Origin of the sequence: Bradyrhizobium genosp. L, from assembly GCF_015624485.1 — a bacterium.
GTDB lineage: Bacteria > Pseudomonadota > Alphaproteobacteria > Rhizobiales > Xanthobacteraceae > Bradyrhizobium.
On sequence record NZ_CP061378.1, the window covers coordinates 7,169,270 to 7,226,128 of the forward strand.

Annotated in this window: 59 protein-coding genes and 1 tRNA gene (2 of these 60 only partly in view); 23 read left to right on the forward strand and 37 right to left on the reverse strand. The window is 65.4% G+C overall.

Translation table 11 applies throughout. From position 1 onward, the window contains the following. Positions 1–960, reverse strand: the beginning of a protein-coding gene (locus IC762_RS34050) for a tetratricopeptide repeat protein (RefSeq protein ID WP_195790407.1). Its footprint begins 1,134 nt before the window's first position; 960 of the gene's 2,094 nt are visible here — the first part of the coding sequence; it begins with the start codon at positions 958–960; its stop codon lies off the left edge, out of view. A gap of 158 nt (positions 961–1,118) precedes the next feature. On the opposite strand from IC762_RS34050, the gene IC762_RS34055 reads away from it, so the two are divergent. The 3 genes from IC762_RS34055 (at position 1,119) to IC762_RS34065 (ending at position 5,242) form a co-directional block, all read left to right on the forward strand. Continuing rightward, positions 1,119–1,583 carry an Rrf2 family transcriptional regulator gene (locus tag IC762_RS34055; RefSeq protein WP_195786442.1) on the forward strand — a complete coding sequence of 155 codons (465 nt, stop codon included), beginning with the start codon at positions 1,119–1,121 and terminating at the stop codon, positions 1,581–1,583. 52 nt (positions 1,584–1,635) lie between these two features. Continuing rightward, on the forward strand, positions 1,636–2,394 hold the full coding sequence (locus IC762_RS34060; protein ID WP_195790408.1) for a class I SAM-dependent methyltransferase: 759 nt from the start codon (positions 1,636–1,638) through the stop codon (positions 2,392–2,394). A 259-nt stretch (positions 2,395–2,653) separates the two neighbouring features. Continuing rightward, the gene (locus IC762_RS34065) at positions 2,654–5,242 is read left to right on the forward strand and encodes an IPT/TIG domain-containing protein (RefSeq protein WP_246801360.1); all 2,589 of its coding nucleotides are present in this window, start codon (positions 2,654–2,656) and stop codon (positions 5,240–5,242) included. 9 nt (positions 5,243–5,251) lie between these two features. On the opposite strand, the gene IC762_RS34070 is transcribed toward IC762_RS34065, so the two are convergent. The 8 genes from IC762_RS34070 to IC762_RS34105 form a co-directional block, all read right to left on the reverse strand. Further along, the gene (locus IC762_RS34070; protein ID WP_195786443.1) at positions 5,252–5,437 is read right to left on the reverse strand and encodes a hypothetical protein; all 186 of its coding nucleotides are present in this window, start codon (positions 5,435–5,437) and stop codon (positions 5,252–5,254) included. Between the two features lie 405 nt (positions 5,438–5,842). Continuing rightward, positions 5,843–6,055: a hypothetical protein gene (locus IC762_RS34075; RefSeq protein WP_195786444.1), complete on the reverse strand. Its 213-nt coding sequence runs from the start codon at positions 6,053–6,055 to the stop codon at positions 5,843–5,845. A gap of 73 nt (positions 6,056–6,128) precedes the next feature. Further along, the gene (locus IC762_RS34080; RefSeq protein ID WP_195786445.1) at positions 6,129–6,539 is read right to left on the reverse strand and encodes a DUF3597 domain-containing protein; all 411 of its coding nucleotides are present in this window, start codon (positions 6,537–6,539) and stop codon (positions 6,129–6,131) included. 368 nt (positions 6,540–6,907) lie between these two features. Then, positions 6,908–7,408, reverse strand: a complete 501-nt coding sequence (locus tag IC762_RS34085; protein ID WP_195786446.1) for a Rab family GTPase — start codon at positions 7,406–7,408, stop codon at positions 6,908–6,910. Beyond that, positions 7,408–9,159, reverse strand: a complete 1,752-nt coding sequence (locus IC762_RS34090) for an OmpA family protein (RefSeq protein WP_195786447.1) — start codon at positions 9,157–9,159, stop codon at positions 7,408–7,410. The genes IC762_RS34085 and IC762_RS34090 overlap by 1 nt, the downstream gene beginning before the upstream one ends. A gap of 1 nt (position 9,160) precedes the next feature. Beyond that, positions 9,161–9,526 carry a hypothetical protein gene (locus IC762_RS34095; RefSeq protein ID WP_195786448.1) on the reverse strand — a complete coding sequence of 122 codons (366 nt, stop codon included), beginning with the start codon at positions 9,524–9,526 and terminating at the stop codon, positions 9,161–9,163. Positions 9,527–9,685: 159 nt separating this feature from the next. Continuing rightward, on the reverse strand, positions 9,686–10,342 hold the full coding sequence (locus IC762_RS34100) for a response regulator transcription factor (protein WP_195786449.1): 657 nt from the start codon (positions 10,340–10,342) through the stop codon (positions 9,686–9,688). 50 nt (positions 10,343–10,392) lie between these two features. Further along, positions 10,393–11,463: a sensor histidine kinase gene (locus IC762_RS34105; RefSeq protein ID WP_195786450.1), complete on the reverse strand. Its 1,071-nt coding sequence runs from the start codon at positions 11,461–11,463 to the stop codon at positions 10,393–10,395. A gap of 230 nt (positions 11,464–11,693) precedes the next feature. Here IC762_RS34105 and IC762_RS34110 point away from each other — a divergent pair, with 230 nt between their 5' ends. From IC762_RS34110 to IC762_RS34135, 6 genes are all read left to right on the forward strand, one after another. Next, positions 11,694–12,005: a hypothetical protein gene (locus IC762_RS34110; protein WP_246801361.1), complete on the forward strand. Its 312-nt coding sequence runs from the start codon at positions 11,694–11,696 to the stop codon at positions 12,003–12,005. Between the two features lie 163 nt (positions 12,006–12,168). Continuing rightward, complete coding sequence (locus tag IC762_RS34115) at positions 12,169–12,621, forward strand: MarR family winged helix-turn-helix transcriptional regulator (RefSeq protein ID WP_195786452.1); 453 nt, start codon at positions 12,169–12,171, stop codon at positions 12,619–12,621. A gap of 43 nt (positions 12,622–12,664) precedes the next feature. After that, entirely contained in the window at positions 12,665–13,240 is a 576-nt protein-coding gene (locus IC762_RS34120; RefSeq protein WP_195786453.1) for an isochorismatase family protein, read from the forward strand. Beyond that, entirely contained in the window at positions 13,227–13,556 is a 330-nt protein-coding gene (locus IC762_RS34125; RefSeq protein ID WP_195786454.1) for a hypothetical protein, read from the forward strand. The genes IC762_RS34120 and IC762_RS34125 overlap by 14 nt, the downstream gene beginning before the upstream one ends. After that, a complete protein-coding gene (locus IC762_RS34130; protein ID WP_195786455.1) occupies positions 13,553–14,794 on the forward strand; it encodes an MFS transporter in 1,242 nt (413 codons plus the stop codon). Before IC762_RS34125 ends, IC762_RS34130 begins: the two co-directional genes overlap by 4 nt. Positions 14,795–14,909: 115 nt before the next feature. Beyond that, positions 14,910–15,962 carry an AraC family transcriptional regulator gene (locus IC762_RS34135; RefSeq protein WP_195786456.1) on the forward strand — a complete coding sequence of 351 codons (1,053 nt, stop codon included), beginning with the start codon at positions 14,910–14,912 and terminating at the stop codon, positions 15,960–15,962. A gap of 136 nt (positions 15,963–16,098) precedes the next feature. Here the strand turns inward: IC762_RS34135 and IC762_RS34140 are convergent, their stop codons facing one another. The 23 genes from IC762_RS34140 to IC762_RS34250 all read right to left on the reverse strand — a co-directional run bounded on the left by IC762_RS34140 (position 16,099) and on the right by IC762_RS34250 (position 40,834). Further along, on the reverse strand, positions 16,099–16,275 hold the full coding sequence (locus IC762_RS34140; protein WP_246801362.1) for a hypothetical protein: 177 nt from the start codon (positions 16,273–16,275) through the stop codon (positions 16,099–16,101). A gap of 122 nt (positions 16,276–16,397) precedes the next feature. After that, positions 16,398–16,835 carry a hypothetical protein gene (locus tag IC762_RS35535; RefSeq protein ID WP_246801363.1) on the reverse strand — a complete coding sequence of 146 codons (438 nt, stop codon included), beginning with the start codon at positions 16,833–16,835 and terminating at the stop codon, positions 16,398–16,400. 77 nt (positions 16,836–16,912) lie between these two features. Continuing rightward, positions 16,913–17,701: a lytic transglycosylase domain-containing protein gene (locus tag IC762_RS34150; RefSeq protein ID WP_433995932.1), complete on the reverse strand. Its 789-nt coding sequence runs from the start codon at positions 17,699–17,701 to the stop codon at positions 16,913–16,915. Between the two features lie 142 nt (positions 17,702–17,843). Further along, positions 17,844–18,377 carry a YbjN domain-containing protein gene (locus IC762_RS34155; RefSeq protein WP_195786458.1) on the reverse strand — a complete coding sequence of 178 codons (534 nt, stop codon included), beginning with the start codon at positions 18,375–18,377 and terminating at the stop codon, positions 17,844–17,846. Positions 18,378–18,395: 18 nt separating this feature from the next. Further along, a complete protein-coding gene (locus IC762_RS34160) occupies positions 18,396–19,436 on the reverse strand; it encodes a peptidylprolyl isomerase (RefSeq protein WP_195786459.1) in 1,041 nt (346 codons plus the stop codon). Continuing rightward, the gene (locus tag IC762_RS34165) at positions 19,433–20,026 is read right to left on the reverse strand and encodes a hypothetical protein (RefSeq protein WP_195786460.1); all 594 of its coding nucleotides are present in this window, start codon (positions 20,024–20,026) and stop codon (positions 19,433–19,435) included. The genes IC762_RS34160 and IC762_RS34165 overlap by 4 nt, the downstream gene beginning before the upstream one ends. Before the next feature lie 2 nt (positions 20,027–20,028). Beyond that, positions 20,029–21,894, reverse strand: a complete 1,866-nt coding sequence (locus tag IC762_RS34170) for a putative porin (protein WP_195786461.1) — start codon at positions 21,892–21,894, stop codon at positions 20,029–20,031. 49 nt (positions 21,895–21,943) lie between these two features. Then, on the reverse strand, positions 21,944–22,615 hold the full coding sequence (locus IC762_RS34175) for a TonB C-terminal domain-containing protein (protein WP_195790412.1): 672 nt from the start codon (positions 22,613–22,615) through the stop codon (positions 21,944–21,946). A 149-nt stretch (positions 22,616–22,764) separates the two neighbouring features. Further along, positions 22,765–23,226, reverse strand: coding sequence for a hypothetical protein (locus IC762_RS34180; RefSeq protein WP_246801364.1), 462 nt, complete (start codon positions 23,224–23,226; stop codon positions 22,765–22,767). Between the two features lie 90 nt (positions 23,227–23,316). Beyond that, positions 23,317–23,721, reverse strand: coding sequence for an ExbD/TolR family protein (locus IC762_RS34185; RefSeq protein ID WP_195786462.1), 405 nt, complete (start codon positions 23,719–23,721; stop codon positions 23,317–23,319). A gap of 5 nt (positions 23,722–23,726) precedes the next feature. Then, positions 23,727–25,775, reverse strand: coding sequence for a DUF2341 domain-containing protein (locus tag IC762_RS34190; protein WP_195786463.1), 2,049 nt, complete (start codon positions 25,773–25,775; stop codon positions 23,727–23,729). Further along, complete coding sequence (locus tag IC762_RS34195; protein ID WP_246801365.1) at positions 25,775–27,445, reverse strand: ShlB/FhaC/HecB family hemolysin secretion/activation protein; 1,671 nt, start codon at positions 27,443–27,445, stop codon at positions 25,775–25,777. The genes IC762_RS34190 and IC762_RS34195 overlap by 1 nt, the downstream gene beginning before the upstream one ends. A gap of 274 nt (positions 27,446–27,719) precedes the next feature. Beyond that, the gene (locus IC762_RS34200) at positions 27,720–28,697 is read right to left on the reverse strand and encodes a FecR family protein (RefSeq protein ID WP_246801366.1); all 978 of its coding nucleotides are present in this window, start codon (positions 28,695–28,697) and stop codon (positions 27,720–27,722) included. Between the two features lie 343 nt (positions 28,698–29,040). After that, a complete protein-coding gene (locus IC762_RS34205) occupies positions 29,041–29,604 on the reverse strand; it encodes an RNA polymerase sigma factor (RefSeq protein WP_246801367.1) in 564 nt (187 codons plus the stop codon). A gap of 184 nt (positions 29,605–29,788) precedes the next feature. Then, the gene (locus tag IC762_RS34210; protein ID WP_246801368.1) at positions 29,789–30,466 is read right to left on the reverse strand and encodes an energy transducer TonB family protein; all 678 of its coding nucleotides are present in this window, start codon (positions 30,464–30,466) and stop codon (positions 29,789–29,791) included. Positions 30,467–30,513: 47 nt separating this feature from the next. Beyond that, a complete protein-coding gene (locus IC762_RS34215; RefSeq protein WP_195786467.1) occupies positions 30,514–31,278 on the reverse strand; it encodes an STN domain-containing protein in 765 nt (254 codons plus the stop codon). Between the two features lie 177 nt (positions 31,279–31,455). Further along, positions 31,456–32,160, reverse strand: a complete 705-nt coding sequence (locus IC762_RS34220; RefSeq protein ID WP_195786468.1) for an acyltransferase family protein — start codon at positions 32,158–32,160, stop codon at positions 31,456–31,458. A gap of 436 nt (positions 32,161–32,596) precedes the next feature. Further along, a complete protein-coding gene (locus IC762_RS34225) occupies positions 32,597–32,965 on the reverse strand; it encodes a hypothetical protein (RefSeq protein ID WP_195786469.1) in 369 nt (122 codons plus the stop codon). Between the two features lie 292 nt (positions 32,966–33,257). Continuing rightward, positions 33,258–35,027: a M23 family metallopeptidase gene (locus IC762_RS34230; protein WP_195786470.1), complete on the reverse strand. Its 1,770-nt coding sequence runs from the start codon at positions 35,025–35,027 to the stop codon at positions 33,258–33,260. Positions 35,028–35,160: 133 nt separating this feature from the next. Further along, positions 35,161–37,206, reverse strand: coding sequence for a tetratricopeptide repeat protein (locus IC762_RS34235; RefSeq protein ID WP_195786471.1), 2,046 nt, complete (start codon positions 37,204–37,206; stop codon positions 35,161–35,163). Positions 37,207–37,214: 8 nt separating this feature from the next. Then, a complete protein-coding gene (locus tag IC762_RS34240; RefSeq protein WP_195786472.1) occupies positions 37,215–38,924 on the reverse strand; it encodes an Hsp70 family protein in 1,710 nt (569 codons plus the stop codon). Between the two features lie 178 nt (positions 38,925–39,102). Then, positions 39,103–39,179, reverse strand: a tRNA-Arg gene (locus tag IC762_RS34245). Between the two features lie 176 nt (positions 39,180–39,355). Continuing rightward, positions 39,356–40,834, reverse strand: a complete 1,479-nt coding sequence (locus IC762_RS34250) for a sensor histidine kinase (protein ID WP_195786473.1) — start codon at positions 40,832–40,834, stop codon at positions 39,356–39,358. Between the two features lie 376 nt (positions 40,835–41,210). On the opposite strand from IC762_RS34250, the gene rpmH reads away from it, so the two are divergent. The 11 genes from rpmH to dapE all read left to right on the forward strand — a co-directional run bounded on the left by rpmH (position 41,211) and on the right by dapE (position 50,353). Then, entirely contained in the window at positions 41,211–41,345 is a 135-nt protein-coding gene (rpmH, locus tag IC762_RS34255) for a 50S ribosomal protein L34 (protein WP_008542748.1), read from the forward strand. A gap of 30 nt (positions 41,346–41,375) precedes the next feature. Continuing rightward, on the forward strand, positions 41,376–41,729 hold the full coding sequence (rnpA, locus tag IC762_RS34260; RefSeq protein WP_195786474.1) for a ribonuclease P protein component: 354 nt from the start codon (positions 41,376–41,378) through the stop codon (positions 41,727–41,729). A 28-nt stretch (positions 41,730–41,757) separates the two neighbouring features. Then, positions 41,758–43,620, forward strand: coding sequence for a membrane protein insertase YidC (yidC, locus tag IC762_RS34265; RefSeq protein ID WP_195786475.1), 1,863 nt, complete (start codon positions 41,758–41,760; stop codon positions 43,618–43,620). Positions 43,621–43,655: 35 nt separating this feature from the next. Beyond that, on the forward strand, positions 43,656–44,309 hold the full coding sequence (yihA, locus tag IC762_RS34270) for a ribosome biogenesis GTP-binding protein YihA/YsxC (protein WP_195786476.1): 654 nt from the start codon (positions 43,656–43,658) through the stop codon (positions 44,307–44,309). After that, on the forward strand, positions 44,306–44,674 hold the full coding sequence (locus IC762_RS34275) for a DUF423 domain-containing protein (RefSeq protein WP_246801369.1): 369 nt from the start codon (positions 44,306–44,308) through the stop codon (positions 44,672–44,674). The genes yihA and IC762_RS34275 overlap by 4 nt, the downstream gene beginning before the upstream one ends. Positions 44,675–44,794: 120 nt before the next feature. Then, positions 44,795–45,688, forward strand: a complete 894-nt coding sequence (argB, locus tag IC762_RS34280) for an acetylglutamate kinase (RefSeq protein WP_195786477.1) — start codon at positions 44,795–44,797, stop codon at positions 45,686–45,688. Positions 45,689–45,840: 152 nt separating this feature from the next. Then, the gene (locus IC762_RS34285; protein WP_195790416.1) at positions 45,841–46,827 is read left to right on the forward strand and encodes a DUF1036 domain-containing protein; all 987 of its coding nucleotides are present in this window, start codon (positions 45,841–45,843) and stop codon (positions 46,825–46,827) included. An 8-nt stretch (positions 46,828–46,835) separates the two neighbouring features. Then, entirely contained in the window at positions 46,836–47,534 is a 699-nt protein-coding gene (locus tag IC762_RS34290; protein ID WP_195786478.1) for a pyrimidine 5'-nucleotidase, read from the forward strand. Between the two features lie 113 nt (positions 47,535–47,647). Further along, positions 47,648–48,493 carry a 2,3,4,5-tetrahydropyridine-2,6-dicarboxylate N-succinyltransferase gene (gene dapD, locus IC762_RS34295; protein ID WP_195786479.1) on the forward strand — a complete coding sequence of 282 codons (846 nt, stop codon included), beginning with the start codon at positions 47,648–47,650 and terminating at the stop codon, positions 48,491–48,493. 67 nt (positions 48,494–48,560) lie between these two features. Further along, positions 48,561–49,181: a DUF805 domain-containing protein gene (locus tag IC762_RS34300; protein ID WP_195786480.1), complete on the forward strand. Its 621-nt coding sequence runs from the start codon at positions 48,561–48,563 to the stop codon at positions 49,179–49,181. A 17-nt stretch (positions 49,182–49,198) separates the two neighbouring features. Continuing rightward, positions 49,199–50,353 carry a succinyl-diaminopimelate desuccinylase gene (gene dapE / locus IC762_RS34305; RefSeq protein WP_195786481.1) on the forward strand — a complete coding sequence of 385 codons (1,155 nt, stop codon included), beginning with the start codon at positions 49,199–49,201 and terminating at the stop codon, positions 50,351–50,353. A gap of 62 nt (positions 50,354–50,415) precedes the next feature. On the opposite strand, the gene truA is transcribed toward dapE, so the two are convergent. From truA to def, 3 genes are all read right to left on the reverse strand, one after another. Continuing rightward, positions 50,416–51,153 carry a tRNA pseudouridine(38-40) synthase TruA gene (truA, locus tag IC762_RS34310; protein ID WP_195786482.1) on the reverse strand — a complete coding sequence of 246 codons (738 nt, stop codon included), beginning with the start codon at positions 51,151–51,153 and terminating at the stop codon, positions 50,416–50,418. Next, a complete protein-coding gene (gene fmt / locus IC762_RS34315) occupies positions 51,153–52,088 on the reverse strand; it encodes a methionyl-tRNA formyltransferase (RefSeq protein ID WP_195786483.1) in 936 nt (311 codons plus the stop codon). Before fmt ends, truA begins: the two co-directional genes overlap by 1 nt. A 137-nt stretch (positions 52,089–52,225) precedes the next feature. Continuing rightward, complete coding sequence (def, locus tag IC762_RS34320; RefSeq protein ID WP_195786484.1) at positions 52,226–52,753, reverse strand: peptide deformylase; 528 nt, start codon at positions 52,751–52,753, stop codon at positions 52,226–52,228. A gap of 170 nt (positions 52,754–52,923) precedes the next feature. Between def and IC762_RS34325 the strand changes: the two genes are divergently transcribed. The 3 genes from IC762_RS34325 to IC762_RS34335 all read left to right on the forward strand — a co-directional run bounded on the left by IC762_RS34325 (position 52,924) and on the right by IC762_RS34335 (position 55,966). Next, positions 52,924–54,132, forward strand: coding sequence for a DNA recombination protein RmuC (locus IC762_RS34325; protein WP_195786485.1), 1,209 nt, complete (start codon positions 52,924–52,926; stop codon positions 54,130–54,132). A gap of 79 nt (positions 54,133–54,211) precedes the next feature. Beyond that, complete coding sequence (locus IC762_RS34330) at positions 54,212–54,517, forward strand: GIY-YIG nuclease family protein (protein WP_195786486.1); 306 nt, start codon at positions 54,212–54,214, stop codon at positions 54,515–54,517. A gap of 78 nt (positions 54,518–54,595) precedes the next feature. Further along, the gene (locus IC762_RS34335; RefSeq protein ID WP_195786487.1) at positions 54,596–55,966 is read left to right on the forward strand and encodes an AmpG family muropeptide MFS transporter; all 1,371 of its coding nucleotides are present in this window, start codon (positions 54,596–54,598) and stop codon (positions 55,964–55,966) included. Between the two features lie 150 nt (positions 55,967–56,116). Here the strand turns inward: IC762_RS34335 and IC762_RS34340 are convergent, their stop codons facing one another. Together IC762_RS34340 and recR are read right to left on the reverse strand one after the other, a co-directional pair. Next, a complete protein-coding gene (locus IC762_RS34340) occupies positions 56,117–56,545 on the reverse strand; it encodes a hypothetical protein (protein WP_195786488.1) in 429 nt (142 codons plus the stop codon). A 145-nt stretch (positions 56,546–56,690) separates the two neighbouring features. Further along, a protein-coding gene (gene recR / locus IC762_RS34345; RefSeq protein WP_194457093.1) for a recombination mediator RecR crosses the window boundary here: on the reverse strand, positions 56,691–56,859 show its end. Its footprint extends 437 nt past the window's final position; the window shows 169 of its 606 coding nt (coding positions 438–606); its start codon lies beyond the right edge, outside the window — the gene reads right to left on this strand; its stop codon occupies positions 56,691–56,693.

Sequence of the window (56,859 nt, forward strand, 5' to 3'; positions counted from 1 at the left end):
GACCAGGTTCTGCGCCTCGAAGATGATCCCGAGATTGGTGTGCGCGGCGGCATAATCCGGCTTCAGCGCCAGCGCCAGCTCGGCATAGCCGACCGCCTCGTCGACCTCCCCGAGCTCGAACAGGCAGGCACCGAGATTGTTGAGGATGACGTGGTCGGACGGATCGCGCACCGTGATCTGGCGGTAGAGCCGGGCCGCCTCCTCGCGCTGGCCGTCCTCGTGCAGCACCAGCGCGAGCAGGCGCAGCGCAATGAGGTTGTCCGGGTCGAGCGCGATGGTGCGGCGATAATGCAGGATCGCGTCTTCCAGCTTGCCCTGGCGATAGTGCACGCCGGCGAGGCTGCAATGCAGTCCGGAATCATCGGGGTTGATGCCGAGCCCGCGACGATAGGCGGTCGCGGCTTCGTCGAACTTCTTCTGGTCAGCCAGCGCATTGCCGAGATTGAGCCAGACGCCGCGATGCTGCGGATCGCGCGCGATCACCTGGCGATAGACGTCCTCCGCCTGCCGCGGCCGGCCCTGCCCGGCGAGAGCGACGGCGAGGTTGAAGCGCGCCCGCGTCAATGCCGGATCGAGTGCGATGGCGCGCCGAAACGCCGTCTCGGCCTCGTCGAAGCGCGTCAGATCGGAGAATGCGACACCGAGCTTGACGTGCAGGCCGGCATCCTTCGGCCGCAGCGCCACGCCGCGCTGGAACGCCGCCAGCGCGCCCTCACGCTCGCCCTTCACCGCGAGCGCATCGCCGAGCGTGGCGAAGGCCGGCCCGTGCTGCGGATCGAGGCTGAACACCCGGTTCAGCAGCACCGCGCCTTCGGCGGCGCGATCGGTGACAAAGGCGATCACGGCGGACAGATGCAGCGCCGGGATATGATCGGGATCAGCGGTGAGGATGTCGCCGCACAGCGCATGCGCCTCCTGCGCGCGGCCCGCGCCATAATGCGCCACCGCATCCAGCATCATCCGTTCAACCGCTGCACCAGCCACGTACCGCCCCCGCCCATGGAATCCCGATGCGGATTAAACGCGCGGCGCCGCCAATTCCGGCACCCGATTATCGTCGGATCGGTATTTCCACGGCCCGCTTGACTTGCACGCCATCATGTAACATACGAAGTTACATGATACGCGACAGCCGATTGTCAGGCGTGCTGCACGGCCTGCTCCACATGATCGGGGCCGGCGAGCCGGTGACGTCCGAGCAGCTCGCAAAAGCGATGGCGACCAACCCGGTCGTGGTCCGCCGCGTGATGGCGGGGCTGCGCGAACAGGGCCTGGTCCGCTCGGAGAAGGGCCATGGCGGCGGCTGGACGCTGGCGCGCGATCCTGCCGACATCACGCTCGCCGACATCTATCGCGCGGTCGGCGCGCCCACGATCGTCGCGATGGGCCACCGCAGCGAGAACCCGGGCTGTTTGGTCGAACAGGCCGTCAACGACGCGCTGTCCGGTACGTTTCGCGAGGTCGAGGCGATCTTCCTGAAGCGGCTCGGCGCCGTGACGCTGGAGGCGCTCGCCAGGGACTTCAAGCGCCGGCTTGCGAAGCACCGGCAGACCCTCAAGGACCAGATTCATGCCGGCAAGTGAACGTCCTGGGCACGCGCCCCAGCTCTTCAACGATCCCGCACATTGGGACAGGATGGTTGCGACCTACGAGGCGCAGTCGCAGCCATTCACGACGCATTTCGCCGAAGCCGCGCTGGCGACGCTTCGGATCGGTCCGTCATCGAAGGTGCTTGATGTCGCGACCGGCACGGGCGCAGCAGCGCTCGCCGCCGCCCGCACCGGCGCCGACGTCACCGCGATCGATTTCTCCGCCGGCATGGTGCAGCGGGTGCGTGCTCACGGCGTGCCGAACATCGCGGCGCGCCAGATGGACGGCCAGGCGCTCGATCTGCCGGATGCCGCGTTCGATGCGACGCTGTCGGTGTTCGGCGTGATGCTGTTTGCGGACTGGCGCGCCGGGTTGCGCGAGATGGCGCGGGTGACGCGGCCCGGCGGATCGACCGCGATCGCGGTCTGGAAGAGCGCCGACGGCGCCGCGGTGCATCTCTTGCTGTCACAGATCATCCGGACACTCTATCCCGATCTCGTCAGCCCGCTGCCGTGGACCGGGCTCGCCGCGCTCGCCGATCCCGAGCGGCTTGCCGCAGCCGTTACCATCGCCGGCTTTGCGGAGCCTGCGATCACAGAAGTCACGCACGATTTCAGACTCAATGTCGCCGATGACGGTGCCAGCCGGCTGTTTGAATTCAGCGGGCATTGGAGCGTGCTTGACGCGGAGCAGCGCGCCGCAGTCACCCGCGCGTTCATGGCGCAGGTCGCGCGCGGACGGATCGGCGACATCCTTCCGATTCCCTCCACCGCGCTGATCGCAACGGCGCGGCGGCCGCGCTAGCGTCCGGGCGTGAATCCGCGTCACTGCGTGCGCAGAATGAGAAAGATCGATCGCGGGGCCGCCTGATCGCAGCCCGCCGCATGCCGCCGAATTTCTCAAAGCGTGCAATCACGTAGCGGCCTGGCAACGGATTGTCACAAAAGCAAGCTTGGCCCGAGATTCCGCGGGCGCCGCCGCCCGGCCGCGTATTACAACAGTTTTATTTCGAAATGTGCTGTCGGCCTGCTGCGGCAGGCCGGCGCAACGGGAGTTTACTTTGTTGATCGCCGGATTTCTCGCACGGACTGGTTTCCGTTTTGCCGCCGCGCGCGCGATCGCGCGCCGTGCGCTCTGTAGCCTCGGCCTGATCATCGCAGCGCTGTTCGGCCCGGTTGCCGCGGCGAGCGCGCAGGCGCCGGCCGTGGCGTCGGTCGCGCCCAACTCGGGACCTGCGGGCACGACGGTGACCATCGCGGGCGGCGGCTTCAGCACCGCAACGGCCGTCAACTTCGGTGGCACTCCCGCAACGAGCTTCACCGTGATCGGGAACGAGCAGATGACCGCCGTCGCACCTGCAGGCGCCGGCACGGTCGATATCACGGTGACCAATCCGAGCGGGACGTCGAGCATATCGCCGGTCGACCGGTTCACCTATCTCTCGCCGCCGACGGTCACTTCGATCTCGCCGACGGCGGGCCCGGTCGGCGGCGGCACGACCGTCACCATCACCGGCAGCAATTTCACCGGCGCCACCGCGGTGATGTTCGGCGGGACGAGCGCGACATTCACCGTCAATACGGCAAGCCGGATCACGGCGACGTCACCGCCCGGAGCCGGCACCGTCGACGTCACCGTGACAGGTCCGGGAGGGACATCGGCGACGTCGGCCGCCGACCAGTTCACCTATACCGGGCCGCCGGCCGTGACCTCGGTCTCGCCAGGCACGGGACCTTCCACGGGCGGCACATCGGTGACCATCACCGGCAAGGGATTCTCCGGCGCCACATCAATCATGTTCGGCGCGACCGGTGCGACAGGCTTCACCGTCAACTCGGATACGTCGATCACGGCAACCTCGCCGGCCGGCACCGGGACCGTCGACGTGACGGTGACGACCCCGATCGGCACCTCGCCGACGTCGGCGGCGGACCAGTTCAACTATACCAACGGGCCGACGGTGACCGCGGTGTCGCCGGCATCCGGCCCCGCCGCGGGCGGGACCTCGGTGACGGTCACCGGCACCAATTTCACCGGGGCGACCGCGGTGAAATTCGGCGCGAGCAATGCGACAGGCTTCACGGTGAACTCTGCGACGTCGATCACCGCGACCTCGCCCGCGGGCACCGGCACGGTGGATATCACGGTGACCACACCGGCCGGCACCTCGGCGATTTCGGCGGCAGACCGCTTCGGCTACGCTTCATCATCCGCGCAGACCACCCAGACCACGCTGGCCTCGTCGCAGAACCCGTCCAGTTCCGGCCAGTCCGTGACGTTCACCGCGACGGTCACCTCGGCCGGCGGCACGCCGACGGGCACGGTCACATTCAGCGACAACGGCACGCCGATCGGAAGCGCGACATTGGCCGCGGGCACCGCAAGCTTCGCGACGTCGTCGCTCGCCGTCGGCAGCCATCCCATCACGGCCAGCTATTCCGGCAATGGCGCGTTTGGGGCCAGCACGTCGCCGGCATTGCCGCAGAGCGTCAGCGTGCCCGGCGACAGCGTCAAGCTGCGCGCGTTGCAGCTCAACATCACCAAGCTGGTGGCGCAGGAGTCGGGCCAGGCGATCTCGGGCGCGATCGACAGCGCGATCTCCGAAGGCTTCAGCGACGACGGCGGCAGCTTCGCCTCGACAAGCGGCACCGGCATGCGCTTCAATTTCGCCGCCGATCCCGCCGGCCAGGCCGCGCAGGGCGACGCGAGCGACCGCAGCGCCTACGCATCGAACAACACATCGCGTGCCGGCGGCCGCGCCGGCAGCAATCCGCGCATCGACAATGCCTTCGCCGCGATCGACCGGCAGATGCCGGCCAAGGCGCCGCCGAAAACCTATCGCGAGGCCAGCAACTGGCTGTTCTGGATCGACGTCCGCGGCAGCATCATCGACCGCTGGTCCGGCTCGACCGCGCCTGGCACCGGCACCGCGCAATCGTCACTCTCCGGCGGCCAGGTCAATGCGCTGATGGGACTGACCTACAAGATGGCGCCGAACGTCCTGGTCGGTGCCATCGCGGGCTACGAGAATTTCAACTACACCGAACAGAACATCAGCGGAAAGCTCACCGGTGACGGCTGGACCGTCGGCCCCTATCTCGGCTGGAAGATCACGCCGACGCTGCGCTACGATGCTGCCGTGGCCTATTCCGGGATCGGCTACAACGGCATTGCCGGCGCCGCGCAGGGCAATTTCAACGGCAACCGCTGGTTGTTCGCGACCGGGCTGACCGGGACCTACAGGATGCAGCAGCTGCTGATCGAGCCGTCGGCGCGCGTCTATGCGCTGTGGGAGCACGAGAACGCCTATGTCGACACGCTCGGCACGCTGCAGACGGCGCGCGATTTCACCACCGGCCGCGCCTCGGGCGGCGTCAAGCTGAGCTATCCGCTGGCGTGGCGCGACAATGCCGCGCTGGCTCCCTATGCCGGGATCTATGGCGACTATTACTTCAACAGGGATGACGCGGCCGCGATCGGCGCGCTCGCCTCGACGCCGCTGCTCGACGGCTGGTCGGCCCGCCTGATCGGCGGCCTCAACGCAAGGCTCGCCGGCGGCGCGATGCTCGGCATCGGCGGCGAATATGGCGGGATCGGCGGCGACATACGGATCTGGCGGCTGACGGCGAAGGCCCGCGTGCCGTTCAACTGACCAACGGCGTCACGCAAACGATCGCGCGTCGCGCTCGCGATCGTGCTTGGTCGTGTCGTCGGTCGGCGGCTGCAGACCGGGGCTGTTGGCCCAGCGATCGAGCTCCTCGATAATCCGCTCGTGGCTCGGCCGCTGCGGCGGAGACGCGCCGGGCTCTTGAGAGAGTTTTCGCGGCAGCTTGACCTTGTCCGTCATCGCAATCGCTCCTGCAACGCCAGCTGACTATCTGCGATCTGTCGATCTTTCCGGTGCGCCGGCGGGCGGCGCGACAGGTGAGGCCTGCTCCCACGGCGCCGGCAGGATGACCCTCGCCGGCGGAAGATCCTGCGTGGTGCGCTGAATATTGGCGTCCGGCGGTCGATGCCCGCCATCCGCGCCGTCCGCATATGCGAGGACGGCGCAGACGCCGAGCGCAAACGCGGCCATCGCCAATCTCGCTGGGATCACCGAACGCATGACACCGAGGGTGAGAGGCCTGACGTTGCCGGCCGGATGACGTGGAGCCATGGCACCTGTTCCTCACGCAATACAAGCCTGGGTGACGCGCGCGGTCGCAACGGCGCGCAGCACATTCCCTCGCCTCGGGTTCTGCCGGCGTCTTTATCTGTGGTGATGCCTGAGATAATCGTGCAGCGAGCTCGAGCCCGTCTCCTTGAGCAGGGTCTTGAGCATCATGTCCTTGCGGCGGCCTTCGGCGAAATGCTCGCCATACTTCTTGCGCAACGCGGCGACTTTTGTGTTGCCATGTTTGCGTTCGATCCGGCCGCTGTTGTCGCGATGACGGCCGTCGAGACCCTTGCGTGCCTTTGCCATGTCCTGCCTCCGATGTGCTGATGGCGTGAGGCGCCGCGCCTTGGCGTGGTGCCTCACGTCGCTTTGATGCGGGTCAGGTCTTGATGTCGTCCGGCAGCTTGCCACCATTGGCGGCGAGCTTGGCCATCACCTGCTTGTGCAGCCAGACATTCATGGTGGCGCTGTCGTTGGCGTCGCCGGTGTAGTGCAGCTCCTTGGCGAGCTCCTTGCGCGCAGCAAGGCTGGAGTCGAGGCCGAGCGCCTTCATCAGGTCGACGATCGAGGTCCGCCAGGCCAGCCGCTCGCCGGTCGCAGCCGCCGCCTTGTCGACAATGGCCGCGACGTCGACGGTTTGCGGCGCGGCCGCCGGCGAAGCGGTCGGCGTTGCCGCAGGCGACCCGCCCGGCGCGGCATTTGGCGCGGCGGCCGTTGCGGTCGGAGGGGTCTTGGCCTGGGCCGAGCCGTGGCCGAAGATTGCACCCATGATGCTTCCAAAAATGCTCATGATCCTTCACTCCGTGCGCCTGACGTCGCGCGGTTGGATCCCGCGACGAGGCAAACGATAGGCAGGCGATCAGGCGGGCGGAAGATGACCTTCGTCACTATCGAGCCGTCGGGCAGCGTGGTGCAATCGGTGCTTGACGCGTGCGCCATTCACGCCGGCCACGCGACGAAAGCCATTCATCGCGCGCTCCACGTGCGGTGAAGTCAGCCGCCCCGGCCCGATTCGCCAGCCCCGAGAAAGTCGGGGCGGCTGACACAGGCACAACGTCTCCGTCATTGCGAGCGAAGCCTAGTCTAGCAATCCATCGATCCCCGAGTTGAGACGTGGATTGCTTCGCTACGCTCGCAATGACGGGATGAGAATTCGATTTACAGCTGCCGCCGGCGAATGGTCTGGGCGAGCTCCGCAAAGCTTTCCACGATGCCTGTGCCGGTCTTTGCGCTCACCGGCCTGACGCTCGACTTCGCCAGTTCGCCGATCGCGCCGGCGCTGCCGGCGGCTTCGGGAAGATCGATCTTGTTCAACAGCGCCTTGTAGGGCCGGCCCGGAAAGCGCGCCTCGAAGCCGCGCACCAGCTCGACCATGCGCGTCACCGTCTGCGGCCGCGTCACGTCCGCGACGATGATGGCGGCGGAGGCGCCGGTGACATAGACGGTGTCGAAGATCTGGGTGCCGAAATCGCCGTCGGTGTCCCACAGCACGAGGCGCATCGGCTCGCCGCCATCGGCCGGCGCGACATCATGGCTCAGAATCTCGACGCCGAGGGTCGATTTGTACTGGCCCTCGAAGCGGTCATAGACCAGCCGATACAGGATCGACGTCTTGCCGACCCCCATATCGCCGAGCAGCATGACTTTCGCGGTCAGCATCAGCGCGACACTTCCGATCGGTAGACGGTCTCGAACGACACCCGGCGGTTACCGCCACCGGCTGCGTCGAGCTGGTCGGTGATCGGCATGGTCGCCGCCCGCGACACCAGGATCAGCCGCGTCGGCTCGATCCCGAACGCAGTCAGGGAGCGCATCACCTGCTCCGCCCGCTTGCGCGCGAGCGTCTTGTTGGCGCCCTCGGTGCCGCTCTGGTCGGCATAGCCGACAATGCGCACCCGCAAATCATTGTTGGCCAGCAAGCCGGCGAGTTCGCGGAGTTGCTGCTCGGCCTGATCCTTGTCGAGGAATTCATCGGACTTGTTGACGAAGAACACCGCCGTTGCGGCGACATAACGATCGAGCCGCGCAGCCGGGCCGTCGGCGATCGCCGCGAGCGTTGCGGATTGCTCGCCGAGCTTTCCGACCTGCTCGCCAAGCTTGTCATATTGCGCGGCGAGCCCGGTATTCTGCGCGGCGGCCGCCTTCGCTTGCGCAGCCGTCGCATCGCGGATCTGGTCGAGGCTCGCCTGCAGCCGCGCCATGCCCTGCTGCAGATCCGCGATACCGGCCTGCGAGGCCGCGACCTGCTCCGGTCCGGGCACGCGGCCGATCCGGTCGACGATTCGATACGGCGCGGCAGCGGACGCGAGCGCATCGACCAGCGGTGCGATGGCGACCTGGCTCGGCTCGACGCCGGCGACCGCGACGCTGTGATCGTGATGATCGAAATCGAGCCGCAGCGGGAATGATTTCAGCAACGGCTCCTTGGCCGTCAGCTGCTCCAGCACGGCATGGGTGCGTCGCTCGAGCAGCCCGCGGCTCACGGCCGCTGCGCCGAACCAGACCAGCACGCCGGCGATCGCCGCGAGCAAAGTGAACAGGATGACCTTGCCGCGGCCGCTCTTTGCCTTGCGCGGCGTGTCGTCGGTTTCGATCGACGTCGCCAGCGACGCCAGCATCTTGGCATCGCAGGTCGCGCCGCGGTCGATGCGCTCGATCGCATCGAAGAACAGCGCGTTGATCCTGGCGTTGTCGGCAGGACGCAGCGGGCCGAGGCACTGCGCCGCCAGGATGTAGCGCGGCGAGGCGCGCAGCGCGATCTCGCGTCCGCCGAAATCGAGCGTCTGCAGATTGCCTTCGCCGGCCAGCGCCTGCACCGAAAACTCCAGGATCGCGGCGACCATCGCGCTCAGCAGGTCGGCGCGCTCATCGGGCGTTTCGTCGCGCTTCCAGTCCGCGACCAGGCGGCCGTTGCCGCGCTCGATGATCAGGAGGCGGTTGACCCGCGGCGGATTGTCCGCCAGCACGAACTCGCTGATCGGCCGTCCGGTGGCCAGCGACTTGACGCGGCCGACCCAGAGCTGGGTCGACGTGAGAGCGTTGATGCGCTGCTCGAGCGTGGCGATGACTTCCCTGAAGGAGTTCGCCACCGCGGCGCTGACCAGCCGGCCGACGATCGGATAGAGCGCCTCGACCATCAGCTCGCGTGAATTCTTGATCTCGCTCCTGATCGCAGCGACCACGGTGGGCGCGATCGCGTTGGCGAGCTCGCGGGGACGGCTGACCTCGGCGCGCTCGAGCGCTTCGATCAGGATGTCGGCGGTCGCCGATTCCAGGCGATCGGCGGAGCCGACATATTGCTGAAGCGACGCGAGATCGGACTCCAGCGACGTCAGACGCGTCGCCTCCGGCTGAAACAGCAATACCTTGAGCTGCTCGATCTCGCGGTTCTGGCCGGCAGCGGCTGCCATGCTATCTGCCCGTGCGGCCCGATCCCAATCCGCTGATCGCCGCGCCGAGCTGGGTGATGGCCGACCCGATGTCCTTCAACGAATCGAGCCGCTTCTGCTCGGTGTCGCGTTCGAGATCGGAGAGTCGCGCCTGCAGGGTGGTCAGCTCGTTGGTGAAATCCGCCTGCATCTGCTTGAGCGAGGCCTGCATCTCGTCGCGCAGCCCGGCGAGATTGGTCTCCAGCGAGCGTTGCGCTCCACCGAACAGGAGGTCGCGAACCTGATCGATCGTCGCCGCGCCGTGCGCCGCCGTGTCGGCACCATTGCCCGCCGCCGGAGCGCTCGCGAGCCCATCCGCGTCCTTGGTCTGGCGCTCGATACCCTTCATGGTCGTCCCCTGCTCACTCAAAGCTTCCGCAATCCCGGCACGCGATCTCAAAAACCGATCCGGAACAATCCTATAGCCAATTTTGCGGGCGCGGCCCAGAGCAACACGATCAATCGCGTGCGGATTCAACCGTCGGCGCACGCTCGCGGGCAATTATTCCTAGTAAGTTATTGCCTTTATTGCCAGTTCTGTACGGTTCTTGACCTGGCATTTTTCCAGGATGGTGCTGACATAGTTCTTCACGGTTCCTTCGGCCAAATGCAGCCGCTCGCCGATCTCGGTATTGCTCATGCCAGCGACGATCAGCGTGAGGATTTCGTTCTCCCGCGCGGTCAGGCCGTCGCGCACCGGCAGCTTGGCCGAGACCCGCGGGCCGCGCAGCCGCTTGAACTCGTCGAGGATGCGCGCGGCGACGCTCGGCGACAGGCCGGACTGGCCGTTCATCACGGCGCGGATCGTCGCTGCGATCTCGTCGATCCTGGCATCTTTCAGAAGATACGCCTTGGCGCCCGCGCTGACCGCCTCGAAGATCAGGTCGTTGGTCTCGAACGTGGTCAGCACGACGATGTGGGTCTGCGGCAGCTCGCGCAGGATACGCTGGGTCGCCGCGATGCCGTCGACCCGCGGCATCTGCAGATCCATCAGGATGATGTCGGGCCGGTAGCGCCGTGCAAACTCGATGGCCTGCTCGCCATCGGCCGCGCCTGGAAGGATTTCGAAATCGTCGTTCTGCTGGGCCAGCAGCGTGGCGATGCCTTCCCTGATCAGGGCCTGATCCTCGGCGAGCAGTACCCGTACTTTATCGACCTTGCTCACGGGCGTTCCGTCATCCTCTCAACATCGTCCCTGATCACGCGCCCGCCGGCTCAATCGGCCAGCGCGCCAGACGAGGCCGCCGGCGGCACCGCCACGGGCAGCGAGATCCGGACCAGCGTGCCCTGCCCCGGCGCGCTCTCCACTGCGCAGCTTCCACCGACGAGTTCAGCAAATTCAGCCATTCCGATCAATCCGAAATGTCCGGGCGTCGGGACGACGGGATCGAAGCCGTGGCCGTCGTCGCGGATCTCCACGACAAGCCTTCGGCCGACTGGGGCCGCTTGCTCGAACGCGTAAAACGACACGCGGCGCGCCTCGGCATGCGCCTGGACGTTGCGCAGCGCCTCGCTGAGGATGCGTTGAACCGTCAGGCCGCAATCGCGCAATCCGCCGCGCGCCGCCTCGTCGATCTGGATCGAGACCCTGACGCCGCTGCGGGCGGCAAAGTCGCTCAGCAACCCTTCGACATCGGGATCGAGCTTCAGCTCGTCGGGCACCCGCAACCGGGCAATTGCCTCGCGGGCGCGGGCCAGGCCGCTCGCCGCGGCGTCTTCCGCGGTGGCAAGGCCATCCGCGACGCGCGCGGGATCGACCGACAGAAAATGCCGGATCAACCGGATCTGGGTCAGCAGCGCAACGATCGAGTGCACCAGCGTATCGTGCAGGTCGCGCGCCAGGCGAAGCCGGGTGCGCGCCAGCGAGGCGAAGCGCACCTCGGCGCTCGCCGCCTCGAGCTGCTGCTCCATCAGGCGCCGCGCGCGGCGCTCGCTGCCGAGCAGCGTCTCGACCTGACGCGCGGCGAAATCCGGCATCGCGATCACGAAATAGTGCGACTGCGCGCCATTCCACAGAATCACGGCGGTCAGCGGCTGGTCCATCCCGACCGAGGTGCCGCGCACGCCGGCCAGTGCGATGGTATCGCGCCGTCCCTCGGCAAGCGCCGCAAGCTCGGCTTCCATGCCGACCAGCAGCATGCAGTCGCAGCAATCGGCGCCGACAGCCGGAAGCCACTCGACCAGGCGGCCGATCTTCCGCACCATTCCGCGGTCGGCGCCGATGATGGCGAGGCCGATGACATCGGCTTCTGCCGCCGGAAGCAAATCCGCACTCAGATCGATCATGCGTTGCCCAAAAGCTCAGCGAGCGTCCCACTCTGGCGTAAGCCACCTGCGCCCGCAAACGAATATGACTTTCGTCATCACCGATCCTGACTTTCGTCAGATGCCGCCGCCAGCAGAAATACGGTTACTGATGCCTGATGAGCGGAAGCGCAAGCCATGCTGTGCCACATGCCGACGCCCATGGCGAAGCCCGCCGGGCTGCGTCCGGTCGACCAGAATGCGAGCTGACCATGAAGGCCGCGCCACGGAAATCGTCGCGCATCGAGCTGCGCATGTTGGCGGAGGCGGCGAAGCCCGTGCGGCGGCGTCGCCTGAGCGCGACGCAGAAGCTGGCACTGCAGGCCGCGCTCGACGGCCGGCTGCAGCTCTATCCGCGCGGATATGCCGCGAGCAAGACCGGGCCGTTTCATTCGCGGCGCGCCGTGCTCGGACTGGTGCGCGCCGGCCTGATGAGCCTCAGCGCGACGGCACGCTACGCCACCGTGACCAAGCGCGCGCGAGATAGCTATGCAGGCCCGCCGGCCGCTGCAGCCGGTGAATAGCCTAGCTGCGCGCCACCTCCCGCAGCCCGTATCTGCTGTTCCATTCACCCGACGGGTTGTCGTCTTGCGGTTGAAAGCCCGCGGATCACGATCGCGTTAGTTCCGCAGTCTAACTGCGAAGATAAGCTTTACAGTTTGTCTTCATATCTGCTATTCGAGCGGCATGAACAATTCATCGGGCCGTCCGGCATCCGCGCGCGTCTCGGCGCTGGCGGAAGACCTTCGTTTGCTGATCGGGAAGCTGCGGCGCCGGCTGCGTGAGCAGGGCGGTCAGAATGACCTGACGCCCTCGCAGACGTCGGTGCTGCTGCGTCTCGAGAAGGACGGTCCCGCGACGGTGTCGAGCCTGGCGCGCTCCGAAGCGATGCGTCCGCAGTCGATGAGCTCGGCGATATCAGCGCTCGAGGCCGCGGGCCTCGTCAGCGGCGCGCCCGATCCGGACGACGGACGGCAGACCATCATGTCGCTGACCGACGCCTGCCGTGAGCGGATCCGCGCCGGCCGCGCGGCAAAGCAGGATTTTCTGTCACGCACCATCGCGGCGCGGCTGTCGCCGCAGGAGCAGGACGAACTCGCCGCTGCCGTCAGGCTGTTGAAGCGGCTCACCGACGATTAACGGCCGCCATCGCGCGACCGCCGAGTGGCAGAAGGAAACGATCATGGCTCTCACGACGCTCGACCCGATCACGGCGCTGATCATTGTCGACCTGCAAAACGGGATTGTCGGCTATCCGCTGCTGCACCCGATCGCAGATATTGTAACGCGCTCGTCCGCCCTCGCCGCGGCGTTTCGACGCCACCGCCTGCCCGTCGTACTGGTCAATGTCGATAGCGGCGCGCCGGGACGTACGGAACGGCCGCGCCCCGGTGGGCCATTTCCCGATGGATGGACCGACCTGGTGCCTGAGCTCGACCGGCAGCCCTCCGACATCGTCGTGACCAAGCGGACATGGGGTGCCTTTGCCAGCACCGATCTCGAGAGCCGGCTGAAAGCGCATGGCGTTACGCAAGTCGTCATCACCGGCGTCGCGACCGGCACCGGCGTCGAATCAACCGCGCGGCAGGCCTATGAAGCCGGCTTCAACGTCACGCTCGCCACCGATGCCATGACCGACATGCGGCCGGACACCCACGACAACAGCATCGCAAACGTGTTCCCGCGGCTCGGCGAAACCGGCTCGACCCAAGAGATCATCGATCTCCTCGACAGGACGCATACGCATGAACTGGCTTGACCTCGTCGCCTATTTCTTCGGCGGCGCCTTCCTCACCAACGCCATTCCCCATGTCGTCGCCGGCATGATGGGCGAACCGTTTCAGAGCCCGTTCGCAAAACCGCGCGGCGAAGGCCTGTCGACATCGACCGTCAACATCGTGTGGGGCTTCTTCAACCTGTTCGTCGGATATCTGCTGGTCTGCCGCGTCGGCGAGTTCGGCTTGCGGACGACGAGCCACGTCGCCGCGCTGTTCCTCGGCGGACTGCTGATCGGCCTGTTGCTGGCGCGGCATTTCGGCCGGTTTCACGGCGGCAACGAACCCGGGCAATCATGAGACGAGTGTTCCGATCGCTGCGCAGCTTCAACTACCGGGTCTGGGCGGCCGGTGCGCTGGTGTCGAACATCGGGACCTGGATGCAGCGCGCCGCGCAGGACTGGCTGGTGCTGACCCAGCTCACCAATCACAGCGCATCCGCGGTCGGCATCGTGATGGCGCTGCAATTCGGGCCGCAACTTCTCTTGATGCCGTGGAGCGGCTTGGCCGCCGACCGCTTCAACCAGCGTAGGCTCTTGATGGCAACGCAGGCTGCGATGGGCACGCTGTCGTTGATCCTGGGCATCCTCACCGTCACCGGGCTGGTGCAGCTCTGGCACGTCTATGTGTTCGCCTTCCTGTTCGGCTGCAGCGCCGCACTCGATGCTCCCGTCCGCCAGACCTTCGTGGCCGAGCTGGTCGGCGATGCGGATCTGTCGAACGCGATCGCGCTGAACTCGACCTCGTTCAACGCCGCCCGCATGATCGGCCCTGCGGTGGCCGGCCTCGTCATCACCTCCGTCGGCACCGGCTGGGCGTTCCTGTTCAACGGGGTGTCGTTCATGGCGGTGCTGACCTCGCTGTCCTTCCTGCGCAAATCCGAGTTGCGGCCGAATGCACGCGCCCACCGCGCCAAGGGCGGCATCACGGAAGGCTTTCGCTACGTCTGGTCCCGCGCCGATCTCAGGGCGACGCTGGTGATGCTGTTCCTGATCGGGACCTTCGGGCTGAACTTCCCGATCTTCATCTCGACCATGGCCGTCGGCGTCTTCCATACCGATGCGCGTGGCTTCGGCCTGTTGTCGTCGATGATGGCGATCGGGACGATGTCCGGCGCGCTGCTGGCTGCGAGCCGCGAGCGCCCGCGGTTTGGCGCGCTGATGCTTGGAGCCGCAATCTTCGGCCTCGGCTGCACGCTGGCCGCGCTGGCGCCGAGCTACTGGCTGTTCGGTGCGGCGCTGATCGTGATCGGCATCGCCGCGCTGACCATCATGAACACCTCGAATGCGATGATGCAGCTCTCGACCGAGCCCGTGATGCGCGGACGCGTGATGGCGCTGCGGCTCGGCGTCGCCCTCGGCGGCACGCCGATCGGCGCACCGATCGTCGGCTGGGTCGCAGATCACCTCGGCCCGCGCTGGGCGCTCGGCGTTGCGGCCGCTGCGGGCTTTGCGGCGGCGCTGGTGGCAGTCGGCGTGCTGTGGCGCGGCAAGCTCGACGCGGACAAGCATTCCACCCTGCCGCACGCGGCGGAGTAAGCGAGACGGCTTGCCGCGAACCGGCTATGTTCCAGGACCTTGGCAAGCGGAAATCCGCTTCGGCTTGCGTCTGGACCGAAGGAAAGGCTCGTTCACTTTGCAACCAGGCACGCGATTGAAGAGGCCCCTCGGCTCCCGCAACGAGACTCTGTCCGTCGGCGTCAGCGACCAGGTCTATGAGACGACCAAGCTCGGCGCGGTGCTCGACATGCTGGCTAGTCAGGGTATTGCGACCGACGCCATCCTGCGCGACGCCAACATCGCGCTTGTGGATGTGCATTCGCCGCAGACGCGAATCTCGCTGGCACAGCTGATGACCGTGTGCCGCAACGCGCTGCGGCTATCGGCCGACCGTCATCTGCCCTATCAGATCGGCACCTCGATCCACATCTCGACCTACGGCATGTACGGCTATGCGCTGCTGTGCTGTCCCGACTTCCGCAAGGCGATGGAATTCGCGATGCGCTACCACGCGCTCGCGGCACCGCTGGCGACGATCGACTTCGGGGAAGACAAGACGTCGGGAAGATGGACCATCGAGCCCAACCTGCACGCCACGGGCGATGCCGCGCTCTACCGGTTCGTCACCGAGATGCAGATCGGCATCCACATCTCGCTGATGCGCGACATCATGGGGCCGGCGTTTGCGCCCTCCGAGATCCGGCTGGCCTATCCGCAAGCAGCCGACTTCGGCATTGCGCCGGATCATGTGCGATGCCCGGTGCGATACGATCGGAAGATCAACCAGATCGTTTTCGAGGCGCAATGGCTGGATCGGACTGCCGATCTCGGCAACAGGACGACCTATCCGACCATCGTCGCCCTGTGCGACGACCTGCTCGACGACCTGAAGCTGCGGGTCGGCGTTGCCGGAAAGATCCGCGCGGTCCTGCTCCGCGACATCGCAAACCCGCCGACCTTCGAGGCCATCGCAAAGCTGCTCGGTGTCAATGACCGCTCGCTGCGGCGACAGCTCCGTCAGCAGGGCTTTTCGTTTCGCGGGCTGCACGACGAGCTGCGCACCCAGATCGCGCTGAAATATCTCCGCCACACGACGCTCGCCAACGAAGACATCGCCCTTGCGCTCGGCTTCAGCGATGCGGCCAATTTCCGCCGCGCGTTCCACCGCTGGACCAACAAGGCACCGAGCGACATCCGCGGAGAATAGTCGCGGTCATCGCATGGCTGGACACATTCTAGAGCATTTTCGGTTCTGATTGAATCAGAACCGAAGCTCTAGCTTTTTGTTTTGACGCGTTTTCTTCACGCGAACCGGTATCCACTTCGCTCGAAAACGCTCTAGTCTAGAAGACGTATGAGGTCTTGTTCGGCTGCACGGTCAAGCGGAAGGCGACTTCGGTCGAGCCGTCCATCAGCTCGAGCACTTGGTCGCAGATCAGGCATCGAAACTCGCCGGCGACGCCACCCATCGACGTCAATTCGATCCGGCGATAGCCGGCCTGACATTTTGGACAGGTCAAGTCTGATTTGCGCATGGAATCAGTAAGCGGTTGCTTCGCCCATCTTCCCACATCCCATGGATGAAAATGTGACGGCGACGCCGGCAACATCCGCTAAAACGCCATGAGTTCGGATTGAATGGTCATCGGTGAGTGTAGACGGCCGTCGGCGGCCGATAGGGGAAGGCCGAGACCCCGAAGTTGCGGCCATATTGCTGCTGCACCGCCGGCACGTTGACGACGCCCACCTTGAGATCCTGCGATTTCGCGTCGATCGGCGGCGTGTTGGTGACGGGCGGATTGACCTGATCGACCTGCTTCCTGAGCCGCGCGTTGATGCAATTGAGCGACTGACCGCCGCCCGCCGCATCGCAGTGCTCCGGCCCGGTGGCTCCTGCAGCCGGACCGTGACCCGCCGAGCCGGCGTTGCCGGGAGCGCGATTGAGGTTGACCGAAGGCGGGGGCGCGCCGACGATGATTTCGGGCAGGGCCGTATGCTGCTGTTGCTGTGGCGGCTGCTGCGCATGCGCGGGCACGGCCGCCACTATGAAAACGGCAATCGCTGCGGTGACTGACTTCATCGGTGCTGCTCCTTGCAGAACCCTGGCCTGCTTCCGACGTAGGAAGCCGATACATCGCGATCAATGCGGCTGATGCGTTACTTTCCCGCGCGGACCTGAACAACGAGCGCATTCAGCCGCGTGTTGAGCGCGACGAGATCGACGCGTCCAATGCGCGCGACGCCGACGCATTTGCGGCCGCACCCTCCGCCACCAACACCACCGCTACGCATCGGCTCGCCGAAGGTCGCGACCGGAACCGTTCCGGTCACCCGGAAGCCGCGGGCAGCCAATCGGGCGCGCACCGCCACGCAATAGTTGACGGACAAATAGGAGAAGCGGATTTCGCCATGGCCGGCGCGATACTTCATGACGGCGGTGCAGAGGTCGCCTCCCGCGAGACGCCACGCCTGGGCCAGATACATCACCCCGTAGTGAACGTTGTTTTCAGGGATCGCGAGTTCGGCAAGCGACCCGGTGAAACCGAGCATGCGCGCGGTCGACGGCAGCAGCTGCATCAGCCCGATCTCGCCGACGCCGCCGATCACACTCGCGTTGTAGCCGCTCTCCACGCCCATCACCGCCTCGGCGATCTCCGGCGCGAGGCCCGTTCCGGCCGCCTCCTTCTCGATCAACGCGCGATAATGCGAGCGCGCGTCGGGCACGGCATCGGTTCGGCTGGTGAACGGAAGCTTGAGTTGATTTTTGGACTGGTCCTTTTGATCCCTGGACGGAGGCCCGTCGTCGCTCTTGGCGGGAGGATCTTTGGCTGCGTCCTTTGCCGGCTCGGTGGATGTGACCGCCGCTTCGGCCGGCTTCGCCGTTGCATCGGCCTCCGGCGCAGCCGCAGCCGGTCGCGCAAGGCAAAGCGCCACGGCGACGACCAGCCCAGCGGCCACATACGTCTCCCCACGGCTAGCCGCGCAGAGCAGCGCCTGCGCGCGCCCGAAGCAACGCTCCTTCATGGTGAAGGCATGGTCCGTCATTCTCGTCGCGGGTCCTGTTCGAACGCCGGGCACGCCGGCGCGGCTATTGGATCGTGGGAGTTGCCCCCTGCTCGGTGCTGCGGTCATTCGCCGGCTGCTGCACGGCCGCATTCGGCTGCGGGGCCGCGGCCACCGCGCCGCTCCTCGCGGCGAGCTTGGGCAATTCCTCGCGCAGATAGGCGATCAGCTCCTGGACCAGGCGGTCCCAGATTTCGATCTGGGCGCGCAGATAGTTCGGCGCGACGCCGCCCGCGACGGAGACATCGAGGCAGAACGCCAGGAACGGCGGGCTGAGCTGCAGCCGCCCGAACCGCCGCGTCGCATTCCAGCGGTTGACGAGGTCGAGCGGCAATTCGCCCTGCACCTGCAACGTGGTCACCAGCGTGACGTCGACAAACCCCTGCTCGTCGCCGACCAGGCGGTTGCCCGGCCGGATCTCGAAGCCCAACCCCGCCGTCGCCGAACGCAGATAGGTCGTGTTGGCGACCGGATCGGTCAGCGTCTCGACGCGATAGCCGACATTCTGAAAGCTGTCGCGCAACGCTTCGATGGTGAGGGTGGTGATGGTCTCGGTCATCGTGATCTCCGCACTGTTCTATTTCTTGGGGGCGTCGAGCAGGCTCGACAGCGCAAGCTCGTTGAGGACCGGCGGATGCTGCTTGAGCAGCTCGGCGAGATAGGCCCGCCGCATCATCTGCGAACGTTCGGCGCGGATCTGCTGCACCAACTGGTCGCGCACCTCCGGCAGGGTGCGGGTGTAGGACGCCCGGGTATCGATCAGCTTGACGATGTGCCAGCCGTCGTCGAGCTTGATCGGCTCGGACACGGTGTTCTTGGCGAGGCCCATCACCTGGCTGCGGATCTCAGGACGGAGCTGGGTTTCCGGAACCCAGCCGAGGTCGCCGCCATCCTTGGCGGCGTTGCCGTCGCCGCCCGCGACCGCGGTGAAGTCCGCACCCGGCGCTTTCAACTTGCGCTGGACGTCGTCGAGCTGCTGCCTGGCCTTGTCCTCGGCAGCCTTGTCGCCCTCCTTCGGCGCGGCAATGAAGATCTGCGCGAGCTGGAATTGGCGCGGCACCAGGAAGGAAGCGCGATAGGCGTCGTAGACCTTCTGCAAATCATCGTCGCTCGGGAAGCTGGCCGGCGGCGTCGAGACCGATTGCAGATAGAGCTCGACCAGCGCGGCCTCCCGCGCCCGCGCGAGCTGAGCGGTGATCGCAGGTTGCTGATCCCACTTCTTGGCCTGCAACTCCTGCAGCACCAGGCGGTTGGCGAGCAGCAGGCGGACCGCCTGGCTGAGCGCGGCCGGATCCTTGGCCAGCGCCGCCTGCTCGCGCGCGCCAAGCGCCGCGACATAGCTGCGCAGATCATCCGCCGAGATGTTGGCATCGCCGACGCGCCCGATGATCTCCTCATTCGCCTTGGCAGGCGCCGGAGCCGGGGCAGTCGCCGGCGCGGGAGTGGCGGCAGCCTGGGCCGCCGCGGGCTGCGGCTGCGATTTTGGCTTGGCGGCTTGCGCCATCCGCGGCGCCGGTGCCGCGGATTGCGCCGGCGCGTCGAAAGGCGCAACGAGAACCGTGACGGCGGCAACCAGCCCGATCGATCGAAGCGATTTCACGATGTGGAGATTGCTCATGGGTTTACCTTCTGATCGAGGAACCTGTCCTGGTCGTCCTGCAGCTGGTTCTGGATCTCGACCCGGCGCAGCCCAAATGCCGGCTCGTGCGCGACCAGGATTTCGCCGATGGTCACGTCCCTGTAACGCTTCACCATGTCCTTGCCGGCCTTGACCAACTGAGTGTTCTTGGCGACGCAGCTCTTGGTGCTGGCCTTGTAGGTCGTGGCCTCACTCTCGAACTTGGCGCGCTCGGCGTCCTTGCTGCGGGCGACGTTCGCGGCGTCCTCATAGGCCGTCTTCCATTTCTCCAGCGTCTCCTCCCGCTCGGTGAGCCGCTGATTGAACTCCTCGACCGCGTCGCTGTGTTCCTTCTGCTCTTTCTTCAGCTGCGCCTTGACGTCCTCGACCTCCTTCTTCGCCGCGGCCTCCTTGCGCTCGGCATCAGCGACCTTGGCCTGCAGCGCGGTCCGCTGATCTTCCAGCGCACGCATCTGCGCCGTCGTGCTGCGCAAGGCGTCGCGCAGCCGGTCGGATTCGGACTGGGCGAATGCAGTGCCGGAGCTCAGGACTCCGACCACCGCCATCACCAGGAAAGCAATGATGCGCATGTTCAGAACCTGGCGTTGAGGTCGACTTGCAGGACGTCGACGGCATAGGGGCTGCCGGCGATGCCGTTGGCGCTCATCCAACGCAGCGCGGCCCAGACATTCTCGCCGAGGCCGACATTGCCGCCGAGGAAGTAGCCCTTGAGGTTGGTGCCGCCGAGGCCAAAGTCGGGATCGACGAAGGCATCGAGAGTGGCATCCGACTCCAGATATTTGTAGCCGGCGTGCACATTCCAATCCCAGAGATGCTTGATCTCCTTGTCGCCCACCGTGACGCGGCCGATCCAGCCCTGATTGCCGCCGTTGTACGTCCCGGGCGTGGTCCCACCATCCGGACTCGGCCCGAGATTGTTGACAGCCAACGTCGTCATCAGGGAGCGGCTGAAGGCCGTGTTGTAGATATATTCGCCGTCGAGCACGATGTGGGCCGGATGGAAATGTCCGAGATCAAGCTGCCCGCTGACGACCAAGGGACGGTATTGGCCGACCAGCCCGAAATATTGAAACTGATTGATCGTGCCACCCTGGTTGCCCCCGGCGACTCCGACCAGATCGGGAATGATGTTACGCAGCGGGAAGTAGGTATTTCCCCTTTGCGCGAAGGTCGGTCGGGTCAAGTCGGTATCGCAAACATCAGATGAGCTCTCGACGATGCAAGGGCTCGAGAACTGGCCCTGCACGTTGTCGAAGTCATAATATGCGACGCCGAACCGGAAGGCGTATTCCGGGTTGATGCGTGCGTTGAAGCCGACCTGACCTCCAAACAGCCACTTGTCGCGGCTCGGAAACTTGGTCGGAGCGCCGGTGACCGGGTCCACCAGATTAATGCCGCTGTTGAAATCGGTATTGTAGATCGGGAATGCGCCGGCCACCGCGAAGGGCGTGAAGCCTTCGTAGACCTCATGCTTTGCCTGGACGGCGAAGCCATCGAAGCCAAGCTCACGGTACCAAACCAGATCGGTCGGCGACCAGAACGGATTGTCAAAGCGCCCCGCCGAGAGGCTCAGATCACCACTCCAACCCTGCCAGTTGATGTAGCCGCGATCGAGCCACAGCGCGGATTTCGAGAAATTGCCACCGCCACCGCCGAGCGTCTCGTTGGTGGATACTGGTGAGTTGTTGTCACCAGTTGCTATGCGCAGGCCGGCTGTGAACCCGTAGAGCAGATCCGCATCCATGCCGAGCCGGCCACGGAACCGGAACTGATTGCGGTCCTGCGTGGTGTTGTAGGTTGGCGCATAGGTTTGGTTTCCGTGCGATATGTCATACGGCGACCCGGTATTGATCGCGTTGAAATTGATCGGGTTGAGCTGGTCGTTGCCGGCCGGGAAATAGTTGCCCTGATAGCGCACGCGCGCATCGCCGTAGAAATGGATGCGCTGCGCCCATTCCGGATACTTGCCGGGCGACGCCCAGTTTTCCTTTTCCGCCTTGGCCATCACCTCCTGCTTAATCTCTTCACGTAACTGTCGTTTGACGACTTCCGGAACGTAGGTGACGTGCTTGGTTCCCGGCGGCTGCGCCGCGGCGCTCGCCGCCGTCGCGGCCTTGGCGGCTTCGTCCGCCTTGCTGGAAGCGTCCTTGGCGGCCTGACGGGAAATGTAGGCCTCGTCCTCGGCCTGCTTGATCAGCGCCTTGGCCTGCTCCTCCTTGAGGATGCCCTGCTGGACCAGCAGATTGACCAGGTTGATCGTCGCGTTCGGCGACGTCGGCTTCGTGCTCAAGACCTTGCCGTCGGATCGCTTCGCCGCGGGAGCAGGCGCCTGGTCCGTCGCGCTCTGGGCCAGAGCGGGCGTGATGCATGCGAGCGCGCTCAGCGACATCGCAAGCGGCAACGCGCGCCACTCTGCGTCAGCTTTGATCCTAAACATCAGTCCCCCAGTTCTCACTCGCACATTGAAAATTGACATTTGCGTCTCGTCAGGTCGGCCGCCGCGCCGTGACGCGCGTGACCACCGGCATCGGCATGTCCTTTGGCGGCGGCTCGCGCAGCGTCAGGTGGCCGAGCACGTCGTTGCGGATCGCCGCGTCGATCTCGGCATCGCCGGTCGACGGCGTCATCACCACCCGGCTGATGCGGCCGGAACTGTCGGCCCACAGCCGCACCTGGACCTGCGTCGTCATGTTGCGCGTCTTCGGATTGGCGCGGAGCGCCGCCTCGATCTGCGACGTCACGATGGTGGCGTACCAGCCCCAGCGACTGCCCCCGCCGCCGCCCCCGCCATAGGGGTTGCCGCCGGGCTTGCCGCCGAGGTTGAACAAATCGCCGGGCCCCGTCGGCTTGGCATCGAGCGACAGCGGACCGGGCGGATCTTCGTTCTTGGCTTCCTTGGCCGGCGCGTCCTTCGGCTTCTCGACCGGCTTCTCTTCCTTGATCTCGGGGTCAGCCATCTTGGGCTGATCGATCATCTTCTGCTCGGGCGCCTGCGGTGGAGGTGGCGGCGGCGGTGGAGGCGGCGGCAGGGTCACATTGACGATGGTGAGATCGCGCCGCTGAACCGGCGGCGGCAGATCGTCATGGCCGATGAAGAAATAGACGACGCCGGAGATGAACAGCGCGGCCAGCACCGCCACCGAACCATAGCGCAGCATCGGAAAGCGGCGGTCCCTGGAGTCGGCGATCGTCTTCCTGCCGGCCGGACGCGGCGGCGCGCCAGCCGCGGGCGCAGCGTCGATCTCGCGATCCCCAGCGGATTCGACCGCGTGCGCGGACTGCGTGTTCTGGTCCCGCACCGGCACGTTCATGGCGCGGTCTCCTTCGAAGAGCTCCGCTCGATCAGCCGGTCGTCGACATACTGCACGACGAAACTGGCCAGTGCGTCGAAATCCGTGGTCTTCAGGATCACCTTGGTGTCGGGCGTCGCGTCGATCGCCGCCTGATAGACCGAAAGCTCGCTCAAATAATCCACATAGGCCGAGCCATCGATCGAGAGCCGCACCCGCGGGGTTCGCAAGATCGTCAGGCACAGCGGATTGTGGTCGGGCTGCCGGCCCGCGACGCGGCGGCGCAGCGCGTCCGCCAGCTTGACCAGCAGCGCCTCGCCATGGAGAGGAAACGGCAGCACCTCGGCGCGCGGCTGCCCGCTCGCACCGGGCTGAGCCGGGATCACGCGAAGCTCGCCGGTCTGGATCAGCGCCGGCTGTTGCGCAGCCTCGGCGCATCCCTCAGCGACGACGCCGACGCTCTGATCAAACGATTTCATCACGCCGCTCAACCACGACCGCAGCGTCCTGCGCTGCGGGAAGGGAAAGGGTGCTGGTTGCGTGATCATGGCGGCGCCTCTCGGGCTGGCTCACTTCACGAGCGGCTTGGTCGCAAGGCCGACCTGGGTCAGGCCGATGCGGCTGAGCAGATCGAACACGTCCATCACGCTCTGGTACTGCACCTGCGCATCGCCGCGCAGCACCACCGGAAATTCCGGCGTCAGCGCCTTCTGCTGCACCAGGCGCTGCTCGAGCTCGGCGAGGGTGACCGGAACGGTGTCGAGGAAGATCTTGCCGTCATTGGCAACCGTGATCGCCTTGGTGGTCTGCGTCGCCAGGCTCGGCGCCGCCGAGGCCTTGGGCAGGTTGACCTTCTGCCCCTGCACGGTCGCCGTGGTCATGATGATGAAGATCACCAGCAGCACATAGGCGAGGTCCAACATCGGGGTGATGTTGATGTCGTCATACGGCTTGGCATCGCTCTGGACCTGCATCGCCGTCACTCCGCCGCGATGCGGTGTTCGACCGGGTCCGGACGGTCGGCGGAGTAGAACTCCGCCATCTTGGTCACGAACTCGTCGACGAACACCTGGATGTCGCTGGTCAGGTCCTTGATGCGCGAGATCAGATAGTTGTAGCCGAACAGCGCCGGGATCGCGACGCCGAGGCCGGCAACGGTCGCCACCAGCGCGGCGGCGATACCGGGCGCGATCGCGTTGACGTTGACGTCGCCGCTCGCCGCGATCGCCGCGAACGTGATCATGACGCCGACCACGGTGCCGAGCAGGCCGAGGAACGGTCCGCCGGAGATCGCGATGGTCAGCACCACCATCAGGCGGTTGAGCCGCTGCATCTCCTTGACGACGCCGCTATCGAGCGACGCCCGGATCGCCGCGATCGAGGTCGCCGACAGCACCGGCGCGCGCTGCCCGTTATTGCCCGAGAAGCGATGGCGGATTTCGGCCGCGCCGATGTGATAGATGCGGTAGAGCGAGGAGGAGCGCATCATCTTGGCGTCGGCCTGGGTGAGGCGTCCGCCGAGCGTCGAGACATCGTCGGCATCACCGCGATCGAGCATGGTCAGATCGGCGGCGATCTCGCGGAACCCCCTCATGAACTGGTTGTTGGCCCGCGACTGCTTGTTGAGATACGAGGCTTTGTCGATCATCACCACCCAGCTGATCGCCGCCATAATCAGCAGGATGCCGATCACGACCCAGCCGTCGAGCGTCACCGATTTCAGGATCACCACGAAATAGCCGGACAGCCAGCTCGCGGTCTCCTCGTCGACGCTGAACGACATCAGCTTGGCCTGGTCGGGGCCCTGCCCGATCGCCATCACCTTGATCAGACCGGCGGGACGCGCGACCTTGCTGATCTGGAGCTCGTCGATGTCGCCGGCAAAGCCGGCCATTCCTGCGGCAGGCGCCGGCGCGGGCGTTGCCGCAGCGTCGGGTGCCGGCGTTGCCGCCGGAGCAGCACCACCGTCCGCAGCAGGCGCATCAGGGGGCGCTGATGGCGCGGCTGCGGACGGTGCCGTCGCAGGCGCGATCGGAGAAGCGCTGGAGGTCGACGAATCCCCCCCGATCAGGCCAACGGAATTGAGCGCCGGCACGGATGCGCCGAGCGTGGCGTAGGACACGCCGTCGAGATAGAGGGTGATCTGGTCGGGCGCCGCGACAACCGCGACATGATGCCAGCTGCCGGCCGCGATCGGCGCGCCGACGCCCGTGCGCTGCGTGCTGCCCGCGTTGGCGACTTCGACGAAGGGAATGCCGTTGTCGAGGCCGATCACCAGCGCGTTGGCGCCGTCACGCCGGCTGAACAGCGCGGTGTTCGGCTGCAACGCCGCCGGCTTGATCCAGGCCGACCAGGTCAGCGTGGCGTGATCGGGCCAGGCCAGCGACGTCGAGGCGGGCAAGGTCAGCGGCGTGCGGCCATCGAGCCGCAGCCCGGAGCCGATCAGCGCGCCGTCCGCCGGCTGGCCGACGCTCTGGGCGTTGTTGGCCCACACCGAGGAGTCGATCGCAGGCGTGCCGCGCTCATTGAAATGGTAGACCAGCTGGGTATCCGGATCGTAGGTCCCCTTGGGATCGCTGGTCGCGATCGCTTTCTTGTTGCCGTAATAGAGCCAGATATCCGTTCGGGCGCCGGGCGCCAGATTCGGCACCGAGACCCAGACCAGGGCCTCGCCGAGCAGGGAATCGAACTTCTCGATGTGATGCTTCAGCGGCGTCTTGTCGTCGCCGGCCACGAACCGCAGATCGCTGCCGTCGTCCTTTGCCACGCTGAAGCGGAAGTTGCCGACATGCAGCCGCACCAGCGTCGGAGCGCCGCCGATCGGATCGGTGATGTTGGCGCCGGAGGCGCTGACGTCGATGGTGATCTTCTTGCGCATCTGCCAATCATCGTTCCACCAGGCCTTTGCCGGCGAGAGCGACGTCAGCAGGGCGACGAAGCCGAGCAGCAGCCCCGTCGTGACATTCGCGATGTTTCGCCGCAGCGCCGCGCGGCGCATGCGCTGCTCGAAATTCAAACTCGTCCCCATCAGAATTCACCCCAAAACCGGAAATTCACGCGCGGGCTGTTTGCGTGCGTGTATGCCTGCGTCACCATCGGCACCGAATAGGCGACCATGCCGTTGAGATATTCGAACGCCTTGAATTTCGTCCCGACGCCGTAGCTCCACTCGACGAATGACGCCTGCTGATCGGGCAGCGGGTCGTGGATTGCGGCGTAGCCGCCATCCACGAAGGTGAAGAAGCGCCACTCATTGAGGGTGACGTAGCGCGGCTTGCCTTCGCCGGTCTCGTCCTTGAGCTGGGCCTGCAGCTTGCTGCCGACATCGGGACTGCGGATTTCGAAGTTGCCGACCACGCCGTTGTCGCCGAGCACCTCGGATTCGAGATAGCCGCGCACGGTGTCGAGACCGCCGAGGCTGAACTGCTCGCTCGACACCAGCGGGCCGTCGGAAATCTGGCCCTGCACCTTGCCGTAGAGCTGGAAGCCTTCCGGCAGCTCCTGGGTATGCGAGACGTCGGCATTGAAGTGGGTGAAGCTCGGCGAGGCGTGGGTGCGCTTGGCGTCGAACTCATCCAGCGGGCTGCTCAGCGGCCGGATGTTGTAGGTGATCCCGGCGTTGAACTGGGTCGTGAACTTTTCGTTCTGGAACGTCGCACCGTAAGTCGCGACGACGGGATAATAAGTGACCGGCGACGAGAAGCCGTCGGTGCCGAGGTTCACCGTCTGATCGAAATGCTTGTAGTCGATGCCGGCCGACAGCGTGTGGAACAGACCTTCGCGGGTCGGCAGCGTCATCACCGCACGCTCGCCGATGATCTCGCCGGGACCGATCACGTTGGTGCCGCCGACGGTCGCGACGTCGCTGCTCGACTTCACGCCGTAGGTGAGGAAGTTGAGCCAGTCGAAATCCGTCCGCGCCAGGTATGAAGCAGAGAACACTTCGGCATCGCTCGTGCGCTGCGGCGCGACCTGATAGGTGACGCTCAGCGAATGGCCGAGCTGCCACAGGTCGTCATAATGCACGGTGGCGGAGACGCGGAGCGGCGTCGTGGACGGCGATTGCCGGTTATTGATCTCGAGGCTGCCATGGATCGGCGCCTTGTCCTCGACCGTGAGATCGACGTCGACGGTGCCGGGCGTCACGCCGGCGCGCAGTGCGGGCGTCACCCGGCGATCCGGCCACTGGTTGAGCGACACGATATCCTTGGTGACGTCGCCGAAATTGGGGACGGTCCCCTCTTTCAGAGAAGGTGCGTGCTTCTTGATCTTGTCGAGATCGAAATAGCGCGAGTTCTTGACCCGCAAACGTCCGACCTTCAGCTCCGTCACCTTGAGGGTCACCAGACCGCTCTGCACGTTCTGCTGCGGGATGGCGACGCTGACGGTCTGAAAACCCTTGTCGTGATAAGCCTTTTCCAGCGCGGCCCGCGCCTTCTCAACATCGTCGGCGGTCTTGTTCGGGCCGAGGAAAGGATAGATCGCTTCCTCAACCTCGACCTGCGGCAGCGTGTCGGCGCCCTGCACGGCGAAATCGTCGATGTCGAATTTCTGCAGCGGTGCCGCCGGCTTTGGTGCCTGCGCGGCCGGCTTGCCATCCGCAGCCGGCTTGCCGGCATCCGCCGCTGGCGCTGCGGCGGCCGTTCCCTTTGCCGCGGCCGGCTCCTTTGCCGCGTGCGCCGGAACAACGATCGCCACCGCACCAACCACGGTGATCGCCGCCGCAGAGGCGCGCAATCCGCCCCGGCACCGCACGCGACAACGCAAATCCCACTGGTTTCTTCGACTACGCACCAAGTTTTGCTCGCTCCACGCAGGCGCGCGTCGTCGCGGCAGTACGGCCGGGACAACGACACCTCGTTGAGAAGACGGTTGGGCGACGGCAAACCCGCAAAAGAATTTGCAAGTCAGCGAAAGAAATTCTTGGATTGTTAGGGAATCAACACAGGCAACCGGGCTGGTGTGCCCCCGGTCAACTCATCAGCACCACGCCGCCGGGCAGCGATGTGATCCGTGCGCCGAACAGCTGCTCGACCTGGGCCACGAAATTATCCAGCTTGTCGAGCTGGAAGGTGCCGTTGACGAGCCGGCGGCTCAGTTCCGCACTGGTGATGATGATCTTGCCGGCGCGGTAGCGGTTCACTTCGTCCACGACACTCGAAAGCGGCCGGTCGCGAAAGATCAATAGTCCGGTCTGCCACGCCGTAACCTGGGTGGCGTCGACCGGACGCGAAGTCTGCAGTCCCGCGAGCGAATAGCTGACCTGCTCGGCCTTGCGCAACTGGATGGTGTGGCCGTCCTGCTCGACCGTCACGACGCCATCGATGCAGGTCACCGAAACCACCCCGTCGAGACAGCGTGCGTTGAAATCGGCCTGCACCGCGCTGATGCGCCCGTCGCGGGCCAGCATCACCAGCGGGATCGACGACGACCGCCTCGCCGTGACCGAGGCCTCGCCGGAGATCAGCTCGACCCGGGTCTCATTGGGCGCGGACCGCAATGCGAGGCTGGTCTGGGTGTTCAATTCGACCGAAATGTCCGGCGCCAGCGCCACCTTGCGCTGCTCACCCTTCCCGGTGCGGTAGTCGGCCGACAATTCCTCGATCGACGGCCACATGTCGAGCGGCGGACGGAACATGACATAGCCGGCAGCGGCGGCCATCGCACCGCCAAGCACGATACGGCGCGTGAACTGCGGCCGACGCGGCAATGCGGCAACGGTGCCGGCCGCGGCCTGCTCGCTGGCCAGCTCCTGCGCCGCGATCGAGGCGGTGCGGAGCAGGCTGGCGGCGGTCCTGAACGCCGCCTCATGGGCCGGGCTTTGCCCGCGCCAGCGTTGCAGCGCATCGACGTCCGCACGGGTCGGCGTACCGGTCTTCAGCCGGACAACCCAATCAAGGGCCTCGTCCAGCAACGGATCGGATTCGGATGGAGGGATCGGCTCGGTCACGACGGACTGCTCATCACCATGCTCGCCAAGGCCAAACCTTCTGATCGCATCGAATGCATCACATGCGGTAGGTCGCTGTATAAATGATTCCGGCGGTCTTCGGGCACCGCAATACGCGGTTGCGCACATCCGGCAATCCGGGGTTGCCCGGTGTCGCGTGATGGGCGGCTGGCGACCGCTCGCATGATGGATTGCATGTCGACCTGTTTTTCAACGGCTCGGCACTTCGAGCGAACCCCCTCGAGGCGCCGCAACGGTCCTCGCGAGACGGTTCTCTATTTCAATAGACGATTGAAAGCCCGCGATCCCGCAGAACGGATGTTAAAAATTACCGGCGACGATCTCAGGTACGGGGCCGCGGGCCGCCGAGCCGCCGGATCAATGTATAATCAAGACAGTTCGCGCAATGGCTCAAGGCGAGCTTCAAATCGCTTTCCACCGTTCTGACGCTGACGCCGAGCCGGGTCGCCACGTCGTGCGGCGATCGTCCCTCGATGGTAATGCTATGGAGCACGTCGCGCGGCCGGGCCGGCAATTCGGCCAGCGCGCGCTTGAAGGCGTCGACATCGGAGCGTGCTTCGACGATCCTTGCCGGGCTCGGCCCCTCGTCGCTGACGTCGAGCAACGCGTCGACCTCGGAGGCGCTGACCCGATAGTTCTGCGCCTTCTGACGATCCCTGGCGATATTGATGGCTATACGAAAGATATAGTCCGCCGGGCTGCGGATGGACACGGAGTCCGTGACCCGCTCCAGCCGCAGGAAGGTCTCGTGCAGGGCTTCATAAGCGAAGTCGGAAGATCCCAGCCGGCGCGTCAGTTTCTTGACGAGGCCGTCATAGTTCTCGACGAGCTGGCCCCGCAGCCGCACTCGGTTAATATCAGCCACGTTCCGCGGCCCCCCAGACACCAGCCCGATATCCAGATCAAATTGTTCTTACGCGCCAAAGTCGTATCGGCCACGGGCTACACATTTATGACGGTAACAAGTCGGCAATCGAAGGACATGCGACGTGCGGCAAGGAGATCACACCTGGCCGTCCGCGCGATGCTGTTGGCCTGCTGGTTGCTTGAGCAATCATCCCAACGGCGCTTCAGGACGGGTCGAACTCCAGCCAGATCTGAACGGTGAGCCGGCCGGGCAGCTCGGAGGGGATCGACGGCAACGGCTGGGCGCGCCGGATCGCATCCAGCGCAGCCTTGTCGAGCACGGCCTGACCGGAACTGGTCTTGACCCAGACGTCGAGCAGGGTGCCGTCGCGCTGCATAGAGAATAATGTCTCGACCGCCCCGTGCAGCCGCCCCAGCCGCGCCGCGCTCGGGTAGCGCTTGTAGCGGGCCACGTGATGAAGCAGGGCCTGCTGAAACTTGATGGCGACATTGTTGGGCGGCGCGTCGGCAGCCGATGGGGCCGGGCGCGGGCTCGGCACCGTCGTCTCGATTGGCGCCGGCTCCTGCGCCGGCGTCGATACCGAGGTGTCGGTCGCGGAATCGGAATTGTCCGTCGACACGTCGGTCTTGCTGGCAAGCGCGGCGGCCGGCGGCTGCGACACCGACGCAAGCGGGATCGGCGCGGGCGACGGGCGCGGCAGCAGCCGGACCTGCACGACCGAGTTCTGCTCCCGGCTCGACGGTCCCGCCGGCGGCTGCAGCCGGATCCAGTAAATTCCGCCGACGAACAGCAGGGTCGCGATGGTCGGCACCAGAAGCAGCCGGAGCACCTCGCGGGACGTCCAGGCACCTGGATCTTCGGGATGGAACAACGCGGTCACCGGGTTCACACCGGAAGCGCCATCGCGTCCGCTGGTACCACCGGCGTTCATTGCAACGATGTCACCCGGATTGCGATCCGCACCGGCAGCGGTGCATTGGCAGGCGTGGCCCGGCTGACGGTCAAGCCGTGCAGCGCCGTGGTGATGGCCGCATCGCGCGCCTGATCGCCAGTCGAGCGCTGTAACTGGGTCCGCTGAATCGTGCGCGAGGCGTCGATCCAGAGATCGACGATCAGCCGGTAACTACCGCCGCGGGTTCCGACATTTTTCTGCAGCGCCTTCTGGATGTCGACCTGCAAGCTCTCGTTGTAATCGTGCAGTGCGCCGGTGTCTTCGGCTTCATTGGTCGCCCGCACCTGCAGGGTGCCGAGCGACAAATCCGCCGTTGCAAGCGGATTGGCGGGCGGCCGATCCACCGACACGGTGCGCAAGGCCAGCGTGATGGCGTCGGGGCGGATGTACTGGACCTTCAGATCGGTTCCGCTCAGCAGCAGGTTCAGCGCGTCTTCGCGCGTCAGATTACCGTCGACCGGCGTCGATTTTCGGCCGGACGCCGAGCTGCTTTCATAGAGCACCTGCACGCCGGTGCGTTCGCCATAGGCCTGCAAGGCGCTCGCAAGCGGCTGAGCCGGAATGTGAAATTCGATCGGCGCCGGCGCCGCGAGCGTCTCGCGCTGCTGCGCTTCTGCCGCGCAGAAGCTGGCGATGATCAGGGTCACGCCGATCCCGAACCGATGCCGCAGTCGCGTGCCGGCCCCGGCCATATCAGGATTGGTCGCCGTGCCAGCACCAAATAAATCAATTGCTGTCATAGCCTTGCTTCGGCCCAAAGTGACCGTCGGTAAACTCGGCCAGCGTATGCTTTGATCAGCCTTCCGGCCAACGGACCAGCGTTGTTTATATCCGAAATGTGACGGCCATCTAACCGGCGACCGATGGGTCGGCAACGCCACCCGACAGCGCGGGCCGTTGTGGCAAACGCGCCTCAGTCAGCACCGTTTTGCGCCACGCCGAAGCAGGATCGTGCGTCCGAACATGATCATCGGCCGCTCGACCGTCCGGTAAACCAGCCATGACGCAATCAAAGTGAGGACGATGCAGATCAGCATCGTGAAGACGTCGCCGACCTGCCCGGTGAACGGCAGGAAGCGGTACACGACGACGTTCACGCACCAGTGGAACAGATACATCGAGTAGCTGATCAGCCCGATCCGCGCCAGCCAGATCGAACGCGGCCGATCGAAAAAGGCGGCTGCAAGGAAGACGACGAAGGCCAGCACATAGGCGGACAGAACGGGCGTCAACCCCTCCAGGATGAACTTGTCGCCGCGCGCCAGCGAGAATTCCGCGACCGACGGCACCGTGACGACCTGGGCCAGCGCGAGCGCCAGCACGGCAATGCCGGCGCCCTCGACACGCTCGGCCAGCCACAGCCGCAACAGCAGCGCGCTGCGGATGCGTCCGTCCTGTTGCTGGTAGATTTGCGTGCCCGCCATCGCCTCGTAGGAAGGAGAGCCCAGCACGAGCGCCTGCAGATAGTTCTCGAGGTCCGCGCCGGCCGGCTTGTCGGCACCCCTGAAAACCTTCAGGAAGAGCCGGGCGACGCCAGGCACATCGGCGGCGGTCATCGGCCGGACCGTGCCCTTGCGCGGAGCTTGCGCCTCGATCTGCGTTTGCGGCGTGGGCTGCAACATCAGCGCGATCCCACATCACGCGGATCCACGCTCCGGAAACCAGACTGGAATCTCAAACTCGGCATGCTTCGCCAATCGATGTGTTGCCCGATCAGGAGCGGCGTTCGTCAGGCGCCAATATCAACGTTCTTCAAATGCCGATGACATGCTTGCCCAGAGCCTCACCTCGCGATGCGCTCAGGCAGTCGTCATACGTCTTGCATCAAGACCCGAAGTCTTGCCCCGACGGCCCACACAGGCACGCGTCCTTGCGGCAAACCTTTCCGACTTCATGCGCGAGGCGTCAAGAAATTCAACTTGTGGCGGTTAATGCTGCCAATGCAGGCAGACGCGATGCGCCGACGAGCGCGCGATGACGAATTCGTTTCAGGTATCGGAAATTCTGATGTCTCGATCGCATCTGATGGGGATGAAACATCCAGCTATCGCGCGGCATCTACTGCTTGGGGCCCATGGTCCCCGTGATCTTGAGTCGCGCCGATCTCACCCAACCCTGAACGTCGTCGCCCGTCTTTGGGTTGACGTACATCACCGACGACCAGCCGTCATCGGTCTGCGCATAGGCAACGAGTTGATCGTTCGGGATCACGAAGACGCCGTTGATCGGACAGTGCAGGTTGGGCGCCGAATAGAACTGCAGCCGCCCGGTCCCCGTCACCACATTGGCGAGCGGCGGCGAGAAAATCGGAACACGGCTGGTGCCCTCCTTGGGCTCCTTGCAGCTCGCCGGCGTCTGCGCCTGGACGGACGCGCCCAGCACGGCCAAGATCATGGCGCTGCAGACGATCACGCCCCTGCCGAACATTGCTCGATCTCCCGACCACGCGAACGCGATCAACATACCGACGGTTTTGTCGCCGAATGTCCCCGGAAGGTTCTAACGCAGCGATAAGAATTGGCGGCGACTGCGGATGCAAACAGCTCACCTCGGTGTCATCACCCGCGCATGCGGGTGATCCAGTATTCCAGAGACAGCGGTTATTGCGCCGATGGGCCGCGGCGTACGGGGTCGCCTGGTTAAACCGGGCGATGACTGATACGGGTGGCGACGCAGCATCGTCCTCTCGACATCATTATCTGAGGCTTGCTCGCTCTTCCTAGCGCGGGCGAGACGGCGCGGACAGACCGGCGAGTTGGTCGATGCCGTCGCGGCGGCGATCGAAGGCGCCGAGGACGTCGCCCTGCAGCACCCTTCCACCCGATAATTTGATCCGAAACGGATCGACGTTGCGGCCGTTGATCCTGACCTCGTAATAGAGATGCGGACCGGTCGAGAGCCCGGTCGATCCGACATAGGCGATGGTCTCGCCCTGACGGACCCGGTCGCCCACCTTCAGCCCGTGCGGGAAATTGGCGACATGGGCATAGGTGGTCTCGTAGCCGCGATCATGGAGCAGGCGGACATATTTGCCGTAGCCACGCTGGAAACCGAACGTCTCGACGACGCCGGCGCCGGCTGCCGCAATCGGCGAACCGAACGGCGCCGCGAAATCGACGCCCTCATGGAAGCGGCGGTCGCCCAGGATCGGATGGATGCGCCAGCCGAAGCCGTCGCCGAGGCGGCCGTTGACGACCGGCTTGCGCAACAGGAATTTGGTGATGGAATGGCCGGCCTCATCGTAGAAGTCCGAGCTGCCATCGTCGGGCGCATTGAAACGGTAGTAGCGATGCGTCTGCCCGGCGGCCGTCAAGTCGACGAACACCAGCTCCGGCTGGCCGAGCTCGTTGGGCGCGTAGATGATCTTGGCGAGGTCGCCCTCGCCGAGCGGCTCATCGAGGTCGAAATCGCGGCCGCAGAGCCGCATCAGCTCGGCGACAACGGCCTCGTCGACGTGATTGGACCGCGCGAGCGCGTTGAGCCCGTCACGCAAGCTTTCGCCGGACAGAAGACGCGTGTCGACGGTATCGCGCAGCGCTCCGGCGTTGTGTGACGCGGTGCCCGGCTGCTCCGGTGCGATCGCCTGGTAGTCGCCGGCATCGGTGCGGCCGACGGCAAAGACGCTGGCGTCCGGCAACGCGATCGACACCTTCAAGATATGGCCGCGTGGCGCAGCGGCATCCGCCGTCTGCTCGGTCACCTTGATCTTCTCGCCGCCGGACAGCGGCCCGCGCGCGCCGGGCCACGGGAAGGCGGCCAGGATCGCCGGCTCGTCCTCGGTACCCGCCGCCACCGCGTGGAGGATGGCGGCCAGCGTGTCACCTTGCCGGGCGATCACGACATGTCGATGGCTGTCGGACGGCAGCAGAGATTTCGGAACGCTGCTGACATTGAGCGCCTTGCCGATCGCAAGCAGCGACGCAGGCGCCTCCGCATCGTCGGCATAGGAGCTGACACTGCCGGACAACGCGTGCCGCGACGAACTGCCGAGCTTGATCGGCGACGCCTGCGACGGCGGCGCGTCCTGCGGAAGGACATGCGGCTTGTTCGAATCATCTGCGGCCGGCGCCTCGCCGTCCTCCGGATCGATCTCCGCAAGCCGCGCCGACACGCGCGTGAAGGGACGAACCGATCCGGCGTCGCCCAGTTGCTCGATCCGGATTGCGGATGAATTGCCGTCTTTGCTCGACTTCCGATCCAGGCGGTCACCGCGCCGCGCCTCGTCGACCATCTGCGCGAGGCGCTGCAAGGAGACCACCGGCGACATCGCGAATTGCGCGCGATCGCCAAGAACAGCACGCAGCGCGCCGCCAAACAGCACCACAGCCGCAGCGCCCATCAGCATGGTTGCGGCCATCCAGCGCAAACTGACGGCGCGTCGATCCGGCAACGCGCCATCGCTGCCCAGCGGCGGTTCGTCGCTCGACGGGATGGCGTGCAAGTGATGCGCGTACACCCGCGCTGCCCGCACGTCGCTGCGGCTGGTCATCGCCGTCCCCTGGTCCCGCCGGCTCGCTTTCGCGCGACGTCCCGGCCGAGCTCTTCGTTGGACGCGCGCAGCGTTGAGTGAGGCCTGTCTGAGGCGATTGTTTGACGTTGGTTCGAATTGGCCCGTCGCGGGCTCAACCCGCGAGGTCAGCGGTGCCAGAGGGTTGCCCCTCCGCCCTCCAGTCCGCCACGGCCGCATCGAGGCGGATGCGATCATCTGCCGACACCACCTTGCAGATTTTCATGAACAGATCTCGAAGGGCAGGAAGTTTGCCATCTGCACCAGCATAAGTGCGAAGCGCGAGCGCCGCCCAGATATAGGCCTGCTCCAGATTTCTCGGCGTCGCCGTCCCCTCGAACAGCACTGCGGCCAGCGTATGCATCGCGTTTGGCTGCCGACGTTTGGCGGCCGCTGCCAGCCAGTTCAACCCCTTGGTGACATCGCGCTCGACCCCATGGCCGTTCAGGTAACACAAGCCGGCTCCGTTCATGCCGGCACTGTTGCCCCGTTCCGCTGACGCGATGAACCAGCGAAGCGCCGCGGGGAAATCGACGGGGCCGCCATTGCTCCCTGTCAGCAGGACGGCCAGGTTCACCTGAGCGGACACGACGCCTTGAGCTGCACCGATCTCGTAGAGCCTGCGGGCCTCCACCGGGTCCTTTGGTACGCCCCGCCCGTATTCATACAGCCTGCCAAGATACGCTGCGGCATGGGCGTGCCCCTGAGCCAAGGCCCTGTGAAACCAGGACGCGGCAATGGCGTAATCTTGCGAGACACCACGGCCCAGATGATAGCACCGGCCGAGATAGTACTGGGCGTGCGCGTCACCCAGATCGGCCGCTTTGCGAAACCAGCGAACGGCCAGATTGTCATCGCGCGGCACCGACTTGCCGCTCCAGTATAGCAACCCAAGCTGACGCTGCGCGGGTGCGTCTCCCAAATTGGACGCAGCCTCGTACAGGCGCAGCGACTCGACGCGGTCCTGTGGAACGCCTCGGCCGATCCAATAGAGATGGGCAAGGCAGTGAACCGCCGACGGGTGTTGTTGCTCAGCGGCCAGTCGGAACCATTTCAAGGCTTCCGCGTCGTCGACCTCGACGCCGATGCCGTCGCGATAGGAGACCGCCAGTTCGCCCTGGGCAGCTGCCAAGCCTTGCTCAGCAGCGGCCCTCAACCATCGCACCGCCTGCGCCGGAGCTGCAGGGACCCCCTCACCTGATCGAAGAATACGCCCCAAAGCGAGCTGAGCCCCTGGGTCGCCATGCTCAGCGGCAACTTCAAAACATCGACACGCCTCGGCCGGGTCTTTCGGTATCCCAAGACCTTGCCAATACAGCATGGCCAACTCATGTGCCGCGCGCCAGTCGCCTCCGTCCAGCGCCGCACGGTACCAACGCACTGCGGTGACACGGTCCTGTGGCACCTGGTGGCCGGCATCATAGAGCTGCGCCAGACTCAACTGGGCGCTCGCATCGCCGGACTCCGCACGTCTCAACAGCACCGGCAACCAGAGTCGCTCCTCCAGCTTGACCAGAGGATCCTTGCGTTTGGATCCCAGGCGGCTGCGCGGCTTGTTGATCCGGTCGTACAATCCGGTCCGGTCGACGATCTCCAGCAGCTGCTCGACAGGCAATGTGTCGTCTCGGGCCAGCAGTCGGATCAGCCAATCGGCGAAGTGCAACTCGTCCCGCAACGAGAGTGCGCCGTCGGCGAGCGCTTTTGCGAACAGCGATGCGCCGACACTGATGTTCCCGGACGCAAACGCGTTCGCAATGGCCTGACCGATCGCCTTCGCTGGAGGCTCCGTGACATCGATGCGCGCGCCGTCAACAACCCGGCTGACGGATTCGCGCGGGGATGGTTGCTGCACGGGCGGCTGCTCCGGTGCACCAGGCCGCAGGCGATGAAACAGCTCGTCAAAGGACTGAGGCGCAGATTTCGGTGAAGAATCCTCGGGAACAGGGCCGTCCCCGCGGAAGGCGAACTGTTCGCTGCGGTCTGCAACCGTCGCATCCGAACGCGCGGCCCAGGCCAGCGCCGCATCATAGGCTTCGCGCAGGCGCAGAAACCCGGCGCGATCGTCGTCGGGCCGGGTCTGCTTCAGCCGCAGCGCGTAGGCCTTGCGTATCGCACCGCTATCCTTGGTCGGCTCGATGCCCAGCGTGTCCCACGGCGACATCGGCGCACTCACGAGAAGAATGTCGTGTCCACGCGATCCAGCCATTGGCTGAACCTGATACGGTAGTCGTCGATCTCGGGTGGGTTCTGGCGCTCGAGGAGAATGCGGAAATCGTCGATCAGCTTGCCGATCGCCGCGCGGTCGTCCCCCAATCTCTCCTCGTAGAGCCGCTCGGCCCTCGACATCACCGCCTGATTTTCGGCCTGGTCGCGCGGATGAATCTTGAGCGCCTTCAACGCGGCCAGGCGTTGGTCGATCTCCTCTCGGCTGAGGATCCCGGGATTGCCTTCGATGACGAGCTGGACGGTATGACCGGTGCTGACGACCTCCAGGTCGACCTCCAGAAGTCCGCTGACATCGTATGTGAAACGAACATCGATGCGTTCCTTGCCGGCCGGCCCCGGCGGGACAGGCACCGAGAGCTGTCCAATCTCGATGTTGTCGGCGACCATCCGCGCTTCGCCCTGGAAGATGCGAAACCTGACCTCGCTCTGGCCGTCGGATGCCGTGCTCACCTGCTTCGCGCGGCTGACCGGGATCACCGTGTTGCGCTCGATGATCGGCAGATAGAGGCCGTCGAGATACGAATTGTCGGCGAGCCGGCTTCTTGTATTGATGCCGAGCGAATACGGGGCGACATCCGTCATCACGACATCGTCGAGCGCCATGTCTCGCATCTTCAAGCCGGCCTGGACCGCGGCGCCCCGGGCCACGACCTCATCCGGATTGATCTGCGCGATCGGAAGCCGCTGGAACAGCCGGGCCGCCATCCGCCGCACCACCGGCATGCGGGTCGCGCCGCCGACCAGCACCAAATCGGTCACTTGATCGGGATGCAGATTGGCGTCGCGGATCGCTCGCTCGATCGGGGCGCGGAGCCGCCTGAGCAACGGCTCACTGGCCGCCTCGAAATCGCTCCGGGTGATCGACCACCGTATCGCACCGCCATCGTGCACCAGCTCGATTTCGTGCGCGTCGTGATCGGTCAAAGCGCGCTTGGCGATCTCGGCCTGACGATGCAAATTGGCGTGAAGCGCGCTCGACGACGATCGCGGCGGGATCCCGGCCGCAGCACCGGCTTCCACCATGAAGCGATCGACGATCACATCGACGAAGTCCTCGCCGCCGAGGAAATTATCGCCGGCGGATGCCCTGACTTCCATGACGCCTTCGAACATCTCCAGGATCGACACGTCGAAGGTTCCGCCTCCGAGGTCGAGCACCAGTATCTTGCGCTCGCTTGCTCCCTCCTGAAGTCCATAGGCGAGGGCTGCCGCGGTCGGCTCATTCAAGAGACGCTCGACCTTGAGGCCGGCCATCTCGCCGGCGGCCTTGGTCGCCTTGCGCTGGGCGTCATTGAAATAGGCAGGAACGGTGATGATCGCTTCGCTGACCGGCTGTCCCAGAACGGCTTCAGCGTCAGCCTTCAGCGCGCGAAGCACCAGCGCGGACAGCTCCTCGGCCCGAAAGGTCCTGATGCCAAGCTGAAAGGTGCGATTGCTGCCCATGTAGCGCTTGAACGACGCAACCGACTGCCGCGGATGGGACAGCAACCGTTCTCGTGCAGGCAAACCGACCAGGACGGCACCGTCCTGGTCCACACTGATCGCCGACGGCGTCAGCAACGATCCAAGGGCATTTGGAATGAGCTCAGAGGTACCGGCCTTCCAAACCCCGACCAGACTGTTGGTCGTGCCGAGGTCAATTCCAATAATCATGCGTGAACGACCTCATCGAACCCGCGAGCGTCGCCGGTGACGTGGACGCCATATACCTGTGGTAGTGCCACGAAATCGTTATCGGCGGGAGACGTCGCTGCAAAAATAGCGCAGCCGTTTGCGCCGATGTGGCCGGGCTGCCGCCGGCTTCTCCCGGGATTCGCGAATGATTGGAAAATGGCGCGCCCGGAACGATTCGAACGTCCGACCCTCAGATTCGTAGTCTGATGCTCTATCCAGCTGAGCTACGGGCGCAATTCGCGGCAGGGCTTGGAGCCCGGGTGGGTTCGGGAAAGCCCGGACCATCGCGAAGGAGCGCTCTAGCTACAGGCTCCCGGTCCGGTTGGCAAGGGTCTGGAAGGCAGGTTCTGGGGCCGTGATTCGACCGGGAAAGGCCCGATTTCCCGCCATTCCGGGAGGAGCCCTTGCGCCTACGCCCGCGCCCGCTCGCTGCGGATCGACAGCAGTTCCACCGGGCGGTCCGGGATCGAGATCCGGAAGGTGGCGCCGATCGTGCCTTCGACCAGATGGATATTGCCGCCATGGGCGCGGATCAGCTCGGCGGCGATGGCAAGTCCGAGCCCGCTGCCGCCGGGCCGGCCGGAGGTCTGGAACGCCTCGAACAGATGTTCGCGCGCCTTCGCGGGCACGCCGGGACCGGTGTCGGAGACCTCGACGATCGCAACCGTCCCTTCGCGGCGGCCGGTGATGCGGATCTGCCGGGCGCCGCCGTCACTGCCCGGGCGGCTCTCCAGCGCCTGCGCCGCGTTGCGCACCAGATTGAGCAGCACGCGGAACAGCTGGTCCGGGTCGACGTCGATGGTCAGCCCGCGCTCGATGGCGCTGATCCAGGTGATCGAGACGTCGTTGCCGAGACCGGCCGATTCGCGCACCTCGGCGACCGCCGGCTCGACCAGGATTACGCGGCGGTCCGGCGCCGCCTCCTGCGCGCGGCCGTAGGACAGGGTCGACTGGCAGAAGGCGATGGCGCGCTCCAGCGAGCGCAGCAATTTGGGCGCAAAGCGCTGCACCCGCGGATCGGGCACGCTGGCGAGCTGGTCCGACAGCAGCTGCGAGGAGGCCAGCAGATTGCGCAAATCGTGATTGATCTTGGAGACGGCGAGCCCGAGCGCTGCGAGCCGGCTCTTCTGATGCAGCATCGAGACCAGGTCGCGCTGCATGTCCGACAGCTCGCGCTCGGCAACCCCGATCTCGTCGCCGCGGTGGCTCGGCACGATGATTCGCGCGGCACTTTCCGGATTTTCGTGGAAGCCAATCAGGCTCGCGGTCAGCCGCCGCATCGGGCGGACGAACAGATAATGCAGCGCGAAATAGACCAGGCCGGCGGTCAGGCCGGCGATCAGCAGCGCGACGACAAGCACGTTGCGCGAGAAGCGGTACATCGCTTGCCGCAGCGGCTTCTCGTCGATTACGACCTCGATGAACTGGGCCTGGCCGGGCGCTGCGCCGACCACGCGGATGGTCTGGTCGCCATGCTCCAGCATGATCTCAAAGGCATCGACGATCGCCGACCACACCGTCATGGTCCGCATGTCGACGTCATGATCGATCGAGGCGGGCAGGTCGGCGCTGGCGAGCAGGCGGCGCTGCTGACCCAATTTGATGGCGACCGCGCGGGCCCCGATGCTGGTCAGGATCTGCCGCGACAGCGAATCCGGCACCATGCCGGAGGGCGCGGCGTCCAGCACCAGCGCTGCGGTGTTGGCGGCGGCGAGCCGGTCGTTGAGCCGGTTCATCCGGAAGTTGGCGATCGCCGGCACGTAGATCAGAAGGCCGGCGATCATCACCAGGGGGATCGTCAACAGCAAAAGCTTGCCCGACAGCCCGAGCCGCAGCGTCGGCTTGGGCCGCAGATTCAGCGCGGTCGCCTGGTCGTCAGTCACAGCCACAAGAGAAGGCCTTGTTTGGCTCAGGGGTCGGAAGATGCGGCCCGGCCCCCGAGCCGGTCAAATTACGGATCGCTAATGTCGGCGGGTTCCACGGCGCCGCCAAGCGCTCCCTCACCGTCAAAAACCCCGTGAAAACAGATATATTCGTCCCAATTGCGACCTTTCAAAGAAGCTTCCTTGCGACGCCCTGTGACATTGACGAAAACAGGGCGCTCCCTTATAAGCCGCGCCAACTGTCCGCGATGGCCCGGTCTTGACCGGGGGCGGCTCATTTGGGCCGCGAGTGGCCCGCTGTGGGTTCGCCGGCATCACCGGACTTTATCTCAACGGACTTGATCTTAATCCCGGCAAACTGCCCGGTCAGCGGAGAATTACCGTGAAGCGGACTTATCAACCCAGCAAACTGGTGCGCAAGCGCCGTCACGGCTTCCGCGCCCGTCTCGCCACGGCCGGCGGCCGCAAGGTCCTCGCCGCGCGCCGCGCGCGTGGCCGCAAGCGCCTCAGCGCCTAATCCCGGACGTCTCCTCTCAGGAGATTCTTGATGGATCGGCTAAGGCAGCGGGCGGATTTCCTCGCCGTTGCCAATGGCGCGCGGGCGAACACCGCAGCTTTCGTGCTGCAGGGCCGCCGCCGCGACGATGACGGCCCGGCCCGCATCGGGTTCACCGTCACCAAGAAGAACGGCACCGCGACCGAGCGCAACCGCATCCGCCGCCGGCTGCGCGAAGTGGTGAAGGGTGTCGACACCGTATCGATCCGGCCGCACCATGATTATGTGCTAGTCGGCCGCCGTGACGCGCTGACCCGTGACTTTGCGACCATGCTTGACGACCTGCGGTCGGCGCTGCGCCGCCTCGACCGGCCTGCGCCAAAAGCGCGTAACTCGGGCGCGTAATCCGAACGGAATGACGAGACCTTAAGAGATGTCCGACAACCGCAATACGATCCTTGCCGTCATTCTGTCCGGCCTCGTCCTGATCGCCTGGCAATATTTCTACAACATGCCGCAGATGGAGAAGCAGCGCGAAGCGCAGCGGCAGGCCGAGCTGCTGAAACCGACGCAGCAGGCGCAACCGACGCCTGGCGCCGCTCCGGCAACCTCCTCCGCCACGCCTGCGCCGGCATCGGTCGCCCCCGCCGCCGAAGCCGCGGTGGCAAGCCGCGAGTCGGTGCTTGAGTCCGGCCCGCGCATCAAGATCGAGACCCCGCGCGTCACCGGCAGCATCGCGCTGAAGGGCGCCCGCATCGACGATCTGTCGCTGGTTCAGTACCGCGAGACCGTCGACCCAAAATCCCCGGCCATCGTGCTGCTGTCGCCGTCGGGCACAGCTGATCCCTATTATGCCGAGTTCCTGTGGCTCACCCAGAGCGGGGCCACCATCAAGACCCCCAATGCCGACACCACGTGGGAACAGGAAGGCTCGAACAGCCTGACGCCGTCGACGCCGGTGGTCCTGAAGTACGACAACGGCCAGGGCCTGATCTTCCGCCGCACCCTCTCGGTCGACGATCGCTACCTCTTCACCGTCAAGGACGAGGTCAACAATCTCGGCAGCGCCCCGGTCACGCTGTATCCGTTCGCGCTGATCTCGCGCGGCGGCAAGCCGCCGGTCTCCGGCTACGCGATCCTGCACGAAGGCCCGGTCGGCTATCTCGGCGAGCAGGGCCTGCAGGAGTTGAGCTACAAGAATCTGGATGACAGCAAGGTCGCCACCGGCGGAAACGCCCGTGGCGCCATCTTCCAGAAGGTCACCGACGGCTGGCTCGGCATCACCGACAAATACTGGGCCACCGCGCTGTTGCCCGACACCAATGCGACCCTGGACACCGCCCGCTTCACCACGGGCGACAAGCGCTATCAGGCCGATTACATGCTCGGCGCGCAGACCATCCCGATCGGCGGCACCGGCGTCGCCAATGCGCGGCTGTTTGCCGGCGCGAAGGAAGCCGCCGTCGTCGGTCTCAATTTCCCGCTGGTCGGCTTCGGCGGCTACAATCAGCAGCTCGGCCTCAACCATTTCGATCTCTTGATCGACTGGGGCCACTTCTATTTCATCACCAAGCCGATGTTCCTGGCGCTCGACTTCTTCTACCATCTGGTCGGCAATTTCGGCATCGCCATCCTGCTGGTGACCGTCATCGTCAAGCTGTTGTTCTTCCCGCTCGCCAACAAGTCCTACGCCTCGATGGCGAAGATGAAGTCGGTGCAGCCGCAGTTGCAGGCGCTGAAGGAGCGCTATCCTGACGACCGCGTGAAGCAGCAGCAGGAGATGATGGAGATCTACAAGAAGGAGAAGATCAACCCGATCGCCGGTTGTCTTCCCGTCGCGTTGCAGATCCCGGTGTTCTTCTCGCTCTACAAGGTGCTGTTCATCACCATCGAGATGCGGCACGCGCCGTTCTTCGGCTGGATCAAGGACCTGTCGGCGCAGGACCCGACCAATCTGTTCACGCTGTTCGGCCTGCTGCATTACGACCCGACCCAGATCCCGTTCTTCGGCCATTACCTGTGGCTCGGCATCTGGCCGCTCATCATGGGCGTCACGATGTGGGTCCAGATGAAGCTCAACCCGGCGCCGCCGGATCCGACCCAGAAGTTGATCTTCGACTGGATGCCGCTGATCTTCACCTTCATGCTGGCGGGCTTCCCGGCCGGTCTCGTGATCTACTGGGCCTGGAACAACACGTTGTCCGTGACGCAGCAGAGCTACATCATGCGGCTCAACGGCGTGAAGGTTGAGCTGTTCGACAATCTGAAGGCGACGTTCGCGAGGAAGGCGGCATAGCTGCCGTCATTGCGAGCGAAGCGAAGCAATCGCACATGGCCGTCGAGACCGACGCGGAGTTGACCGAGCAGGGGCGAAAGCTGTTCGCCGGCGACTGGCGTTTCATCTGGGCGTCGCCCTCGATCGCGACGCTGCCGCCGATGGGGCCGCTCGAGGTCGCCTTTGCCGGCCGCTCCAATGTCGGCAAGTCGAGCCTGATCAACGCGCTGACCGGCCGCAGCAACCTCGCACGCACCTCGCATACGCCGGGCCGCACCCAGGAGCTGATTTTCTTCGAGGGACCGGAGAAGGCGGACTTCCGTCTCGTCGACATGCCCGGTTACGGCTATGCCTCCGCGCCGAAGACCAAGGTCGCGTCGTGGACCGAGCTGATCCATAAGTTCCTGCTCGGACGCGCCACGCTGGCACGGGTCTACGTGCTGATCGACGCGCGCCATGGCATCAAGGATGTCGATCTCGACGTGCTCAAGACGCTGGATAAATCCGCGGTCAGCTACCAGGTCGTGCTGACCAAGGCCGACCAGGTCAAGGCCGGCGCATTGAAGACCACCATCGACGACACGTCGGCGGCGCTGGCCAAGCATCCTGCGGCCTTCCCCGAAGTGCTGGTGACATCGTCACGCGACGGCGACGGCATGCCGGAATTGCGGGCTGCGATGGTGCGCCTGATCGAGGAGCGGCGCAGGTGACCGGCCTGCCGCGCCTGCTGGTCGGCCTTGCCGCGATCATGGGCGCCTGTGGCGTGATGCTGGCCGCTGGTGCGGCCCATTTGCCGGACGCCTCGCGGCTCGCGGCGGCATCCTCGATGCTGCTGTTCCATGCCACCGCCGTGCTCGCGACCACGGCGATCGCGGATCGCGCGATCGTGCATGCGAAGATCGCCATCACGGCAGCGGCCGGCTTCGTCATCGCAGCGTCATTGTTTGCGGGCGACCTGACGATGCGCCAATATGCCGGCCACGGATTGTTTCCAATGGCCGCACCATCAGGCGGAACGCTGCTGATCCTGAGCTGGGTGGTATTGGCCGTCGCGGCAATGTGGCCGAAGCGCTGATCCGCAGCCCGGATGGAGGGAAGCGTAATCCGGGGGTACGAATACCTGCTCCCACTTTGCGCCTGCCCGGCAATCAGATAGAACCGCGCCCACCCCTCCGCCGACGACGAGACCCGCCCCATGACCGACCAGCACATCAGCCCGTTCGATCAGGCCCGCATCCTCTCGGAAGCGCTGCCGCACATGCAGGAGTATGACGAGGAAACCATCGTCATCAAATATGGCGGCCATGCCATGGGCGCGGAGGAGACCGCCAAGGCCTTCGCCCGCGACATCGTGCTGCTCGAGCAGACCGCGATCAATCCGGTGGTCGTGCACGGCGGCGGGCCGCAGATCGCGACCATGCTGAAGCGCCTCGGCATCGTGTCGGAATTCGCCGCGGGGCTTCGCATTACCGACGCCGCCACTATCGAGATCGTCGAGATGGTGCTGGCGGGCTCGGTCAACAAGCAGATCGTCGGCTACATCAACGAAGCCGGCGGCAAGGCCGTGGGGTTGTCCGGCAAGGACGGCAACATGGTGAAGGCGTCGAAGACGACGCGCACCATGGTCGACCCGGATTCCCACATCGAAAAGACCGTCGACCTGGGCTTCGTCGGCGACCCCGAGAAGGTCGACCTCACGCTGCTCAACCAGTTGATCGGCTACGAGCTGATCCCGGTGCTGGCGCCGCTGGCGACCTCGAAGGACGGCCAGACGCTGAACGTCAACGCCGACACCTTTGCCGGCGCGGTCGCGGGCGCGCTGAAGGCCAAGCGGCTGTTGCTGCTGACCGACGTACCCGGCGTGCTCGACAAGTCGAAGAAGCTGATCCCCGACCTGTCGATCAAGGATGCCCGCAAGCTGATCGCCGACGGCACCATTTCCGGCGGCATGATCCCGAAGGTCGAGACCTGCATCTACGCGCTCGAACAGGGCGTGCAGGGCGTCGTGATCATCGACGGCAAGATGCAGCACGCGGTGCTGCTCGAACTCTTCACCAACCAGGGGACCGGCACGCTGATCCATAAGTAATGGCAGGCGCGATCAAGCGATCGAAGGCGGTCACGGCCGGGTACGTCCCGGCCGTCCGCGCCCTGCGCCGTGGCCGCCGCACCACCCTACATGCGCGGATCGCCGCGGCGCTGGCCAAGTCGCCGCATCGCTCGCCGCTGGCGCGGCTGATGATGTCGTTCCCGGCCGCGGTGATGTCGCTGCTGTTCTCCGCGGAGCCGGCGCACGCCGACCTGAAGCTTTGCAACCGCATGAGCTATGTCGTCGAGGCCGCGATCGGCATCGACGAAAAGGCAGCGACCGCAACGCGCGGCTGGTTTCGCATCGATCCCGCGACCTGTCGCGTCGTGGTGCAGGGCCAGCTTTCCGCCGACCGCGTGCTGCTGAATGCACGCGCGCTCGGCGTCTATGGCGCCTCGCCGATCCCGCAGAACGGCACCGATACGCTCTGCGTCGCGCAGGACAATTTCGTGATCGCCGCCGCGCGCCAGTGCCGCTCCGGCCAGACGCCCGCGCAGTTCACCCAGATCACGCCGACGCAGAGCGATGACGGCAATCTCGTCGCCTATCTGGCCGAAGACAGCGAGTATGACGACGAGCAGGCGCGGCTTGCCGGCATCCAGCGCCTGCTGGTGATCGCGGGCTATGACGCGGCGCCGATCGACGGCGTCGACGGGCCGAAGACGCAGAGCGCGCTCGCCGCGTTCCTGAAAAGCCGCGGGCTCGCCAGCGACATCGTGCAGTCGCCGAACTTCTTCGCCGCGATGATCGATGCCGTCCAGAAGCCGTCGCCATCGGGGCTGACCTGGTGCAACGACACGCCGCACAAGGTGATGGCCGCGGTTGCCACCGATGACGGCAGGACGGTGACCAGCCGCGGCTGGTACCGCATCGATCCCGGCAAATGCCTGCATCCCGATATCACCGGCACGCCGAAGCAGATCTATTCCTTTGCCGAGGCCGTCGACAGCGACAACCGCACCGTCCGCATCAAGGACAAGCCGCTGAACTGGGGCGGCGCCGTGCAGCTCTGCACCCGCGACAGCAAATTCGAGAGCAGCGAGCAGGGCGACTGCGCCAGTCGCGGTCTCGCGGCAACGGGATTTACCACCGTCGACATGACCAGCGGCGGCAAGACGCTGCGCTTTGCGATGCCGTGAATGAGAGCATGATGAAAACTTCCCGCAGCTTCGGCCATGTCGACACCTGGGTGTTCGACCTCGACAACACGCTGTACCCGCATCACGTCAATCTGTGGCAGCAGGTCGACGCGCGGATCGGCGAGTTCGTCAGCAACTGGCTGAATGTGACGCCGGAGGAGGCGCGGCGGATCCAGAAGGACTACTACCTGCGCTACGGCACCACGATGCGCGGCATGATGACCGAGCACGGCGTGAAGGCCGACGACTACCTCGCCTATGTGCACAAGATCGACCATTCGCCGCTGCAGCCCAATCCTGCGATGGGCGCCGCGATCGCGGAGCTGCCGGGGCGCAAACTGATCCTGACCAACGGCTCGGTCGACCATGTCGACGCCGTGCTCGGCCGGCTCGGCATCGGCGATCATTTCGACGGCGTGTTCGACATCATCGCCGCCGACCTCGAGCCGAAGCCGGCGCCGCAGACCTACCAGAAGTTCCTCAAGCTGCACGACGTCGATCCGGCCAGGGCCGCGATGTTCGAAGACCTCGCACGCAATCTGGTCGTCCCGCACGAGCTCGGCATGGTCACCGTGCTGGTGGTGCCCGATGGCAGCCAGGAGGTGGTGCGCGAGACCTGGGAGCTGGAAGGCCGCGACGCCGCGCATGTCGACCACGTCACCGACGATCTGACCGGGTTTTTGCAGCGGTTGAGCGGCAAAGTCTGATCTCTCCCCTCGTCGTCCCGGCGACGGCGGAGTTTGCCTTGACTCTCCCGTCCCAAATCCGGAAAAAGCCCCTCAATTCCCGTCATAATCCCGATACGCCCGAGGATATCCCGATGTCGCTGTCCGCCCTCGAAACCACCGTCAACACCGCGTTCGACGCCCGCGAAGGCATCTCGACCTCGACCAAGGGCGAGGTCCGCGACGCCGTCGATCATGCGCTGGAGCTGCTCGACAAGGGCGAGGCCCGCGTCGCCGAACGCGAGGCCGGCGGCAAGTGGAAGGTCAATCAGTGGCTGAAGAAGGCGGTGCTGCTCTCGTTCCGCCTCAACGACATGAGCTCAATTCCTGGCGGCCCGGGCAAGGCATCGTGGTGGGACAAGGTGCCCTCGAAGTTCGAAGGCTGGGGCGAGAACCGTTTCCGCGACGCCGGCTTTCGCGCCGTGCCGGGCGCGATCGTTCGCCGTTCGGCTTTCATCGCCCGCAACGTCGTGCTGATGCCTTCCTTCGTCAATCTCGGCGCTTATGTCGATGAAGCGACCATGATCGACACCTGGTCGACGGTCGGCTCCTGCGCCCAGATCGGCAAGCGCGTGCACATCTCCGGCGGCGTCGGCATCGGCGGCGTGCTCGAGCCGCTGCAGGCCGAACCCGTGATCGTCGAGGACGACTGCTTCATCGGCGCGCGCTCCGAGGTCGCCGAAGGCGTGATCGTGCGCAAAGGCGCGGTGCTGGCGATGGGCGTGTTCCTCGGCGCCTCCACCAAGATCGTCGACCGCGAGACCGGCGAGATCTTCGTCGGCGAGGTGCCCGAATATGCCGTCGTGGTGCCCGGCACCACGCCGGCCAAGCCGCTGAAGAACGGCCAGCCGGGTCCGGCGGTGGCCTGCGCCGTGATCGTCAAGCGCGTCGACGAGCGCACCCGCGCCAAGACCAGCATCAACGAGCTGCTGCGGGACTGAACCAGTCTCCAGGTAAGATCGACAAAACTCCGGGCCGCGACCAATTCCCGCCGCCCGGAGTTTTTTCATGAATTGGACCTGGTACCTTTTCAGCTTCGAGGGCCGCATCAACCGCGCCAAATACTGGCTCGCGGGATTGGTTATCCTTGGCGGCATGATCGCCCTCGCCGCCATGGTGCTGGCGACCGGCCTCGCGTTCGGATGGGGCGTATCGTTCGGTTACAGTCTCGATGACGTCTTCGGGATCGTCGATCCGAACGCCTACAGATCGCTGTCCTGGTCTCGCCTGCCGCTGCACGCAATCAAGGCGCTCGCAACGGCGCTGTTCGTCTGGGTCTATTGCGCAGCCTTGGTCAAACGCCTGCACGATCGCGACAAGAGCGCATGGTGGATATTGCCATACTTCGTCCTGCCCGGCCTCTGTAACCAGTTTGCCGATCGTCTTCCCGACGCGTCCTGGACGCTCGTGCTGATCGTCCCGATGGGGCTGCTGTATTTCTGGGGCTTCGTCGAGATGGGCTTTCTTCGGGGCACCCGGCACACCAATCGGTACGGCGCCAATCCGCTCGGCAAGCAACGGATGAGGCCGCCCGGCAACCGCGACAACGCGCCGCGTTTGACGCAGGGCTGGGATCAGCAGAGCGCGCTCGAAATCGCACCGCACAAAGCTGGCCCATCCGCAACGTGACGTGTTAAGCGGACGGCATGACCGATGCCGTCTCCATCACCCGCGATCTCGTCCGCTGCCCGTCGGTGACGCCTGCCGATGCCGGCGCGCTGGGCGTTCTCGAACATCTGCTGAAGGCCGCCGGCTTCGACGTGCATCGCGTCACCTTCTCCGAGCCCGGCACCGCGGATATCGACAATCTCTATGCCCGGATCGGCAGCACGGCGCCGCATATCACCTTCGCCGGACACACCGACGTCGTGCCGCCCGGCGATGAGGCGGCGTGGACGCTCGGCGCGTTCTCCGGCGAAGTGAAAGACGGCTATCTCTACGGCCGCGGCGCAGTCGACATGAAGGGCGGCATCGCCTGCAGCGTCGCCGCGGTGCTGCAATATCTGAAGGACCATGGCGGCGCGCCAAAGGGCTCGATCTCGTTCCTGATCACCGGCGACGAGGAAGACGTCTCGATCAACGGCACCGTGAAGCTCCTGAAATGGTGCGCCGAGCGCGGCGAGCGGTTCGATCATTGCGTGGTCGGCGAACCCTCGAATGTCGAAGTGCTCGGCGACACGATCAAGATCGGCCGGCGCGGCTCGCAATCCGGCACGCTCGTCGTCGACGGCGTGCAGGGCCATGTCGCCTATCCGCATCGCGCCTCCAACCCGGTGCCTGATATCTCGCGGCTGATCGTGGCGCTGAGCGACGAGCCGCTCGACCACGGCAGCGCGCAATTCCAGGCGAGCAATCTCGAATTCACCACGGTCGACGTCGGCAACACCGCAGGCAATGTGATCCCCGGACAGGCGCGGGCGAGGTTCAACATCCGCTTCAACGACAATCATACCCAGGAGAGCCTGCGGCAACTGGTCGATGAACGCCTGGCGAAGGCCTGCGGCAACCGCATCCGCGCCCGCATCGACTGGCAGCCGTCGAACTCCAACGTGTTCGTGACCAGGCCCGGCCCCTTCACCGACCTCGCGGTCTCCGCGATCGAGGAGATCACCGGCCGCCGGCCCGAGCTCTCGACTTCGGGTGGCACGTCCGATGCCCGCTTCATCGCGAGCTACTGCCCGGTGATCGAATTCGGCCTGGTCGGCCAGACCATGCACCAGATCGACGAGCGCACGCCGGTGTCCGATCTGGAGAAGCTGACGCGGATCTATCGGGGCGTGCTGGACAGGTATTTCGGCTAGGCTCCGACCCGTTAGACCAAAATATCGAAAAACAACCCCATGCACAGTAGGGGTTGTGGCCGCTAGTAATCCACCCGCACCAGATATAGTCCCTCCGGCGGCGCGACCGGGCCGCAGGCGGCGCGGTTGCGGGCGGCGAGTGCGGCGGCGAGGTCGTCGGCACGCCAGCGGCCTTCGCCGACCCATACCAGCGAGCCGACCATCGAACGCACCTGGCTGTGCAGGAACGAGCGCGCCGACGTGACGATGTTGACGGCATCTCCATCGCGCGTGACGTCGAGCTGGTCGAGCGTCTTCTCCGGCGATTTGGCCTGGCACTCGGTGTCGCGGAACGTCGTGAAATCGTGCTTGCCGAGCAGGCGCTGCGCGGCGGCGTGCATCGCCTCCGCATCGAGCACGCGCGGCACGCGCCAGACCCGGCCGATATCGAGTGCAAGATTCGCCCGGGTGTTGGCGATGCGATAGAGATAATGCCGCCTGACCGCCGAGAAGCGCGCCTCGAAATCATCGGGCACGATGTCGGCCGCGAGCACCGCGATCGGATGCGGCCGCAGATGCGCGTTCAGCCCGTCGCGAAAGCGGCCCGGCGGAAACGCCTTTGCGATATCGCAATGCGCGACCTGGCCCCGCGCGTGCACGCCGGCATCGGTGCGACCGGCGCCGTGGACACGAACATCCTCGCCGCAGATCGCCTTCACCGCCGTCTCCAGCGCGCCCTGCACGGTCGGCGCCGTGTCCTGGATCTGCCAGCCGGAGAAGGGCGTGCCGTCATATTCGATGGTGAGCTTGTAGCGCGGCATCAGGCGAGCCGCGCGGGCGGCTTCAGCGGCGTGCCGCGCAGGAAATCAGCCGCCTTCATCGGCTTCGATCCGGCGCGCTGCAGCTCGAGGATCCGGATCGCACCGTCGCCGCAGGCGATCGCAAGATTGTCGTCGAGCACGGCACCGGGCGCGCCGGCGCCACGGGCCAGCTCGCAGCGCAGGATCTTCAGCCGCACCGGCTCGCCCTCGCCCGCGAGCTCGCACCACGCGCCGGGAAACGGCGACAGACCGTGAATGTGGCGCAATACCGCATGCGCCGGCTTGCTCCAGTCGATTCGCGCCTCGGCCTTCTCGATCTTGGCGGCGTAGGTGACGCCGTGCTCGCTCTGCTTCGTGAGCTGCAAGCCGCCGCGGTCCAGGCCGCCCATCGCGCGCACCATCAAATCGGCACCGAGCGGCGCCAGTGCGTCATGCAGGTCGGAGGCCGTCATGTTCTCAGTGATCGGCAGTCGCTCGACCATCGCGACATCGCCGGTGTCGAGCCCGACATCCATCTTCATCACCATCACGCCGCTCTCGGCATCGCCGGCCATGATGGCGCGGTTGATCGGCGCGGCACCGCGCCAGCGCGGCAGCAGCGAGGCATGCAGATTGAAGCAGCCGAGCGAGGGCGTATCGAGGATGGCCTGCGGCAGGATCATGCCGTAGGCAACGACGACCGCCGCATCCGCATCATGCGCGCGAAACTCTTCCAGCGCCTCGGGCGTCTTCAACGTCTTCGGCGTCAGCACGGGAATGCCGAGCCGGCGCGCCTCCTGCTCCACCGGCGTCGGCTGCAATTGCAGGCCGCGCCGCCCGCCCGGCTTCGGCGCGCGGGTGTAGACGGCTGCGACCTCATGGCCGTGCGCCACGAGCTCCAGCAGCGTCGGCACCGCGAAATCTGGCGTGCCCATGAAGATCAGGCGGAGAGACATGCAGTCAATTTCTTCCGGGAGGCCTAAACATCCGTCATGGCCGGGCTTGTCCCGGCCATCCACGTCCTTGGCCCCTCAAGAAGCAAGACGTGGATGCCCGGGTCAAGCCCGGGCATGACGGGCAAACCAAAACGCCGCTATTCCGCCGCGCGCTTGGCGGCCTTCTCGAATTTCTTGAAGACGCGGTCGCGCTTCAGCTTCGACAGATAATCCACGAACAGCACGCCGTTGAGATGGTCGATCTCGTGCTGGATGCAGGTGGCATAAAGCCCTTCCGCATCCTCCTCATGCAGCTTGCCGTCGAGGTCGAGGAATCGGATGCGCACCCGCGCCGGACGCTCGACCTCCTCGTAATATTCGGGGATCGAGAGGCAGCCCTCCTCGTAGACCGAGAGCTCCTCCGAGCGCGCGATGATCTCCGGATTGATGAAGACGCGCGGCTTCGGCGTGGTCTCGCCGTCCTCCTCGCGCTTGGCGAGGTCCATGGTGATCAGCCGCAGCGGCTGCGCGACCTGGATCGCCGCAAGCCCGATGCCGGGCGCGTCGTACATCGTCTCCAGCATGTCGTCGGCAAGCTTGCGGATCTCCGGCGTCACCGCCTCGACAGGCTTCGACACCAGGCGCAGCTGCTTGTCCGGCAGGATGATGATTTCTCTGATGGCCATGCGCGCGATTTAAGCCGCTGGTCTCTGGGGGTCAATGCGCTCCGGAACCGGTTAAGCCGGCCTTAACCATGTTTCTTCAGCCGACGTTAACCACGAAAATTGCGGTTGCATTCGCGATAAATGTTCTCTCTTCGTTCGCCGCAAGCCGCGAATCGGCTACAACGGCCGGCATGAACGAGATTCTTCTCACCATAGGCGAGCTGCCGGTCCGCGTTTCCGATGCGCTGATCGGCCTTGGCGTGCTGGCGCTCGTCCTGCTGCTCACGATCGCCATCATCATCGCCCGTTCAGGCTGCCGCGGCGCGGAACTCGCGATGGCCCAGGCGATCCGCGCCGACGAGCTCGAAGAGCGGCTCGCCGACGTGCTGCGCGCCCAAAGCGAATCTTCAGGCCGGGCCGATGCCATGGCGCAGGCGCTGGCCGGCCGGCAGGCCGAGATGGCGCGGGCGGTCAACGAGCGTCTGGATTCGGTGACCCATCGGGTCGGCCAGTCGATGGAGCAGTCGACCCGCAACACGATGGATTCGCTCCGCGTGCTGCATGAGCGGCTCGGCATCATCGATCACGCCCACAAGAACCTCAACGAGCTCACCACCCAGGTCACGACCTTGCGCGACGTGCTCGCCAACAAGCAGTCGCGCGGCGCGTTCGGCCAGGCCCGGATGGAGGCGATCGTCCAGGACGGCATGCCGAAGGGATCCTACGAATTCCAGCACACGCTGACCTCGGGCAAGCGCCCGGACTGCGTGGTGTTCCTGCCCGACCAACGCCCGCTCTGCATCGACGCCAAATTTCCGCTGGAAGCGATGACCGCGCTGCATGATGCGCGCAGCGACGAGGAGCGCAAATTTGCCAGCCAGCGGCTGCGCGTCGACGTGCTGAAGCATGTCAGCGACATCGCGGAGAAATACCTGATCCCCGGCGAGACCCAGGACACCGCGCTGATGTTCGTGCCCTCGGAATCGGTCTATGCCGAGATCCATGACGGCTTCGACGACGTGATCCAGAAGGCCTATCGCGCCCGCGTCGTGCTGGTGTCGCCCTCGCTGCTGATGCTGGCGATCCAGGTGATGCAGCAGATCCTGAAGGATGCCCGCATCCGCGATGCCGCCGACCAGATCCGCAACGAGGTGATGCATCTCGGCGACGACCTCGGCCGGCTGCGCGATCGCGTGCTCAAGCTGCAGAACCATTTCGGCCAGGTCAACGAGGACGTCAGGCAGATCCTGATCTCCGCCGACAAGATCGAAAAGCGCGCCGGCCGCATCGAGGAGCTCGACTTCAGCAAGGCGGAAGCGCCGATCGAGGTGCCTCGCTTCGTGAAGGGCCCAGCCCCCGACCTGTTCCCCGCCCCGCGCAAGCTGCAAGCGGGGGAATAGTTATCGTCTGCGATCCCCGCCAAATATTCGGTGTCATCGCCCGGCTCGACCGGGCGATCCAGTATTCCAGAGGCGGAAGTTGGGGGCACGGCACTACTACGTTTACATCCTCGCCAGCCGCATTGGCGGCACGCTCTACATCGGCGTGACAAATGATCTCATCCGACGAGTCTGGGAGCACAAGCTGAAACCTATGAAGAGTTTCACTGAAAAATACGACATCGTGAGGCTCGTCTATTTCGAACAGTTCGATGATCCGGAGAATGCGATCCGTCGCGAGAAACGCCTGAAGAAATGGCCTCGCGCATGGAAGATATCCCTGATCGAGAAGGACAATCCGGACTGGATCGATCTTTATCCGGAGATTGCTGCGGGCGGCGGATAGGCCTCTGGGATACTGGGTCGCCCGGTCAAGCCGGGCGATGACACCGTTTTTGTGGCTCGAATCTGCTACCAACTGCTTATGACCGCGCCCGAAGCGACCGAGCCCTCGCCAGAAAAAGCTTCCCCGCCCCCCACCTCCTGGCGCGACGGCCTGGCGGTCTATCTGCAACCGCGCGTTCTCATCGTCCTGCTGCTCGGCTTCTCCTCGGGCCTGCCGCTGGCGCTGTCGGGGTCGACCTTGCAGGTGTGGATGAAGGAGGCCGGGGTCGATCTCGGCACCATCGGGCTGCTGGCGCTGATCGGCACGCCCTACACGCTGAAATTCCTCTGGGCACCGCTGGTCGATGCGTTGCACGTGCCGCTGTTCACGCACGCCTTCGGCCGCCGCCGCGGCTGGCTGTTGTTCTCGCAGCTGCTGCTGATCGCCGCGATCCTGGTGCTGGCGATGGCCGATCCGGCGAAATCGCCGTGGTTTGCCGCCTTCGCCGCGCTGCTGGTGGCGACCGCGTCGTCGACGCAGGATATCGTGGTCGACGCCTTTCGCGTCGAGAGCCTGCCTGAAAGCGAGCAGGCCGCCGGCATGGCGTCCTATGTCGCGGCCTATCGCATCGGCATGCTGGTATCGACCGCGGGAGCACTGTTCATCGTCAGCGGCTTCGAAGCATCAGGCGTTGCGCGCCCGTCGGCGTGGATGTGGGGCTATGTCGTGATGGCCGCGCTGATCCTGATCGGCACGATCACGGCGCTTGCCGCGACCGAGCCGCCGCAATCGAAGGGCGCCGAGGCGGCCACCCATGCGCAGACGGCGGCGGAACGCGTGCTGCATGCCGCGGCCGGCGCGTTCTCCGAGTTCCTGACCCGGAAGGACGCGTTCGCGGCACTCGCCTTCGTGGTGCTGTTCAAATTCACCGATGCGTTTTCGGGCACCATGACCGCGCCGTTCGTGATCGACATCGGTTTTTCCAAGGTCGACTATGCGGCGATCGTGAAGGGCGTCGGCCTCGCCGCAACCCTGATCGGCGGCTTTGCCGGCGGCTTCGTGGCGCGGCGTTATTCGCTGGCGACCAGCCTGTGGATCGGCGGCGTGCTGCAGGCGCTCGCCAACCTCTCGTTTTCCTGGCTCGCGCATGTCGGCATCAACCACTGGGCACTGGCGCTCGCCATCACCGCGGAGAATTTCACCAGCGCGATCGGCACCGTGATCTTCGTCGCCTATCTCTCGGCGCTGTGCCGCAATCCGCTGCACACCGCGACCCAGTATGCGCTGCTGACCGCGCTCGCGGCGGTCGGCCGCACCTACCTGTCGTCGGGCGCGGGCTTTATCGCGCAGAATGTCGGCTGGTCGGCGTTCTTCGTGATCTGCGTGCTGGTCGCGATCCCGAGCCTGATCCTGCTCGTCTGGCTGCAGCGGCGTGGGCATTTTGATGAGCTCGGGCCGGTGCGGGTTTAGTCCACCGCTGTCGTCACCCGGCTTGACCGGGTGACCCAGTATTCCAGAGACGCTTGTTGTTCAACGGAGGGGCCGCGGCGTACTGGGTCGCCCGGTCCATGTGCGCGATTGCGCACAGGCCGGGCGACGACACCGGGATTGTGGCGCGTATTACTTCGCCACCACGCTCCACTTCGTGACGATGGCTTCGCTGACCTGTCCGGCGTCCTTGGCGCAGGCGATCTCGTCGACCTTCACCGAGATCGCCTTGCCGACGAGCCGGTTGAGCTGCGCGGTCTGGGCGTCGCTGGTGGTGACGAGCTGGAACGTCTCGGGACCGGTCTCGAGGTTGCAGAGACCGTTCGGCGGCGGCAAGCGGCGCGGCTCGCTGGTGACCTGATAGGTCGCGACGCGCTTGCCCGGCCGCTTGACGTCGCGCACCCGCATGGCGCTGAGTTCCCCGGACAGAACTTCGCCGTTATGGATCGGCTTGCCCGGCCTCTGCGGGGCGTCGCTCTGCTGCGCGATCGCGCAGGGCGCACTCAATACCGCGCACAAAAGCGCAAAGCCCAAGCGTGCGCCGAATCGCTGTGTCGTCATATGCTGTGATTCCGTATCTGATCCGCGAGAAGCGTGAATGACCGCCTCGAATCGTCATCCACCCTATCATATTGGTTAAGCGTAATGTTTCGGACCGCCCGGCTTCTGGGGCGACACCGCCGCAATCGGATTTGGCACAAGTGCGCTAGAACAGCGTCCGCTGCCGCATGGCAGCCGATAGCGTACCTTCATCGAGGTAATCAAGCTCGCCGCCGACGGGCACGCCATGCGCCAGCCGCGTTACCCGCACATTGGCCTCCGACAACAGGTCGGTAATGTAATGCGCGGTGGTCTGGCCATCGACCGTGGCGTTG

Coding starts and splice junctions, on each gene's coding strand:
- IC762_RS34215 (WP_195786467.1), bottom strand. CDS start 31,278: ATGACAGCAATTGATTTATTTGGTGCTGGCACGGCGACCAATCCTGAT.
- IC762_RS34300 (WP_195786480.1), top strand. CDS start 48,561: ATGAATTGGACCTGGTACCTTTTCAGCTTCGAGGGCCGCATCAACCGC.
- IC762_RS34220 (WP_195786468.1), bottom strand. CDS start 32,160: ATGTTGCAGCCCACGCCGCAAACGCAGATCGAGGCGCAAGCTCCGCGC.
- IC762_RS34120 (WP_195786453.1), top strand. CDS start 12,665: ATGGCTCTCACGACGCTCGACCCGATCACGGCGCTGATCATTGTCGAC.
- fmt (WP_195786483.1), bottom strand. CDS start 52,088: ATGTCTCTCCGCCTGATCTTCATGGGCACGCCAGATTTCGCGGTGCCG.
- yidC (WP_195786475.1), top strand. CDS start 41,758: ATGTCCGACAACCGCAATACGATCCTTGCCGTCATTCTGTCCGGCCTC.
- IC762_RS34085 (WP_195786446.1), bottom strand. CDS start 7,408: ATGCTGACCGCGAAAGTCATGCTGCTCGGCGATATGGGGGTCGGCAAG.
- IC762_RS34160 (WP_195786459.1), bottom strand. CDS start 19,436: ATGAGCAATCTCCACATCGTGAAATCGCTTCGATCGATCGGGCTGGTT.
- IC762_RS34235 (WP_195786471.1), bottom strand. CDS start 37,206: ATGTCGCCGTGGGACACGCTGGGCATCGAGCCGACCAAGGATAGCGGT.
- IC762_RS34130 (WP_195786455.1), top strand. CDS start 13,553: ATGAGACGAGTGTTCCGATCGCTGCGCAGCTTCAACTACCGGGTCTGG.
- IC762_RS34125 (WP_195786454.1), top strand. CDS start 13,227: ATGAACTGGCTTGACCTCGTCGCCTATTTCTTCGGCGGCGCCTTCCTC.
- IC762_RS34060 (WP_195790408.1), top strand. CDS start 1,636: ATGGTTGCGACCTACGAGGCGCAGTCGCAGCCATTCACGACGCATTTC.
- IC762_RS34165 (WP_195786460.1), bottom strand. CDS start 20,026: ATGCGCATCATTGCTTTCCTGGTGATGGCGGTGGTCGGAGTCCTGAGC.
- IC762_RS34180 (WP_246801364.1), bottom strand. CDS start 23,226: ATGAAATCGTTTGATCAGAGCGTCGGCGTCGTCGCTGAGGGATGCGCC.
- IC762_RS34110 (WP_246801361.1), top strand. CDS start 11,694: ATGAAGGCCGCGCCACGGAAATCGTCGCGCATCGAGCTGCGCATGTTG.
- IC762_RS34155 (WP_195786458.1), bottom strand. CDS start 18,377: ATGACCGAGACCATCACCACCCTCACCATCGAAGCGTTGCGCGACAGC.
- IC762_RS34175 (WP_195790412.1), bottom strand. CDS start 22,615: ATGCTGCGCTATGGTTCGGTGGCGGTGCTGGCCGCGCTGTTCATCTCC.
- IC762_RS34105 (WP_195786450.1), bottom strand. CDS start 11,463: ATGATCGATCTGAGTGCGGATTTGCTTCCGGCGGCAGAAGCCGATGTC.
- def (WP_195786484.1), bottom strand. CDS start 52,753: ATGGCCATCAGAGAAATCATCATCCTGCCGGACAAGCAGCTGCGCCTG.
- IC762_RS34325 (WP_195786485.1), top strand. CDS start 52,924: ATGAACGAGATTCTTCTCACCATAGGCGAGCTGCCGGTCCGCGTTTCC.
- IC762_RS34335 (WP_195786487.1), top strand. CDS start 54,596: ATGACCGCGCCCGAAGCGACCGAGCCCTCGCCAGAAAAAGCTTCCCCG.
- IC762_RS34170 (WP_195786461.1), bottom strand. CDS start 21,894: ATGTTTAGGATCAAAGCTGACGCAGAGTGGCGCGCGTTGCCGCTTGCG.
- IC762_RS34080 (WP_195786445.1), bottom strand. CDS start 6,539: ATGAGCATTTTTGGAAGCATCATGGGTGCAATCTTCGGCCACGGCTCG.
- IC762_RS34095 (WP_195786448.1), bottom strand. CDS start 9,526: ATGAAGGGTATCGAGCGCCAGACCAAGGACGCGGATGGGCTCGCGAGC.
- IC762_RS34075 (WP_195786444.1), bottom strand. CDS start 6,055: ATGGCAAAGGCACGCAAGGGTCTCGACGGCCGTCATCGCGACAACAGC.
- truA (WP_195786482.1), bottom strand. CDS start 51,153: ATGCCGCGCTACAAGCTCACCATCGAATATGACGGCACGCCCTTCTCC.
- IC762_RS35535 (WP_246801363.1), bottom strand. CDS start 16,835: ATGAAGTCAGTCACCGCAGCGATTGCCGTTTTCATAGTGGCGGCCGTG.
- dapD (WP_195786479.1), top strand. CDS start 47,648: ATGTCGCTGTCCGCCCTCGAAACCACCGTCAACACCGCGTTCGACGCC.
- IC762_RS34070 (WP_195786443.1), bottom strand. CDS start 5,437: ATGACGGACAAGGTCAAGCTGCCGCGAAAACTCTCTCAAGAGCCCGGC.
- IC762_RS34090 (WP_195786447.1), bottom strand. CDS start 9,159: ATGGCAGCCGCTGCCGGCCAGAACCGCGAGATCGAGCAGCTCAAGGTA.
- IC762_RS34225 (WP_195786469.1), bottom strand. CDS start 32,965: ATGTTCGGCAGGGGCGTGATCGTCTGCAGCGCCATGATCTTGGCCGTG.
- IC762_RS34115 (WP_195786452.1), top strand. CDS start 12,169: ATGAACAATTCATCGGGCCGTCCGGCATCCGCGCGCGTCTCGGCGCTG.
- IC762_RS34190 (WP_195786463.1), bottom strand. CDS start 25,775: ATGGGGACGAGTTTGAATTTCGAGCAGCGCATGCGCCGCGCGGCGCTG.
- dapE (WP_195786481.1), top strand. CDS start 49,199: ATGACCGATGCCGTCTCCATCACCCGCGATCTCGTCCGCTGCCCGTCG.
- IC762_RS34055 (WP_195786442.1), top strand. CDS start 1,119: ATGATACGCGACAGCCGATTGTCAGGCGTGCTGCACGGCCTGCTCCAC.
- argB (WP_195786477.1), top strand. CDS start 44,795: ATGACCGACCAGCACATCAGCCCGTTCGATCAGGCCCGCATCCTCTCG.
- rnpA (WP_195786474.1), top strand. CDS start 41,376: ATGGATCGGCTAAGGCAGCGGGCGGATTTCCTCGCCGTTGCCAATGGC.
- IC762_RS34340 (WP_195786488.1), bottom strand. CDS start 56,545: ATGACGACACAGCGATTCGGCGCACGCTTGGGCTTTGCGCTTTTGTGC.
- yihA (WP_195786476.1), top strand. CDS start 43,656: ATGGCCGTCGAGACCGACGCGGAGTTGACCGAGCAGGGGCGAAAGCTG.
- IC762_RS34240 (WP_195786472.1), bottom strand. CDS start 38,924: ATGATTATTGGAATTGACCTCGGCACGACCAACAGTCTGGTCGGGGTT.
- IC762_RS34290 (WP_195786478.1), top strand. CDS start 46,836: ATGATGAAAACTTCCCGCAGCTTCGGCCATGTCGACACCTGGGTGTTC.
- IC762_RS34230 (WP_195786470.1), bottom strand. CDS start 35,027: ATGACCAGCCGCAGCGACGTGCGGGCAGCGCGGGTGTACGCGCATCAC.
- IC762_RS34285 (WP_195790416.1), top strand. CDS start 45,841: ATGTCGTTCCCGGCCGCGGTGATGTCGCTGCTGTTCTCCGCGGAGCCG.
- IC762_RS34185 (WP_195786462.1), bottom strand. CDS start 23,721: ATGCAGGTCCAGAGCGATGCCAAGCCGTATGACGACATCAACATCACC.